The sequence below is a fragment of the Enhygromyxa salina genome (assembly GCF_002994635.1).
GTDB classification, from domain to species: domain Bacteria; phylum Myxococcota_A; class Polyangia; order Nannocystales; family Nannocystaceae; genus Plesiocystis; species Plesiocystis salina_B.
The window spans coordinates 1-48549 of record NZ_PVNL01000088.1; the positions used below are offsets into that span (position 1 = coordinate 1).

A 48549-nucleotide genomic window follows, 5' to 3' on the forward strand; every position below is an offset into this window, starting at 1 on the left:
ACCCCAGCCCCGATGCCAACCCTCCCACCAAAGTAGACGCCCGGCGCGAGGCGCTCGCGGCCGCGCTGGTCGAGCACCGACGGCGTGACGAGGCGGCCCGCCGCACGACCGTGGGTCCGCACCTCGACGACCTCGAGGTCACGCTCGACGGGACCCCCGCCGGGGAATTCGCGTCGCAGGGGCAGGCGCGGGCGCTGGTGTTGGCGTTCAAGATCGCGGAGCTCCGATCCGCCCGGGTGCGCACTGGCCGGGCGCCGCTGCTGCTGCTCGACGACGTGTCCAGCGAGCTCGATCCGGTCCGCAGCGTCAAGCTGTTCGAGGCGCTCGCGGCCGAGGTCGGGCAGTGCGTGCTGACCACCACGGCCGCCCACCACATCGAGCTCGGCGCAGGCTCGGGAGCCGGGGTGGATCGTCGGGATCTCGAGCTGCGTGACGGCGTCATCGTGGCGACCCGCGACTCCGGCTGAGGGGCCATGTTCAACGGGTAATTTGGGCCGGGATCAGGGCCGGTTCGGAGCCCCCCAAAACAGCCGATTTCTCCGGCCCAGGCGCCGATAAAAGCGTGATCCCGGCCTGGTAAGCGATCCGCTTCGGTGCTATGTTCGGCACCGTCCCAAAGCCCCTCCTCAGGCCGCTTGGCAAGGGCATCCCGAGAGGTGACGGCAAGCCCAAAGCAGCGGGCCACGAGCGGGATTCAGAGGGTGTGGTTGCAGGCGCGAGCACGCTCGACATTCAGCAAAGACATACATGGACGCCACGGATAAAGACGGTGCCAGCGTGACCACGCACTCGAGCCCCGCGGGTGTGAACCCCAGCTACGACGAGACCTCGATCGCCCACCTCGAGGGGCTCGAGGCCGTCCGCAAGCGCCCGGGCATGTACATCGGTGACACCGACGTCACCGGTCTGCACAAGATGGTGTTCGAGGTGCTCGACAACTCGATCGACGAGGCCCTGGCCGGCTACTGCAAGGGCATCCAGATCACCTTGCACCCGGACGACTCGATCAGCGTCGAGGACGACGGCCGCGGGATCCCGACCGGCATGATGGAGGTCGAGGGCAAGCAGGTCTCCGCCCCGGTCGCGATCTTCACCAAGCTCCACGTCGGCGGCAAGTTTGACAACCAGGCCTACAAGGTCTCTGGCGGGCTCCACGGGGTCGGCGTCACGGTCGTCAACGCGCTCTCGGACTGGCTCGAGCTCGAGATCTGGCGCGACGGCAAGACCTTCACCGCCCGGTTCGAGCGGGGCGAGGTCACCCAAGATCTGACGGTGACCGGGCCCAGCAGCAAGCGCGGCACCAAGGTCACCTTCCACGCCGACCCGCTGATCTACGGCACCGTCAAGGTCGACTTCGAGACCCTCAGCTCCCGGTTCCGCGAGCTCAGCTACCTGACCGAGGGCGTGGCGATCACCCTCACGGATCTGCGCCCGATGATCGGCGGCGCACCCAAGCGCGAGCAGGTGTTCACGGGCGAGGGCGGCGTCGCCAGCTTCGTCGAGTTGCTCACCCAAAAGCGCACCAAGATCGGCCAGCTGATCGAGCTGCGCGCCGATGTGGCGTTCGAGTTCGAGGGCCACGATCACGAGCTCGGGGTCCAGGTCGCGCTGCAGTGGACCGACGCCTATCACGAGCACATCCACTGCTACACCAACAACATCGCCAACCGCGACGGCGGCACCCACCTGACCGGGCTGCGCACCGCCTTGACCCGGGTGGTCAACACCTACGCGACCGACAACAACCTGCTCAAGGGCCACAAGTCTGCGGTCAAGGGGACCCTCGCCGGCGAAGACGTGCGCGAGGGCCTCGTTGCGATCATCGCGGTCAAGCACCCGGATCCCAAGTTCAACAGTCAGACCAAGGAAAAGCTGGTCTCCAGCGAGGTCTCGGCCCTGGTCCAGACCGCGGTCACGGAGGGGCTCAACCGCCACTTCGAAGAGAAGCCCAAGGACGCCAAGCTGATCGTCGACAAGGCGCTGCTGGCCGCGCGCGCGCGCGCGGCGGCTCGCAAGGCCCGCGAGACGATCACCCGCAAGGGAATCCTCGACGGCCTGAGCCTGCCCGGCAAGCTCGCGGACTGTCAGGCCAAGAACCCCGAGGAAGCCGAGCTGTTCATCGTAGAGGGTGACAGCGCAGGTGGTTCGGCCAAGCAGGGTCGGGATCGGCGGACCCAGGCGATCCTGCCGCTGCGCGGCAAGATCCTCAACGTCGAGAAGGCCCGGATCGACAAGATGTTGTCGAGCCAGGAGATCATCACCCTGATCACCGCGCTCGGCACTGGGATCGGCGAAGACAACTACGACATCGACAAGCTGCGCTACCACAAGATCATCATCATGACGGACGCCGACGTCGACGGCTCGCACATCCGTACGTTGCTGTTGACCTTGTTCTTCCGCCACTTCGCCGACGTGATCGAGCGCGGCTACCTGTATGTCGCGCAGCCGCCCCTGTACAAGGTCAAGGCCGGCAAGCGCGAGCACTACCTCAAGAACGACGCGGGGCTCGACGACTTCATCATCGACAACGCGATCGAGGATCTCGAGCTGTCGATCAACGGTGTCCCGGTCGCGGCCAAGATCCTCGCCGAGATTGCCCACGCCGGGGTTCGCCATCGCAACCTGCTCGAGGCGCTCGAGCGTGAGCATCGCCAGCCGGTGCTCAACGCCTTGCTCGATCTGATCCAAGAGCGCGGGCGTGACGTGGTCGAGGCTGCGTTCATCAACGCCGACGACCAGGCGCTCGCCGAGATTGGCGCCCAGGTGGTGGAGCGTGCGCGCCCGCACCTGCCGCTGACCAAGATCGAGAGCCACGTCGCCCGGGTCAAGGCACCTGGTGACGCCGACGAGCTCGAGCGCGCGATGATCCGGCTCGAGGTGTTCGCCGACGGTGTGACTGTCCATGAGGACCTGGGGCTGGCGCTGCTGCGCTGCTCCGAGATGCGTGAGCTAGGCCGCATTCGCGAGGAGCTCGCGTCGCGGGCCAACGAGCAGGCCAAGATCCAGCTGCGTCGCAAGAGCGAGCTCATCGCCGAGCCCCAGCGGCTGCTCGACGTCGTCGACTCGGTCGGTGAAGTTGGGCGCAGCGGCCTGCAGATCCAGCGCTACAAGGGCCTCGGTGAGATGAACCCCGATCAGCTGTGGGAGACCACCATGGATCCCGAGCGTCGCGCGCTCCTGCAGATCAAGGTCTCGGACGCCGACCTCGCCGACGAGGTGTTCACGGTCTTGATGGGGGACGACGTGGCCCCACGCCGTGAGTTCATCACCGAGAACGCTCTCAACACGCGTAATCTGGACGTCTGAGGCTGTGCGGCGCGGGAGTTTACTCCGCGGTTGACGCTCGGCTTTGGTCCAGGTTGGCCCTGGACGGCGGGGTTTGGAGTGCTCCATCATCGGGAGCATGAACAAGCCTGGACTTGCGCCGCTCTCTTTCATCGCCGCCGCGATCGTCCTGATCGGCTGTCCGGCAGATGATGTCACGACCGACACCATGCCGAGCACCGTCAGCACGACGATGATGACGGCAGCCACGCTCGACACGGGCGACGGAGATGGTGATGACCCGGACACCACCGGTGACGGTGACAACTGCGGTGATGGTGTCGTGCAGACAGGCGAGCAGTGTGACCTGGGTCCGAGCAACTCCCCGAGCGGCCAGTGCACGCCCGACTGCACGATCGCCGCGTGTGGCGATGGCTACGTGTGGGTCGGCCTCGAGGAGTGCGACGACGCCAACAACAGCAACAGCGACGAGTGCGTGCAAAATTGCAAGCTGGCTGACTGTGGCGACGGCTTCGTGCAGACTGGCGTAGAGGAGTGCGACGACGGCAATGACGACGAAGCCGACGGCTGCACGACCATGTGCGTGCCTGCCATGTGCGGCGACGGCATCGTGCAAGAGGGCGAGCAGTGCGACGACGCCAACCTCCTGACCGGCGACGACTGCCCAGCGTGTCAGCTCGCGTACTGCGGTGACGGTCACATCCACGGTGGCGTCGAGCAGTGCGACGACGGCAACATGAGCAGCAATGACGCCTGCGTCTACCCGCAGTGCATCCCCAACGTGTGCGGCGACGGGCACATCAACGTTGGTGTCGAGCAGTGCGACGACGGCAACGAGAACGAAAACGACCTCTGCGCCAACGACTGCACGTTGACTTAAAACCCCCGCGGGCGCACTGCACTTTGCCGAAGGCGGACGCTTCGCGTCCGGTCGGTCGCTCGTGCTCCCTCGTCGGGTCGGTCTGCTGTACGCATCCGCATGTGTGGCCCCCTAGAAGGGGGCTCTTCTGATCTCCAGCGGACGTAGCTGCGGAAGGCGGCACCGAGCCCCTCGCGCGTCAGCCCCGTCCGCACACGCCGAAAGCTTCGAGCCCCGTTCACGGGCCGAACTTTGGCTGCGGAGTCGTCCCCGAAGCGCCCGACGGCGTTCGCGTTTGATCAGGTAAGCCCCCTTCTAGGGGGCCACACATGCCCATGCGCACAGCAGACCAGCCCGACGAGGGAGCGCGAGCGACCGACCGGACGCGAAGCGGCCGCCTTCGGCAAAGTGCAGTGCGCCCGCGGGGGTCTAAAACAGCCCGGGGTCTAAAACACTCAGTCGAGGTACTTGATCTCGGTGACGGTGCCGTTTTCGACGGCGAGCTCGACCTCGCTGGAGGTGCCGTCGCAGTCCGTGTTGGTGCGGACGTAGTCGCCGATCTTGGGGCCGCTCGTGCAGCGAATGAAGGTCTGATAGTGGACCACGCGGCCGCGGGCCTCGATGTCGCGGATGGCGGCGGGGAGGCCCCAGGCCATGTGCGCGGCGAACTCCTTGAAGCCGACCTTGATCTCGCTGGTCTCGGCGGCGTCGCGCTCTTCGCTGGACAGCTCGAGCCAGCGCTGCCAGAGGCCGACTCCCTCGAGGAAGCCCTGTCGCTCGGACTCCTTGAGCTTGACGTACTCGAGCTGCTGCGCGTCGTCTTCGATCACGTAGTAAAAGTTGCGCGCGGGGGTGGGCAGCCGATCGGGGTTCGGCGTGCAGGCGGCGAGCGGGAGGATGAGCGCGATGGCGCCGAGGGTCCGTTGGGCCATGGCGGCGAATCATAGAAAACACGCCCGCGGGAGCAAGCTGTGTTTTTGGTCGGGTCGCGAGGGGGTGCGCTGTCACCGGGTTCCCCAAACGCGCTCGGACTGCGTGCTTGGCGGCCTGCATTTTGACTTTTTACGTGTCGCGTGGTACGAGATACGGCCCGCCGCAGTGCGTTCGCGGCCAGAGGGCACCTACCATGGCCGAGTTCCAAGTTGGCGATAAGGCCGTATATCCCGGTTACGGGGTCGCTGAAATCACCGGGATCGAGAACCGAGAAATTTCGGGGACCGTGCAGCGCTTCTACGTCTTGCGGGTGCTCGGCAAGGACATGACCTTGATGGTCCCCATGAGCAACGCGGACTCCGTGGGGTTGCGCAACCTCATTGGTACACCCGAGGTCACCGAGGTGTTCGAGGTCCTCCGTCGGCGCGGCGAGAAGATCTCCACCGCGACCTGGAACCGGCGGTACCGCGAGTACATGGAGAAGATCCGGACCGGCTCGCTCACGGAGATTGGCACCGTGATGCGTGATCTGTGTCTGCTGCGCAGCGACAAGGATCTCTCCTACGGCGAGCGAAACATGCTCGAGACCGCCCGCGCCCTGCTCGTGCAGGAGCTCGCGCTCGCCAAGGGCGAGACCGAAGAAGCGGTCGAGGCCGAGATCGAGGCGCTGTTTTAGACCTGTTTTAGACCCCCACAGGCGTTTTCGACTCTGCTTGGGTAAATTGTTCGCAGGCGTATGATTGGCCCCCTCCTAGGGGGCTCTTTCTCGTCTTCGCTGGATGGTGTCCGCGGGCATCGGGCGGGCGTCTGTGCGAACTAGACCGGTCGGCGTCTTGTGGGGGCTGCTTCTCGTCTTTGCTGGATGGTGTTGGGTTCGCAGGGGATGGGGTGGGGGTCTGCGTGAACTAGACCGGTCGGCGCTTGCGGGGCTCCTGCTCGTCTTCAGTGGACGGTGTTGAGTTCGCAGGGTGTGATTGCCGATCGCTGACTGGGCGGGGGGCGGTGCTGGCGGCGCCTGATCGGGGCTGTGTTTGTGCACTATCATCTCGGCATGAAGACGCGCGCTGCTGTTGCTCATGCCGCCAACAAACCGCTGACGATCGAAGAGGTCGAGCTCGCGGGTCCTCGCGCTGGCGAGGTGCTGATCGAGATCAAGGCCACCGGGGTCTGCCATACCGACGCCTACACGCTCTCGGGTGCTGATCCAGAGGGGTTGTTTCCGGCGGTGCTCGGTCACGAGGGGGCTGGGGTCGTCGTCGAGGTTGGTGAGGGGGTTCGCTCGCTGGCGGTCGGGGACCATGTGATCCCGCTGTACGTCCCGGAGTGCCGTGAGTGCTCGTACTGCACGTCGGGCAAGACCAACTTGTGCCAGGCGATCCGCACCACGCAGGGGGCGGGGCTGATGCCGGATGGAGGGCGGCGGTTCTCGAGCGGGGGCGAGCCGCTGTTCCACTACATGGGGACGTCGACGTTCGCCAACCACACCGTGGTGCCGGAGATCTCGGTGGCGAAGGTGCGGGAGGACGCTCCGTTCGACAAGATCTGCTACATCGGCTGTGGGGTCACGACGGGGATCGGGGCGGTGATCAACACGGCGAAGGTCCGCCCGGGTGACAACGTGGTGGTGTTCGGGCTGGGGGGGATCGGGCTCAACGTGCTGCAGGGCGCACGGCTGGCCGGCGCCAACCTGATCGTGGGCGTCGACATCAACCCGGCGCGCAAGCCGATGGCCGAGCAGTTTGGCATGACCCACTTCGTCAACCCCAAAGAGGTCGAGGGCGACCTGGTCCCGTACCTCGTCGACCTCACGGGCGGCGGCGCGGACTACTCGTTCGAGTGCGTCGGCGACGTGACGCTGATGCGGCAGGCGCTCGAGTGCTGCCACAAGGGGTGGGGCACGTCGATCATCATTGGCGTCGCCGGGGCCGGCCAAGAGATCTCGACGCGACCGTTTCAGCTGGTCACCGGTCGCAGCTGGAAGGGCACGGCGTTCGGCGGGGCCAAGGGTCGGACCGACGTGCCGAAGATCGTCGACTGGTACATGGACAAGAAGATCGAGATCGACCCGATGATCACCCACACGATGCCGCTCGAGCGGATCAATGACGCGTTCGATCTCATGCACCGGGGCGAGTCGATCCGCTCCGTCGTCACGTTCTGAGGCCGCCATGCCCACCAACGACAACGACGGCACTTTCGTTCACCAGCTGCTGCTCGGGCCCTGGGACAACTTCATCTACTTCATCGGGGATCGACCGAGTCGCAAGGTTGCGATCGTGGATCCGGCCTGGCACGCGCCCACGATCCTCGCCGAGGCCGAGCGCCTCGACGTCGAGATCGCGGCGATCTTGTGCACGCACAGCCACTTCGACCACGTCAACGCCGTCGAGGAATTGCTGCGCAGCGTCGACGTTCCGGTCCACATGCTCGCGCCCGAGGTCGAGTTCTCGGGGTTTCGCTGCGAGAACCTGCAGGTGTCCAGGCCCGGCGACACCGTGCGCGTGGGCGAGCACCTCGAGATCACGATGATGCACACGCCCGGACACACGCCCGGCTCGTGCAGCTATCGACTGCGCGATGGGATCGTCACTGGCGACACCTTGTTCGTGAATGGCTGCGGGCGCTGTGACTTTGTCGGCGGTGATCCACACACGATGTACGCGACCTTGAAGTCGCTGGTCGACAAGCTCCCGGCCGAGACGACGATGTACCCGGGCCACGACTACGGCCCGACCCCGACGACCACCCTGGACGCGCAGCTGCGGGACAACCCCTACCTGCGCCACCCGACCGTGGGTGACTTCGTCGCCCATCGCATGGACGGCAAGGTCCCGAACACGTCGCTGCCGCCCGCGCCCGACTGGACGCCCTGATCCAACTCGGGCCAACTCGGGCCAACTCGGGCCAACTCGGGCCAACCGGGTGCTGAGCAGGCTGGGCGGGGTTACTCGCCGTCGGCCGGCATGGGCGGCTCAGCTGGCTTGGCCGGTTTGGGCGGCTTGGGCTTGGGCTCGGCCACGTCGCCATCTGACTCCGCCGGCTCCGGCGTGGCCTCGGGCGCGGCGTCCATGGGCAGCTCCGGCTTGGCGATGTAGTCAGTCGGGATCTCGCCGGTCATCGAGCCGAGGAACGCCAGCATCTGGGTCATCTCCTCGGGGCTGAACGGGCCCGCGCGCTTGGTCTGATGCTCGACCATCTTCGCCACGATGTCGGGCAGCGAGGCGATCGATCCGTCGTGCAGGTAGGGCGCGGTCTCGGCGATGTTGCGCAGGGTCGGGACCTTGAACACGAAGCGATCGCGCTCGTCCTGGGTGACCACGAACCGGCCGTTGTCGCGCAGCCCCGGCCACGGCTTCTCGGTCCCGACCTTCTGGTACGACGCGCCGCCAAAGTTGAAGCCGTTGTGGCAGCTCTGGCAGTCGGTATCGAGGAACAGCTGCAAGCCCGCGAGCGCGTCGGTCGACAGCGCCGAGTCGTCGCCAGCGAGCCACGCGTCGATCGGCGCGGGCGTGGTCAGCTTGCGCTCGAACACCCCGATCGCGCTGGCCATGTTGTCGAAGCTGACGGGCTCTTCGGCGTCTGGAAACGCGGCGGCGAACTGCTCGACGTAGCCGGGGATCGCCGCGAGCCGGGCGACGACCGTGGCCTCGTCGGGCATCGCCATCTCGACCGGGTTGAGCACGGGCCCCTTGGCTTGGTCCTCGACGTCGACGGACCGTCCATCCCAAAATTGAGCGAGGTGCCCGGCCGCGTTGTAGACCGTCGGCGAGTTGCGCTCACCGAGCTGCGCGAGGTGGCCCGGCGAGGTCGGCAGGTTGTCGACGCCGAATCGATCCAGCGCGTGGCAGGTGTTGCACGAGATGTCGCCGCTGAGCGACAGCCGGCCATCGTAGTAGAGCATCCGGCCGAGCGTGATCTTGGCTTCGGTCGCGGGGTTGTTGGCGTTGGGGAATTCTTCTGGGAGCACCCCGAACACCTTGGCGGCCCGCTCGCGCAGCGCCGCCGGGTCGAGCTCGGGTTGCTCGGGGGGTGTGAGCGGGACCCGTCCGGCGTGGACCTCGATGGCGGCGCCGTGCGCCTCGCCGTGCCCGCCGCCGCCATCGCATGCGGGCAGCGCCAGCGAAGCGAGCAAGGCCAAGCAGCCGGCCGGAGCGACGGTACGTGACGAGAACTGGCCGGAGAGCTTCATGCGGGCATGGTATCCGGCGCCCTGGGGGTTGCAACCGATTCGCCCCCAAACTCGAGCTGCTGCCAGCGAGTCAGTCCGAGCTTGCCCCGCGCGGGCTTGGTTGTCACGATCGCACCCGTGGATCGTCAGCGCGGTTTCAATCGTCCGTTCGTGTCCCTCGCACTGGTCGGCCTGACCGCGCTATCGCTCGGCGCGTGCGGAAAAGCGCCGCCAGCCGACATCGCCGACCGCCTGTGGGTCGCGCAGATGCCCACCGGACCGCGCGACCAGATCGACGCCTTCGTCGTGACCGACGTCGGCAAGTACAGCGGCGGCAGCTTCTATCACGGCTCCCTGTATCGCGGCGCCCACGACAGCTTCACGTGGACGACCAAGGCCAAAGATCGCGGCGTCATTCATCTGTTGCAAGAGCAGCGCGACGTCGAGGTCCGCACCAAGCCTTGCAAGCCGGATCGCGGGTTTGATCAGTGCATTCTGCTCGAGGGTGATCCGAAGAAGATCGTCCGCTATCAGTCGCGCAAGCGCTGGGCGATCCCCCGCAAGGGCAAGTCGGTGGACGTCCCAGCGCTGATCCACGAGCTCTCCGAGAACAACGAAGAGCTGCTGTTTTAGACCCCGGGGCTGGTTTTGACCCCCACGGAGGCACTGCACTTTGCCGAAGGCGGCCGCTTCGCGTCCGGTCGGTCGCTCGTGCTCCCTCGTCGGGTCGGCCTGCTGTTCGCGGGGGCATGTGTGGCCCCCTAAAAGGGGGCTCATCCCGCGCGGTGCGGATCAGCTTCGCTCGCTGTCCGCGGATCGCTTCGAGTTAGTTGGGGGCTGGTTTGGGCGGAGCTTCGGCCGGGGGCTCGACCTTGGGCTGCTCGGTCGGGTCCGCGGGGACCAGCTCGCGCTGACTGGGGAACAGGAATGACGACGGGTCGATCTCGACGTTGACCTCGAACGTGGTGATCGCTTCTTTGAGCTCGATCAGGGCCTTGATCGAGCTGCGCTTGTTCATGGAGAACAAGTAGCCCTCGACGGCCTCGTAGTCCTCGGCGTAGGCCACGATCGGCAGCGGGCCCATCGGGGTGACCTGGGTGGTCTTCATGTAGTGGATCAGCTTGGTCTTGGCGTCGAGGCCGATGACGACGTTGGGGCCGCCCTTGGACACGAGCTCGACCTCCCAGACCTCGACGCCGTCGTCCGACACCTTGCCCAGCGTGTTGGCGGCGGAGAAGTGCTGCTGCCAGTCGTGGCCGGGGAACATCAGCGAGCTCTGCAGATACGACTGGGCTTCTTCGCCCTCGAGGATCCGCAGACCGGTGATCGGATCGTCGATCCAGATGTTGGTGCCGTCGTAGCCCGCGCGGCTCTTGCCGACGCCCTCGACCTCTTGCTCGAGGTAGAACTTGCCGCCCTTTTGCCACCACATTTGCATGGTCCCACGCAGCTTTTGTTCGCCGGTGTCGACGGTGCCTGCGGCGTGGATCGTGTCGAACTTGGCGATCTTGTCGGCTCCGCCCGCGGCCTCGACGTGGGCCGCGAGCAGCTCGGCGCCGTCCGGGAGCTGGACCGCGGGCTCGGTTGCGACCGGGTCGGGCGTGGTGCCGGTCGCGGGTGAGTCGGCCTTGGGCGCGCTCGCGTCTTGCGACGTGCATGCCAGCAACACCGCGAGCGAGGTGATCAGGAGCTTGGTTGGGCGCTGCATGGTCATGACTCAGTCGGTCGTGGTGGGGGAATCTGGCGGGCGCGTGCGCAGCTGCTCGACCGCGGCGTCGAGCACGGGGTCGCGACCGGCGACATAGTCGGCGCGGGACTCGGGGACCACGAGCTCGGGGACCACACCCTCGCCTTCAGCGACGGTGCCCTTGCCGCTGTGATAGTCGCCCACGACGTACTGGATCATTCCACCGTCCGGCAGGGTCTCGATCATCGAGGGCAGCGCCATGCCAGCGCTGGGACCAGCGCCGGCGATCGTCACGCGACCGACGTCGCGCATGCCGAGCGCGAAGATCTCCGAGGTGCTCGCCGTGCCCTCGTCGACGAGGATCACGATCGGTCCGTCGAACGCCTCGGGGTTGGGCTCGACGTTGAACTCTTGATTGAACTCCCGCATCTGCAGCACGCCGAGGCTGGTGGCCTCGCGCAGGAACATGCGGGCGATCGGGATCGACATGGCCCCGACGCCGCCAGGGTTGCCACGCAGGTCGATGATCAGCGCGGCCATGCCCTGCGCGCGCAGCTCGTCGACGCCGCTGCGCAGCCGCTCGGTCATGGGCAACATCCAGAAGTTGAAGGCGAGGTAGCCGACCTTGACGGCGCCGGGCTCGGGCGCGTCGGGGATCATCCGCGACTCGACGGTGGTCGGCAGGTTGCGGAGGTTGCCCAGGCTGATGCGCTCGCCCTCGGGCAGGAAGCAGGCGACCTCGAGCTCGCGCTTGGCGTCGCCGTCGCTGGGATCGAGAAATCCGACCCGCTTGGTGCCGCCCTCGGGGCAGCTGAGCATCGCGCCGATCGCCTGGGCGATCAGGAACGCGGTCTCGGCCGGGCGGCCCGCGCGAGCTTCGACGCCGCTCGCGACCTCTTGGGCGAGGCTGTCGACCGACTCACCTGCGACCTCGGTCAGGATCGCGCCGCGGGGCAGGCCGCTCGCGTGATCGTCGACGGCCTCATCGACGACGACGGCGGCAAATTTCGACGGCGACGGGCCAGGCTCGAGCGCGAGCCAGCGGATCGTGATGGGAACGGTCGCGGGGCCGCTGTCGCGCGCGCGGGTGCGACTCGGTGTCGGGGCCGTGGCGTGCAGGTGGCTCTGGCCGAGCAGGCCGAGCAGCTCGTTGATCGCCGCGTAGGCGGCGGTCGTGTCGTCGCCGGCCGCGACGATCTGCTTGGCGTACTGCTCGCGCAGCGCGGGCCAGTCGAGGCAGGCGAGCGTGGGATCGTAGTGCTTGTGCCCGACCGTGCGCCAAACTTGCTCGAACGCGGCCATGTGCGGCGCGTCGGGCAGCGCGGGCAAGGTCTGCTCGTCGAGCGCGTCCCACGAGCGGCAGTCGGGGGTGTGCGGCGGGCCCTCGGCCTCGAGCGCGGCGAGCGAGTGAGGATCTGGCGGCTTCGGGGTGTCTTTGCAGGCCCAGCAGCAGACGCACAGTCCCAGCGCGGCCAGCTTGGCCGTGGTCGCGCCCAACTTGGCCGTGGTCGCGCCCAACTTGGCCGTGGCCGCGCCCAGTTTGGCCCTGGCCGCACGGAGCTGGCCAGCGAAGTGGGGACGTGGTGCGAAGCCGACCTGCGTCACTCGTAGGTGACCATCTCGAGCGCGCTCAGATCCATGACCACGATCTCTTGGCGGCTCAGCTTGAGGATGCCCTCGCGCTGCATGCGGTTGAGGGCGCGCGAGATCTCCTCGCGGACAGTGCCGAGTCGCGCCGCGACCGTGTTCATGTCGAGCGCCCGCGGGATCACGTGAGCCTTGCCCTGCTCGGCGCCGCTGCGGATCGCCAGCGTGTACAAGAAGCTGGCCAGTCGGCGCTGCACGGAGCGCAGCGAGAGATCCAAGATCAGATCGATCAGTCGGTTGGCGCGAAACGCTTGGTGGCGCATCAGCGCGAACGCCATCGCTTCGGACTGCGACAGCAGCTTGATCACCAAGTCTGTGTCGAAGCGCCACACGTCGCCGTCGGTCATGGCGAACGCCGAGGCCGCACACTGGACCTCGCGCGGCAAGAAGCCCTCACCGATCAGCTTGCCAGCGCCGGCTAGATACAAGATCTGCTCGCGGCCCTCGGACGAGATCAGGCTGAGCTTGAACTCGCCGGACCTGACCAGGAACAAGCCTGGCCCTGGGTCACCTCGGCGGAACACAGGGCGCTTGCGCTTGAGCTCCACTCGCGTGGCGCTCTCACTAAAGGTCTTGATGACCTCCTCAGGGACCTTGTCCCAACCGGCATACCGCAACAGATGGCTGCGGATCTCCTCGGCTTCGGCGGGCTCGATGGCCATGCGGCGAGTGTAACGGCAAGCGGAGGATCCGCCAAAGCCAGACCCGCCCGCTCGGTCGGTCCCGTCGCGGGCTTGTCGCGGGCGGTCGCGCCTAGCCGGAAGCGCAGTGGTAGGGCTAGCCGAGGATCCGGCGGGCCGCGGTCACGCTCCGCATCACACCCAGCGCGCGGGTCGAAGGCTGGCCGCCCAGCGCCGCGACGTGGAGGGTCTCGCCGAGCACCTTGATCGACTTGACACTCAGGTCCCGATGCTCGCCGTTGCGCTTGATCGTGGCCTTGGCACGCCCGCGAGACACGATTGGTGTGATCGCCGCGAGCATCTCGAGGTCGAGATCCGTGCTGCTGCTGGCGACCAGCATCCCGTAGTCGTCGGCGATCAGCACGACGTCGAGGTCGCTGCCCTGGGCCGCCGCCGACAGGGCCAGCTCGATGGCGTCGCCGGTGCCTTTCGAGCGCTGCTTTCGGCGTTCAGCGACGCGGCGGCCGGGACGGGGGAGGGGGGTGACACGGATGGGTGAGCGCGCGGTCGAGTTCATGAGAGGCGTCCTCGGTTGGTACGTCCTTATCCTACATGTAGGATAATGTGCTCGGCCAGGAATTTACATTTTCGAGGACCCCCGGCCTGGAGGTGGACCCAAGTGCCAGGCTTGGTCACCATGAGAAGGTGCGTTGGTCCCGGTCGTCGCTGCTGCTCGGCTTGTCGCTGGGCGTGATCAGCACACTCACGCTCCAGTGGGCGATCTCCGAGGCCGATGCCAGTAGGGGCAAGGGCAAGGGCGCCAGCGCGCCGCTCGAGCGCCAGCAGTTTCACGACAGCCTCGACGTCGTGCTCGATCGCTACGTCGAGCCGGTCGATGCGCCCGAGGTGATGTCGCGGGGACTCAAGCACATGGTCGCGGGGCTCGATCCCTACAGTCACTACCTGACCGCGAGCGAGCGCGACCTGGCGACCAAGCGCCAGCGGCAGGGCGCCGACGCGGGGCTGGTGACCGCGCTGCATGGGGCCGGCAACCAGGGCGGCGCCGAGCTCGAGGTGATCGCCGTGCACCCGCGCAGCCCGGCGGACAAGCTGGGCCTCACGCCCGGGACTCGAATCCTCGCGATTCGCGGTCGACCCTGTTCTACGCTGCTGAGCAACGTCGAGGCCCAGGTCCAGCTCAGCGGCGCCGCGGGTGAGATCGTCGGCTTGACGATCGAGCGAGGCAGCGGCCCGGAGCTGCTCGACGTCGAGCTGGCCAAGCCCAGCGCCGAGGCGGGCGTGTCGGCGGCGCTGATCGACGCGGGCGGCGGCCGGTCGGTCGGGCACCTTGCGATCCACAGCTTCCGCGCTGGCACGGGCGAGCAGGTCAAGCGGGCGCTGGCCAAGTTGAAGAGCGGCGCGGGTGGCCAGGGGCTCGCGGGCGTGGTGCTGGATCTGCGCGGCAACCCGGGCGGCGAGGTCGACGAGGCCGTGTTGGTCGCGGATCTGTTCATCGCGGCGGGGGTGCTGACGCGGACCCGCGGTCGCGGCGGCGTGATCATGCGCGAAGAACTTGCGACGCAAGCGGGGACCGACAGCGAGACGCCGCTGATCGTGCTGCAGGATCGGCGCTCGGCCTCGGCGGCGGAGCTGCTCGCGGTCGCGCTGCAAGACAACCGTCGAGCCAAGGTCATGGGTGAGCGCAGCTTTGGGAAGGGCACGGTGCAAGAAGTGATCGGGATCCCCGATGGCTCGCTGCTCACGCTGACCGTCGCGCGCTATTTTTCCCCGGACGATCGCGCGATCGATGGACAGGGCGTGACGCCCGATCTGGTGGTCGAGCAAGCCGACGGGCGCGCGGCTGTCGAAGCTGCGGCGCGCGAGCTGGCTCGCTGACTATGTCTCGCTAGTGGCACGCAGACGCGGCGTCGGACTGAAGACCAGTGGCGAGCGTCGAATCCAGCTGAGCGCCACCTGGCGTGTGTCGTGGAGGTGAGCGCGAGAACAGTTGCTGCACGGATCATTGGTCGCTCGATCGGTCTGGTGTAACAACTACACGCCGTGTCAGAAGTTCGTCCGCCACTAGAAGATCCGCGTCTCGACTACCCAGCGACCCAGCGCAACCGCGAGGCGATCTTGGCGGTGCTGCGCGAGGTCCTGCCCGCGCAGGGGACCGTGCTCGAGCTCGCGAGCGGCAGCGGCCAGCACGTCGCGTTCTTCGCGAGCGCGCTGCCCCAGCTGCGCTGGCAACCGAGCGATCACGACCCGAGCGTGTTCGCGAGCATCGCGGCGTGGACGGCTGATCTCGACAACGTGGCCGCACCGCTCCAGATCGACGCGACCAGCCCTACGTGGCCGCTGGGCCCCGACTTGGCCTGCGACGCGGTGATCTGCGCGAACATGATCCACATCTCGCCGTGGGCGGCGTGCCTGGGTCTGCTCGATGGCGTGTCAGGGTGTCTCCGCGAAGCCGGTCCGCTGTGTCTGTATGGGCCCTTCATGCGCGGTGGCGTGCACACGGCACCGAGCAACGAGGCGTTCGACCACAGCCTGCGGTCACGGGATCCAAGCTGGGGTGTTCGCGATCTCGACGTCGTCGAGCAGGCGGCTGCGCAGCGCGGGCTGGTTTTGGACCGTGTGTTCGAGATGCCCGCGAACAACCTGACAGTGGTGCTTCGCCGCACGAAGCGCTGATTCTCGCGGGTTGGACAGCGTGGCAACACCGGTTGCGTCGCGGCTAGGGCATGCGTAGCGACAGCGAGTGAGATCATTGGACTTTTAACAAAGTCGTGTGATTGACGGTGTCTTGTTCGCGTTGGTATGCAGAATGCACAACCGAGCTAGGTGCGGCATTTCGCCCCGCCAGCGCCGAAGGACCAGCAGGAACCGCCATGAACCGCTACGACCGTCAAGATCTCGAATTTGTCCGCATGTTCGTCGACTGCGTCACAATTCGCCCGTTTCTCAATGACCTATTGCGACTCAAGCGAACCATGGCGATGTTCAATCGCTCGATCGCCGTGCAGCAACCCAAAGACAAGTCGACCGTGGCAGCTTGACCGAAGTATGCAGATAATTGTGCACGTTCATCAGAACACGGCGCGCAATCCTAGCGTGGGAAGTACATAGCGAATGGCCTGTGGGTTCACGCAGCCGTCGTTCACCGCAGCACCAATGCTGCCCTCGGACAGCGAGTCACAGCGCAGCACCTCGCGCGCAAAGTTTGCGTTGGCCAGGTCCAGATACAGATGCAAGCGAGCCTGACGAAGTGAGAAGATTCGCTCGACGCGAACGTCGAGCTGCATGAACGCGGGCAGCCGGGCGTCGTTGCGGTGCTCGGTCCACGCGTCGACGAGATCCTCGAGCTCACCGTCTTCATCGAGCTGCCGCGTGGTGTAGGGCCTGCCGCTGTTGACGTGGAGGCGCCCGCCGATCCGCCACTTGCGGCTGATGTTCCAGCCGAGCACGGCGTTGAGGATGTGGCGCTGGTCCCAGGTCGCGGGCGCGAAGCCGCCGAGCGGGTAGTCCCGCACAGACCACGACAAGGTGTAGGCCAGCCAGCCGTAGAGCTTGCCGTCCGGGACCAGGCGCAACATGGTCTCGAGTCCCCAGCTCCACCCGGACACCCGGATCAGATAATCGTCGAGCTCGTCGGCGGTCGAAGGATCGCCGCTCGCGTCCAGACCCTGGCTGAGCTCGTAGTCCTGCATGTTGGTCAGGCGCCCGAGGTAGGCGTCCTGGCTGAGCACCGCACGATCCGCGATCTCGAAGGTCCAGCCGAAGCTGCCCTGAAGGTTGCGCTGCAGCCCGTCCTCCAGCCCGACGCTCTCGATCCCGGGGATCGGCAGCGGCGGGTCGGGGGCTTGGTGATACAGACCCACGCTCTGGCGCAGGCTCACGCGCTCGCTGACTTGCTCGCGGACCAGCACGCGTGGATCGAAGCCCAGCGCGCTCGAGACCGCCCGGGCGGTGGGCAGGTACGGGCTCGGCCCCTGCGCGACCCACAGATCCCCGCGGATCCCCGGACGGATCTCGAGCGGACCCTTGCGGTAAGCGAGGTCGAGGTACAGCCCGGTGACCGAGACGACCCGCTCGCTCAGCAACAGCGCGAGGTCTTCGACCGAGTTGGTGAGGTCACCCGCGCCGAGTCCCCGTGGCAGGCGAAAGATCTGGAGCTCCTGATCGAGGCCAGTGTGGAGCGTGACGCGCTCGCTCACGCGAAGCTGCGCGTCGAGCCGCGGGGCCACCCGCCACTGATCGACATGGATCGACTGCACGCCCGAGCGATCGAGGCCCAGCGTCACGCGGTAGTCGATCCGGCCGCCGTTGCGGATCCGCTGGCGGATCCGCTGATCAATGCGATGAAATTCCAGGCGCACGTAGGGATCGGGATCCTCGTCGAGCTCCTCCGTGACCGTGCCGTTGTCGTCGAGCGAGTGGACCAGCGCGCGACGCTGGCCGAGCTCGTCGTAGCTGCCAAACACGAACGCGGTGTAGCGAGCGCGCGGTCCCAGGTCGTGATCGAGGCGAGCCTGGTAGTCCCAGAACTGGATGTTGACGTTGAGCGAGGGGATCGCCGAGAGGATCAGGCCGGTGTAGCTGTAGTGCCCGGCGAGCGTCAGCGCGCCGCGACCGGGCAGCCGACAGCGCGGGGCGGGGGCGCCGGGCTCCGGCGTGGGAGCTGCGGCGGCGCAGGCAGGGTCGCGCGGTCGATCAAATGGGATCTCGAGCAGCGCGCCAGCGTCGGTCAGGCGAACGTCCAGCTCGCCCCTGACCCGATCGCGCGCGGCCAGGCGGGTCCGACCCTCGACGATGCCGCTCGCGAAGCGACCGAGTCGAACCGGCGCGCCGCTCGGATAGAAGTCGACCTCGTCGATGAAGTAGGGGTGCACGACGGACGGACCGATCGCGACATGAAACAGCGCGGGGACCCTGATGCCGTCGAGGTAGTAGCCAGTGTTGCCGGGCGCGGCTCCCCGCACGACCACGTAGGGCAAGAAGCCCGAGACCTGGGCCGCGCCCGGCAGCGACTTAATCACACCAAAGGGATCGCCGCCCGAGCCGGGCACCTCGTGCAGCTCTTGCTCGCGCAGGGTCGTGCGGCTGACCGCGACCGGGCGCTCGGTCCGGACGACGGTGCGATAGCGGTTGCCCCCGAGCGCCGGTTGCACGCGCAGCTCGATCACCTGCTGCTCGCCGCGGGTGACCTCGACCTCGAACTCGAGCGGGTCGTATCCGTCGGCGCGAATTGAGAATGTGTGGGTGCCCGGCTCGAGCCACAGCTGCGCGACCCCGCGAGCGTCGGTCTGCAGTGGTGCGGGTGCGTCGAGCTCTGGGTCGACGACCGGGTCGACCTCGAGCAAGCGCGCGCCCGCGAGCGGATCCCGAGTGCCGTGGACCCACACGACGAGTCGCAGCTGACCGTGCGTCGCCGGACTGGGATCTAGCGGCGCGTCGGCGTTCGCGTCGGCGTTCGAGTCATCGCCGAGGACGGGCGCGGGCGCGGGCGCGGGCTCGGCGGCGGTCGCGTCGCCGTGGTTCGGCGGTGGCGGACCGAGCAACACGCCGCCGAGCAGGATCGCCGCCACGAGCACCGCGTGATCATACCCGTATGGCCCCGAGCAACGGAGCTCGAGGCCACACAGATGGGATCAGTTGGATGCGGAAGCGCGAGCTGAGCGGGGCGGCCGAAGCCGACGGCTCAGGGGGCTTCGACGATGAACTGGACCCGGCGGTCCTTGCTGCGCGAGCTCTCGTCGTTGCCTTGGGCCTGGAGGGCGCCCTTGCCCACGACGCGGAGCTGATCGTTCTCCACGCCGAGGTTGGAGAGGAACGAGCGCACGCTGGTGCCGCGGCGATCCGTCAGCAGGATGTTGTACTCCTCGGTGCCGATGTTGTCGGCGTGGGCCTCGAGCACGACGGTGCTGCCGTCCTTGACGATGTCCATGAAGCAGGGCGCGGCGTCGGTGAGCTGCTGCTGGTTGCCGGGCGTGAGCTTGGCGCTGTCGAACGCGAAGTACAGCGCTGAGATGCCACACACGGCGCCCGCGTCGGACTTGAGCGGCTTGTAGATGCACTGGCCGCCGTCGCAGATCTCGTCGACGGGGCAGTCGTCGTCGGTGTTGCAGGGCAGGGGCTCGCAGCGGCCGGTCTCGTTGCACACGCCGCTCTCGCACTGGCTGTCGTCCGTGCAGAACTCGCACTTGTTGGCGTTGCAGACCATGCCCGCGTCACAGTCGGCGGCGGTCTTGCACTCGACGTTCTCGTCGCAGCGAAAGTTGACACAGGGGAGGTCTTCACCGTTGGGCCCCTTGCCCTTGCAGTCGCTGTCGGCCTGGCAGTTCTGGCAGAGGTTGTCGACGCAGGTCTCACCAGGTTCGCAGTGCTTGTCCTTCTTGCACGCGGGGTACTCTGGTTTCGAGCAGCCGCTCATGCCGGCGAGGAGGCCGAGGGTCAAGATTACGGACGCGGAGATCGATCGCATGGCCGCTGTGTATCGCAGGTAGCAAGCGACCGCAAAGAGGGTGTGTCCTTATTTTTGGAACCTTCAATAACCGTAGCGGGAATGTGATGCTCTTGATCAGCGGCGACCCGGCAAGCGTGGTTCGACACCGTCGTCGACCGTGGGGCCGACGTCGACTGTGGGAATGGTTGGGATCGTTGGGATGGACGGGATGGACGGGATCTTCGGGCGGCGCTCGCCAGGCAGCGGCGGCTCGAAGTCCGGTTCGGGCGGGGGCGCCGAGGCGGGCGCGGATCCAGGGTTTGTCCGGGTCAGCGTCGGCTCGGTCGGAATCCACGTCGGCGCCTCGACATATTCGCCGAGGACTCGGTCGCGCACCTCTTGCAGGGCCGGGTTGACCGTCGACCGAGTGCCTTCGATCAGCTGCTTGGCCTCGGGTGTATCGCTAATTGTATCGACGTGCTCGGCGAAGGTGTGACCGCCGAGGTCAATGGCGAACGCTGCCCACAGCGCCACGCCGAGCACCGCAAAGCTGAGGGCCGTTCGCACGGGTCGAAACACCGGGCCCAGTCTCGCCCGGCCACCCGCGCCCCCCCAAATTTTTGCCGGCTGGGGTCGCGGCTCCCATCGAGCGCGGCTTCGTGCTAAGGCGCCGGCCATGCTCGACGGACCTCGAAGCTTGTGCGTGCTCGGCTGCGGAACCATGGGCGAAGCCATTATCGCGGGTGTGCTGCGGGCGGGCTGGCTCGAAGCCGACAAGATCGTGGTCACGGCCCGCCGCCAGGTCGTCACCGAGCGTCTGCAGGCCAGGCTTGGAGTCGCGGCGATCACGGATAACCTCACCGCGTGCCGCAGCGCGGACGTCGTGCTGGTCTGCCTCAAGCCCCAGCACTTCGCCGAGGTGCTCGACAACCCGGCGATGCGCGCGGCTCTCGATGGCAAATTGCTGATCAGCATCGCCGCCGGGGTGACGCTGGACAAGCTCGCGGCCTGGCTGCCGGGGACCGCGCTGATTCGGGCGATGCCCAACACGCCGAGCTTGATCGGCGAGGGCATGACGGTGATCTGTCGGCAGAGCCCCGGCGCGCTCAACGAGGCCAACGCCGTCGACGACGCGCAGCTCGAGCTCGCGCAGCGGATCTTCGAGTCTGTGGGGGAGTGTGTCGAGCTCGAGCCCAAGCTGATGGACGTGGTGACCGGACTCAACGGGAGCGGGCCGGCCTTCGTCTATGTGATGCTCGAGGCGATGGCCGACGGCGGCGTCATGATGGGATTGCCGCGTGACGTGGCGGTGCGGATCGCCGCGAACGTGTTTCGCGGGGCGGCGGCGATGGTGCTCGACACCGACATGCACCCGGCGGCGCTCAAGGACCAGGTCACCACGCCAGCGGGGTGCACGATCGCCGGGATCCTGACAATGGAGGATGGACGGATTCGTTCAGTCCTCGCCCGGACCGTGCAAGAAGCCGCAAAAGTGGCGAGCGGTCTCGGCAAGGATTGAGGGCAATTCAGCGTCGGTGCGGTTGGACATCATCACGTAATTAAAACCACGTAATGTTGAGCCGCTATTCGTTTCGGTCGAGTTTGGCTTCGCGCTCGCGAGCGTTGCGGGCGTGCTCGAACATTTGCTGCAGGTTTGGCCGGTGGCGCTCCCAGATCAGCCCGGCCAGCGCGGCAGCGAGGATCACATATGGAAGCGGGACGCTCGGGTCGACCCACGCGACCACGACGATCACCAGCGCGGCGGTCAGCGAGCCGACCGCGGAGATGCGGGTGAGCCACAGCGTCTGGGCGTAGACGAGCACGCTGACCAGGGCGGCCTTGGGCGCGAGCACCAAGAACACCCCGAACGCGCACGCGACCCCCTTGCCGCCGCGAAACCGCAAATAGATCGGGAACACGTGACCGAGGATCGCCGCGAGCGCGACGAGGGCGACCTTGCTGGGGCCGCCCGGGGTCGGGCCGAAGTGGTGCAGCGCGGCGGCGACGGGGAGGCCGGCCTTGGCGACGTCGAGCGCGAACACCAGCAGGCCCCAGGCCTTGCCCATGGCTCGGACCGCGTTGGTCGCCCCGATGTTGCCGGACCCGACCTCGCGCAGGTCGATGCCGCGGGCGCGGCCGACCACCAAGCCGACCGGGATGCCCGCGATCAGGTAGGCCGCCAGCATCCAGATCAGCAGCTCGAAGGTCATCGTTGGGCTTTCTCGTCGACACCGCTGAGGCCGTGCCGCTCGCGGATCACGGCGGCGACCTGGGCTGGCTCGAGCTCGCGGGCGGCGAGGCCGACCAGCGCGTGGAACAGCAGATCCGCGGCTTCATTGAGCACGCGCGCGTCGGTCTCGCTGGCCAGCGCGTCACACAGCTCGCCTGCCTCTTCGACCAGCTTGGCGTTGATCCGCTCGACGCCGCCGTCGAGCAGGGTGCGGACGTAGCTCTTGCCCTCGCGGTTGGTGAGCCCGCGGCCGGCCTTGCGATCCAAGATGGTCTGCCACAGCGAGTCGATCGCGCTGGGCGTTGGGGCTGGCCCGTCGTCTTCGCCAGCGATCTCGACGGGCTCGACGGGCTCGGCGGCGCCGGCCGGCGGCAGCTCGACGGTCTTGAAGAAGCACGACGTGGTCCCGGTGTGACAGGTTGGACCGCGCGGCACGGCCTGGACCAGCAGCGCGTCGCCGTCACAGTCGACCCGGATCGAGACGAGCTCGAGGGTGTGGCCGCTGCTCTCGCCTTTTTGCCAGAGCTGCTGCCGCGAGCGACTGAAGAAGGTGACCTTGCGGGTCGACGCGGTCGCGGCCAGGGCCTCGCGGTTCATGTAGCCGAGCATCAGGACCCGGCCGTCACGGGCGTCGACGATGACGGCCGCGACCAAACCGGACGCGTCAGGCGCGAGCATCGACCAGAGCTTGGAGATCACGCCCGACTCTCTACCCCGCCCGGCGGTGCTCGGGCGGGCGGACCGGGATCCCGTGATCGTGCAGGTATTGCTTGGCCTGGGCGATCGTGAACAGCCCGAAGTGGAAGATTGACGCGGCCAGGGCGGCGTCGGCTTCGCCCTCGCCGAGCGCGAGACCCTGGCGCAGGTGCTCGAGCGAGCCCACCCCGCCGCTGGCGATGATCGGGACCGGCACGCGGCGGGCGATCTCGCGGGTGATCCACAGATCGTAGCCGTCGTGGGTGCCGTCCTTGTCCATGGAGGTCAGCAGGATCTCGCCCGCGCCGAGCTCGGCGACCTGCTCGCACCAACGCATCGCGTCGAGGCCGGTCGAGCGGGTGCCGCCGTGGATCACGACCTCGTAGATCGGCTCTTCGTCGCGGGGCAGCGCGGGCATGCGCTTGACGTCGACCGCGACGACGATCGCCTGGCTGCCGTAGCGAGCGGCGAGGCGCTTGATCAACAGCGGTGAGGTGACCGCCGCCGAGTTGATCGCAACCTTGTCGGCGCCCGCGTTGAGCAGCCGGCGGACGTCGTCTTCGCGCCGGATGCCGCCGCCGACCGTGAGCGGGCAGAAGATCTGGGGAGCGACGCTGCGGACCACGTCGACAAAATTTTCGCGGCCCTCGGTGGTCGCGGTGATGTCGAGCAGGCAGATCTCGTCGGCGCCTTGTTGGTCGTAGGCGCGGGCGGCCTCGACGGGGTCACCCGCGTCGCGCAGACCCTTGAAGTGGACACCCTTGACCACGCGGCCGTTCTTGACATCGAGACAGGGAATGATGCGACGTTTCAACATCGGGCGATGGCCTCTTTCAGGGTAAAGCTGCGCTCATAGAGCGCCCGGCCGCAGATCACGGCGCGGACGCCCGCGGCTGCGAGCGCGTCGAGGTGTTCGAGCGAGCCGACCCCGCCGCTGGCGATCACGTCGATCGTCTGATCTGGGTGGGCACGGTCGACCTGAGCCTGCAGCGCGGCGGTCGACTCCACGGCGGAGCCGACCTGCAGTCCGTCACGGCTGACGTCGGTGAACAGCAAGCCAGCCGCGCCCCAGTTGGCGGCCTGCAGCGCGAGCTCGGCGGCGGGGACCGACGAGGTCTCGCGCCAGCCTTCGATCGAGACCATGCCGTCGCGGGCGTCGATCGCGACGATGATCTGGTTGGGGTGGGCGCGGCACAGCTCGGCGACGAGCTCGGGCTGGCGGACCGCGAGGGTGCCGACCACGATCTTGTCGACGCCAGCCTCGATGAGGGCATGGACCGCCGCGGCGTCACGGATCCCGCCGCCGACCTGCAGCTCGACCTCGCCAGCCGAGCGTGCGGCGGCCAGCAGCCGGCGCATGAGATCGAGCTGCACCGGCTTGCCCGCGAACGCGCCGTCGAGATCCACCACGTGGACGCGGGTCGCCCCGGCGCGGACAAACTCGGTCGCGAGGCTCCACGGCTGACTCGAGTACACGGTGGCCTGGGCTCGATCGCCCTCGACCAGACGGACCGCTTGCCCTTCGAGGAGATCGATGGCCGGGATCACCAGCACGGCCGACCTTATTGCCGGCTGCCAAGCAAGAACGCCCGGAGGAAGCGCAGCCCGGATTGCTGACTCTTCTCGGGGTGGAACTGGCAGCCAAAGATATTCTCGCGGCGGACTGCCGCGGCGAAGGTGACGTCGCCGTAGGTCGTGGACCACATCACGTCGTCGGACTTGTCCGCGTCGACGTAGTAGCTGTGGACGAAGTAGTAGTGCTCGCCCGAGGGCTGCACCTCGTTCCAGCCCATGTGAGGGATCTTGAGCTTCCGCACGCGCTCGCCCTCTGCTGCGGTCATGTCGTCGGGGAAGCGCCGGCACTTGCCCGACAGCACGCCCAGACCGCGATGGCCGCCGCCCTCTTCGGACCCGTCAAACAGCAATTGCATCCCGAGACAGATCCCCAAGAAGGGGTCGCCGCGCTGGATGACCATGCGCAGGGCCTCGCCCATCGCGCCACTCACGAGCTGGTCAGTATGCTTCCCAAAGGCCCCCTGGCCCGGGAAAACGACGATTCTCGAAGTTGCGACCTTGTCCGGATCGTCGGTGATCTGGGTCGCCGAGCCGACCTGGATGAGAGCGCGTTCAACGCTTGCCAGGTTGCCGAGGCCTGCGTCGACGAGGGTCAGTTCCCGAGCCATGTGCCGGGCGGTTCTATCACATCGTCGGCGCCATCTCGACCATATGTGCGCTCGAATTTGAGAACATGGTTGGCTGGGCGGCCGTCGGCGAGCGCGCTTGGCGCTGGCCGAACCTGATCGAGCCCGGTCGATAGGAGTCGAGCCCGGTCGATGGGAGTCGAGCCTGAGCGACCCGGCCTACAGAACTTCGAGCAAGCCTTCGAAGCCGACCAGCACCGAGGTGCGCATCCGCAGGGCCTCGGCTCGCGGAGCGGTGATCGATCGCTGCCGTGCACGCGCGAGGGCTCGCTCGAGCTCACGAAATTGTTCACGCGTGGCGACGCGCCAGTCATCGGCCAGCGGTCGCAAACCGGACCGCAGCGCGTCACGAAGTGGCTTCTCTCCGCGCTTGGCCGCGCGACCGTGGGTGCTGATCAGCTCGCGGGCGAAGCCTCGGGCGGCGAGTCCTGCAAGGTAGCCGCGGGCCCATGGGACCAGGCGCTCGACCAGCAAGTTGGCGAGCACCTCGTGCTCACTGGTCAGGCGCCCGAGCTCGTCCTGCAGCAGGCGCATCGCGGCGTCTTCGAGGGTCGCCTCGAGGTACTCGCCGTCCTGCTCGTCCGACTTGCGACGCATGCCCTCGCCGGCCTCGACGATGCCGATCGTCAGGGCTTCACGGGTCAGCAGATCGTCGAGACCGAGCAGGCCCTCGTGGAGATCTTCGGAGAACTTGCCGAGCGCCGCGGTCGCTCGGGCCAGCGCGACCGCCAGCTCCTCGCCCGCGGCCCGAGCCTCGAGGGCCTCGACGGTCGCTTGCACGCTGGCCTGGGCGAGCTCGAGGGCCTCGCGTAGACGCCGGCGGGTGAGGTCCTGCTTGAGCTCGCGGGCGTGCTGCAGAAACCAGCGCTCGAGCGCGTCGTCGATGATCGCAAACGGGTCGTCGCCAGCTGGGCGGGCCCCTTTTAGCTCACCGGTCCGGTGCGTGAGCGCGGCCGAGGCCGACAGCGGCAGGACCTCGACCAGGACCTCGCCGAGCTGCTCTCGCAGGTAGCTGGCCAGCTCGTCGCGGTCGCCCTCCGAGTCCAGGATGTCGACCTTGTTGAGCACGCCGAGCACCTTGCGGCCGCCCTCGCGCAGCTCGCTGAGGATCCCGGCCTCGGTCGCGGTGCCGCCCTGGGTGGCCGAGAAGATCCAGACCACGGCGTCGGCCTCTTCGATGAACGCTCGCGCGACCTTCTCGTGATACTCGTCGAGCGCGTTGAGCCCCGGCGTGTCGACCACCGCGGCGTCGCCCATCCGCTCGCCGACCCGGTCGATCTCGAGGTGGCGGACCCGGTTGGCCTCGGCGTCGTCGAGGTTGCGAAGGTAGGGATCGAGCTCGTCGGCGGCGACCGTGGAGATGCTGCCGTCGCGGTAGTGAACCCGGGCGCCGCGGCCGGTGCCGCGCCGAAACACGTTGATCGTGTTGGTGGTCGGGAGCACGCCCATCGGCGCGACGGCCTCGCCGAGCAGCGCGTTGACGAAGGTGCTCTTGCCGGCCGAGAACTCGCCCATGATCGCAATCGTGAGCGGTCGAGCGAGCCGCTCGCGGGCGGCGATGACCATCTCGAGCGCGCGCGGGGCCTCGCGGATCGGCAGGCCCAGGACCTCGTCGGGGAGCTTGGCGAGCAGCTCGGTCGCGGCCGCGAGCAGATCTTCGAGGCGCTCACTGACCACCGGGCGGCGGAGCTCCGCGAGCCGCTGGCGCGCGACCGTGAGCTCGGGATCTTGGATCAGCGCGGCGACCAGCGCTCGCTCGACGGCGTCGACGTGGGCTGGCCCGTCGAGCATGGTCCGCTCGGCGATCGCAAGCTCGCGCTGGGCGGCGACGAGGCACTCGCGGCGAAGTGGGTCGCGCAGCGGGCTGAGCTCGTCGGGCCCGAGCACCTGCGCGAGCTCGGGCTGGGTGCGCAGGCGGTAGGGCGGGCCGGCTTCATCGAACAGCTTGGCGACCTCGGGGTCGAGGCCCGCGAGTCCCCGTTGCTCACGCAGCGCTCGCTGCAGCGCCGTGCGAACCCGGTGCAGGCGCAGCTCTTCGCCGACGAGATCTCGCTGCTCACGCCGCACGGCCGCGAGCGCCGAGTGAACCGGCTCGCTGAACACCTCGCAGCGCAGGGCCACATGGGCCAGCTCCTGGGCCAGCGCGGCGCGGGCGTGGGCGGGCGCGAGCTCGAGCGCGCGCAGCAGGCTGTCGATCACCGGGCCGGTCGCGAGCTTGTCGCCGCTCGCCGCGGCGGGCTGGCTGTAGCGAAGCTCGGCGAGGGCCCACAGGCGCAGTCGCTCGGGATCTTGGGCGTTCAGCTGCAAGTAACGCAGGGCCTCTTGGCGGGCCCGCGGACCGTTGGTCGCCGCGATCGCCACGCGCACCCGAGCGTCGAGCAGCATGGTGTCGAGGCCGGCGTCGTCGGACGGGAGCTCTTCGAGCAGGGCCGCGGCGCGGGTCCGTTCACCCCGAGCCGCGAGCACCCGCGCCAGCAGAGCCTTCTCGAGCACGGTGAGCTGCTCGTCGATCTCGCTGGCGGCGTCGTGAACGGTGCCGACGTCGTCGATCGTCGCGGTGTCGTCCTCGGGGGCGGCTTCACGCTCGTGCTCGCCCCCGCTCTCGACCCGCTGCATGTGCTCGTGGGCGGCGGTGATCCGGGCCTGGGCGAGCCGGCGTTGGTGGGCGGTGGTGACCCAGCGCTCGGCCTCGACCATGCGCCCGTCGGCGAGCAGCTGATCCACGCCGATCACCAAGGTCAGGTGCCGCAGGCCCTCGCCCGCGCTGGGCGGCAGCGCGGCGGCGGCCTTGCGGACCTGACGGATCGCTCGATCGGGCGAGCCGAGCCGCCGGTGCGCGGCGGCGGCCAGCAGGTGCTCGAGCAGCCGCGCCTCGCTGAGATCTTGCGAGCTGAGCCGCTCGAACGCGCGGTCGGACCGGCGCAGGATCTCGATCGTCTCTTCGGGCTGGTCGGCCACACACAGGGCCTCGGTGGCTTCGACGAGGTGGATCGCCGCGACCTTCTTGGTGTCGAGCCGCTCGGCGAGCTCACGCAAGACCGCGAGCCCGGTCGGCGCCCGCTTGTCGATCAGTCGCTCGTGCACGGCGGTCAGCGCGAGCGCGTTGATCAGCGCGGGCTCGTCTTTGTGGGTGTCGATCAGCTCACGCAGGAGCGCCCGCGCTTGCCCGGCCCCACCCGCGAGCCGCATCGCCCGGGCCTGCTCGGTCGCGTCGCGGACGGCCTCGGGCACGCCGACGCTCTCCGACACCTCGACGGCGTAGTCGCGGACCTTGCGGGCCCACTCACCGAGCGTGTCACCGACGGCCTTGAGCTTGAAGTTGCGAGCCCAGTCCCGAGCCTGCTTGCCGGTCTCACCGAAGGGTTTGCTGTCGTCGTCCGCCATGGGTCCGGCTCAGATCCAGCTCATCGAGCTGCTCGAGGAGTTGGGAAATTATCAGTGCAACACGGGGCTGCTCTCGGGCTCGGGCGCGTCGTCGAGCACCAGCGACGCGAGCTCGTCGACGATCGCCGCGAGCTGCTGCTCGAGCAGACCAAACTCGGCTTGGGCCGCGGTCGCAACCCGCTCGCGCAGTCGCTTGGCCGACAGCTCGGCCGCGGCCGTGTCGCCCGCGCTGTCTTCACCCACGTCGCCGACCAGCTTGGCGACCCGCTGCTCGTGCTCCGCGAGCCGCCGCTCGGCGCCGCGCAGGCCCTCGAGCAGCTGCTCGGACAGGGAACGATCGGCGAGCATCAAGTGCTCATCCAGGGCCAGCCCGTGGCGGAGCACGACCTCGGTGACGGTCTCGCGCAGGTGCTCGATCGCGAGATCCAGCGCCCCTGGCAGCGCGGCGCGGGCTTGCTCGCGGGCGTCGCGGACGGTCTTCTCGCGCAGGATCAGGGTGGTCAGCGGCGAGGCGATCGTCATGACCATGCCCGTCACGGTGTTGCCGAAGTACCAGATGACCGTGCCGACCAACCCGAGCGCGACCATGCTGACCTCGATGAGGATCTTGGGCGGCTCGACGTAGACCCCGGGCCCCCGAAAATCCAGCGGCAAGGTCGCTTCGTCGAGCCGTCGGCGGGCGAGCTCGCCACAGGTGGCGAACAGATCGCGGGTCAGCTGCTCGAGCTCGGCCCGCAGGCGCTCGCTCTCGTGCCCGACGAACTGCAAGAACGCGTCTTGGACCGCGCCCGGGACCACCTGCGTGAGCGTGTGGATGTCGGCGGTGTGGATCTGCGCGCGCGCGGCCTCTTCGAGCTCGGCCCTGAAGCTCACGAGCCGCTCCTCGCTGGCCTCCACGATGCGGACGCCCGCGTCTTCGATCGTCTGGCGCAGCGTGGCGAGGTCGACAGCCTGGGCGGTCATCGCCTGCTCGACCGCGTCGATGTCCTGCGAGATCTGCTCGTGCTCGACCCGCAGCGCGCGGGCCTGGATCGCGGCGTTGTAGCCGAGCAGCTTGGCGTGGCGCAGCAGCGAGGTGCGGGCCCGGGCCGGCAAGATCTCGCGGCCGCGACCTGCCAGGCCAAACAGCGCCTCGCGCAGACGGGTGACCGCCTGGGCGGCCTCGCTGTCGGAGCTGGGCTCGCGCAGCGCGGTCTTGGAGTCGGTCAGGTAGGGCTCGAGCACGCCTGGGATCACGCTCGCGAGCTCGGTCCGAATGTGCTCGACGATCCGCCCGCGCTCGTCCTCGGGGACCAGGTCGATCCGGTTGATGACCAACATGCAGCGCGCGCCGCTGTCGTCGAGCCCACCGACCGCCGTGGTCGCGTCGCGGATCAGCCCGAGCTCGCTGCGGCTGAGCACCTGCGTGGCGTCGAGCACCAGCACCAGCACGTCGGCGCGGGGCAGCTCGCTGCGGCTGACGGCGGCGCGGAACCGATCGATGTCGTTGAAGCCGGGGGTGTCGATGAGCTCGAGCGTGGCGGGCAGTCGATCGGGATCGACGAGCAGCTCTGGCGTGCGCCCGGCCTGGTCGTGATCTTTGCCGCGCGCGAGCAGCTCGAAGCGCTCGCGCTCGAGCTCGCTGCGCTCACCGTTGGCGGCGACCAAGAACGTGCCTGTGCGGGTCAGCTCTGGATCCACGCGGATCGCGACCACGGCACCGGTGGTCGGGACCACGCCGACCGGCAGCAGGTTGTCACCCAGCAGCGCGTTGATCAGCGTGCTCTTGCCGTGCTTGATCTCACCGAGCACGACGACCCGCACGCGGCCGTCATCGAGGCGGCGCTTGGTGTCGTCGCGGATCGCTTCGGAGACATCGCGGTGGCCAAGGTCAGCGGCCAGCTGCGCCAGCCGAGCCGCAGCGTCGGCGAGCGAGCTGGTGCTCGAGGGGCGTGCAGGAAGATCGAGCATGATGGTGGGCGATCGGAAGCGGGGTTCAGAGCAGGTTGAGGCGGGTGGTCAGGCGCGCGTCGACGCGGGCCAGCGACCACGCGTCGGCGGGCACGTGGATCTGCTCGGTCCCACTCGACTGGGCTTCGGACTGGGCTTCGGACTGGGCTTCGGACTGGGCTTCGGCCGGGGCGCTGGAGTTGGCGCCGGGCTGGCGGGAGCTGGCGTCGGACTTGGAGAACAGGCCGACCCCGCCCGTGATCGCGCGGGCGAGCTCGCGCTGACGAGCGCGCATGGCCTGCACGCGGGCGAACACCGACGAGCGGGCGAACTCCTCGAGCGCCTGGATCCGCACGGCCGGCTTGGGGGTCGGCGGCAGCCAGCTGGGATCGGGGTCGTCGCCGATCGCGACGGGTGGGTTCTCGATCACGCTGATCGCGGTCTCGAGCCGACCACACGCGAGCAGCCCGGCGCGGTCGGCCGAGAACATCATGACCCGGGTCCACGGCGTCAGGATCGACTGCAGCGCGCGAATGCTGGAGTTGCCCTCGCGGCGCTCGGCCAGGAGGTGGGCCGAGAAGAACACCGCGTGCTCACAGTGCAGATGGCCGAGCCCGGCGCCCAGCAGGAACGCCCGCTTGTCGGCGTCGAGGGTCATCAGCGCGTCGACGTCGAGCACCAGCCACAGCGAGCCGCCGTGGGTCGCCCCGATCGCGGTGACCAGCGGCCAGCGCCCGCGCTGCTCGGGCCGCAGCAGTCGCACCGTTGGCAGCGGGGCGCGCAGCAGGTTCGTGTGTTGCCTCAGCTCACGCAGCAGCGCGGTCGGGACCGCCTGGGCGCCGTGTGCCACGGGAACCATGGCCTCGTCGAGCAGGTGCCTGGCGAGCTGCGGCCAGGCGCGGTCGACCGCCCGGACGAGCACGTTGCCGACGGTCGAGCTGGCCAGCCAGCGCGACCGGCGAAGGTCCACCCCGTAGGCGTAGCCCTGCCGGGCCATGCCCTGCTCGTAGATGTCGAGCTGGCGATGCTGGACGAAGTGGGTGAGGTCGGGGCCGTTGCTCACGATGTTGCGTGCCCGGTCAAGGTGCCGGGGATGGTAGCAGAGCCGCGGCCGGGCTTGACGGATCTCCCCCGCATCTGACTCGGGAATCCCCTCGACGCGGGTCGATCCGCGCCCCCGGGGATGCTCGCTTGCCCCGCGCGGGCGTCAAAGCGATGATTCGCGGGTGTCCGAGACCAAAGCCCGGAAACACCCAAAGGGTCTGTATCAGCTGTTTTTCATCGAGATGTGGGAGCGCCTGGCGTTCTACACGATGCTCAACGTGCTGCTGCTGTACGTCACGGACTTCGAGCGCGGCGGGCTCGGGCTGCCCTCGGCCGAGGGCAACGAGATTTACGGGCTGTACCTCGCGTTCGTGTACTTCACGCCGTTCCCCGGCGGGATGATCGCCGATCGCTACCTCGGCTACCGCAAGGCCGTGCTGATCGGCGGCTTGATCATGTCGGCCGGCCTGTTCTTGATGAGCCAGGGCGAGACCTACTTCTATTATGGTCTGGTCGGTCTGGTCCTCGGCAACGGCCTGTTCAAGCCGAACATCTCGGTGATGGTCGGCAACCTGTACCCGCCGAACGACCCCAAGCGCGACGCCGGCTTCAACATCTTCTATATGGGCATCAACATCGGGGCGTTCGTCGCCTCGTTCTTGAGCTCCGCGGTCCGCAACAAGTTCAACTGGGAGGCCACCTTCTTGGTCGCCTCGATCGGCTTGCTCGTCGGCGTGGGCATCTTGATCCTCAGCTGGAAGACCCTCGAGCGCGCGGATCGTCAGCCCGAGACCAGCGCCGACGACACCGGGTTCGGCGAGGTCTTCCTCAAGATCTTGCTGCCGGCCCTGGTCTGCGGCGTGCTCGGGTTTTGGCTGTCGAGCCAGTTCATGCCCAATGGCCCGGTGCGTCCGGCGATCGTCGGGTTCCTCGCCGGGATGATCCCGATCGTGGTGTTCTTCGTGCGCCTCGGTGTCACAGCCAGCCCCAAGGAGCGCCCCGGGTTGCTCGCGCTGCTGCCGATCTACGTGGCGGGCGGGACCTTCTTCATGGTCCTGCACCTCAACGGCTCGGCGATGACCCAGTGGGCCAACGACACGACCGCCCGCGACATCCCGGCCCCGAGCCTGTTTCAGCAAGACGCCCTGCCCAGCTACTACGCGAACGCCAACGAAGACGTCCCGCGCCCGAACCGGGCCAGCTTGGTCGTCGTCGAGCAGGAGAAGGTCGCGCGCATGTACGGGCAAAAGCGCATGGACCACGAGACCCTCGCGGCGCTGCTGGCCGAGAACCCCGATCTCACGCTCGAGGAATTCGATCCGATCGTGGAGGTCACCCAGCTCGAGCCGGACAAGGCCGCGATCTGGCAATTCTCGACGGCGATCTACCCGGATGGCCGGCTCGAGGTGGTCGAAGAGACCGACGCCCACGGTGCGCCCACCGTCAGCGTCAACGTGCCCGACAAGCTGTCCGCGGATCGCCGGGTCGCGCTGATGCGCAAGGGCGAGCAGGGGCTGTACCCGACCTATGTCGTCAGCGCGGCCACGGTCGAGGAGCTCTACGAGGGCTACGAGGAGCGCTTCGGCCACCCACCGGAGCAGCTGCCGCCGGGGGAGTGGGTGCAGGTCATCAACCCCGAGCTGTTCCAGTCGTTCAACGCGCTGTTCGTGGTCGTGTTCACGCCGCTGGTGGTCGGGTTCTTCGCGTGGCTGGTCGGGCGCGGCAGCGAGGTCTCGACGGCGCGCAAGATCTTCTATGGCTTGTGTCTGACCACGGCCTCGCTGCTGTTGATGGCGCTCGGCGGCATGTTCTCCGACGGCGGGCACGCCAAGGTGTCGGGCCTGTGGCTCGTCGGGTTCTACGGGATCATCACGATCGGTGAGCTCTTGCTGTCGCCGATGGGCCTGTCGCTGGTGACCAAGCTCGCGCCCAAGCGCCTGGTGGGGCTGGCGATGGGCGGCTGGTTCCTGGCCACCGCGTTCGGGAACAACTTCTCGGGCTTCTTTGGTGGGATCCAGAGCTCGATGACGCCGGTCAACTTCTTCTTGGTGTTGGCGGCGATTACGGCGGTCGTGGCTGGGTTCATCTACGCCCTGCTCGATCGGCTCGACGCCGCGATCAAGCAGAGCACCTCGTGAGTCCGGCTCGCGGCCCGTGGGCGGCGCGTGAGCTGTGTCAATGAGCAGCGTGCCCGGAGCGGAGCAGATACCGCGTCATCTCGAGCGGTAGCCCGCCAGCGTGGGCGCTGGGCAGCCGGCGCCCACCGCTCGTCGGTGGGGGTGATCGGCCGATAGGCGCCGACTCGGGTGGGGGCGCCGCGTGGGGTCGGCGGTGGCCCTTGCTCGGTTTGGCGGCGTAAGGCATTTTGCGCGCCCGTGTCTGGTCCGATAGCGACGATAGATCCGGCTACGCCGAACATTCCCGACGCGCTGTGGCAGCAGTCGGGCAGGCCGATGTCCTCGTGGCTGGTCCGTGGATGGATCGCGATCTTGCTGGTCGGTGGCGCCGCCGTGCTCGCGCAGTACGTCGGGGTGACCGGTTGGGCGCTCGCGGCCGTTGGCGTCGCGGCGTTTTTTGCCGCTCCGATGCTGGTCGACTCGCTGGTGCTCGCGCGGCTCGCCGCGAAGGTCGACGCGGCCGAGCGTGGCAACGCCCACGCGCTGCTCGATGAGATCCGCGCCAACACGACGGTCAAGCTGTTCGCGCCCCACGCCTGGTTGCGCGTGCAAGAGGGCAAGCTGCTGCTCGCGGTCAACGACGGTCGCGCGGCGGCCAGGGCGTTCGCCGAGGCCGAGCGGGTCTCGACTCACCCGGGTGACAAGCCCGAGCTACTGTCGGCGCAAGCCCACGCGCTGGTGCTCGCCAATGATCGCAAGGAAGCCCGCGACCTGCTGGCCAAGCTGGCCAAGCTCGAGCGGCTGACGGACCTCGATCACCTCAACTTCGGGATCGTGCTGCTGTCCGAGTCCGGCCACAACAAAGAGGCGCTGGGCCACCTCGAGCAAGCCCGCGAGAGCTTCGCTGAGCACCCGCGCGTGCTCGCCGGGCTGGTGTTGGCGCTGCAGCGCTGCGACCAACCCGAGCGCGCGGCCGCGTTGCTCGACACCGCCGAGCCCGTCGTCGAGCAGGCCGGCGACCAGCTCGCCCAGGATCTGCTCAAGCGCGGCAAGAAGGGGCTGCGGCCGTTTCTCAAGGCCAAGCAAAAGCGCGAGCGCAAGGCGGATGACGCCCCGACCGCGGCCGCGGGCAAGGGCAAGGGCAAGGGCAAGGGCAAGGGCGGCGACAAGCCCAAGGGCAAGAAGGGTCGCAAGCAAGCTCGTCGCGACGCACGGAAGCAGGCCAAGAGCGACGGCCGCGGTGGCGCCGACGCTGCGCCGACCGAGGCGATCGCAGCCGCGGAGACTCAGGGCGAGCAGCCGGGCGATACGGACGCGCGGGATCTGCTTGGCGCCGACGCGAGCGAAGCAGCTGATCCGGGCAGGGATGACGACGCGGCGAAGGCCGAGGACGCCGTGAGTGCCGCCGCGGACGGCGATGACGACGCGGACTCGGACTCGGACGACGCGGGCGCAGACGCGGACGGCGATGACGATGCGGACGCCGACGAGGACGAGGACGACGACGCCGACGCGGACGACGACGCCGACGCGGCCGAAGCCGACGCGGGCGACGATGACGAAGCCGACGCGGGCGACGACGAAGCCGACGCGGGCGACGATGACGAAGCCGACGCGGACGACGACGAAGCCGACGCGAGCGCCGAGGCCGACGTCACCGAGGCGGATCCGAACGCGCGCGCGGAGGCAGTCGCCGAGCCAGCGCAGCCTGAAGTCGCCGCGGCGCCGACCAGCCCCAGTGATGTCGAGGTTGCGACCCCGGGACCCGTCGAGCCAGCGCCCAAGATCGCCGCGACGTCGACCGGCGCCGATCCCAGCGCAGACATCGATCTCGCGAGCCTCGCCCGCGCCGCGCTGAGTCGGCCGGCCGCGGGGACCAGCGACGCCGCGAGCTCCAGCGGGCCGCGTCCGTTCGAGCCGAGCGCGTCATCGGGCAGCATGTTCCGCTCGGCGCTGTTCGACGCCGCCGACCCACCCGACGAGAAGCCTGCGAGCGCGAGCCCCAAGTCGTCTTCGCTGTTCTCACTCCCAGACTTCGGCTCGGTGCCCACGTTCGCGCCCCCGCCCAAGCCGACCCGGGGTCCGGTGCTGCCCAGCAGCTCCGCGCGACCAGCCAGCGCGCCGCCGAGCAAGCCGCTCGCCCCGATCTCCAACCCGATCTCCCAGCCAACCGCCAAGCCGGCGGCTGCGATCTCGGTCCCGTCGCTCGCGCCGCCCAAGCCCGTCAAGCCGCCCAGCATCTCCGGTTCGTCTGCTCCGAGCTTGTCTGTTCCGAGCTTGTCCGCGCCGAGCTTGTCGGCACCAACGCTGCCTGGACCCGGCGCGCCGAAGCTCTCGACACCCAAGCCCGAGCCCGCAGCGCTCGACGACGGCTGGGGCGATCTAGCCGAGCTCGCTTCGGACCTGCCCGTGCCGCTCGCACCAAGCCCCGCGAAACAAGATGACAACGATGCCTGAGGAGTCCCCCGTGATGCGCCTGGGCGTGGTGCTTGATGATGAGACGTTGCTCGGCGCGGGGCGCCGCGATGATCCCGTCGAGTTCGTCGTCATGCGCACGACCTTCTTGAACCCGCCGCGCACGAGCGCGGCCCGGCGCATGGCCGAGCGGGCCCGCGAGCGTCACCGCGACGCCGAGGTGATCCCGTACGCGTGGCACTACCTGACCCACGAAGCCTCGGACGGCGTCGTGGTCGGCAGCAACCGCAGCCTCTCGCTCGCGCCGGGCAGCTACGGGCACCTGCGCGGCGACGGCATCGCCCACGCGTGGGAGATCTCCAGGATCTGCGCCGAGGCGTTCGGGTCCACGCGCGTCGTGATCCGTACGCCGCCCAGCTTCAGCCCCGGCAGCCTCTCGCGCCGCCGCTTCACCGATTTCGTGAGCGCGATGGCCCCGGATCATCCCAAGCTGGTGTGGGAGCCCGAGGGCCTGTGGAGCGCGGCGTCGGCGGCCGCGTTCGCGGGGCCGATGGGGGTCGACGTGCTGGCCCCGGCGTTCGCCATGACCGGCCAGCTGCTCGAGTTCGAGGGTGCTCGCTGGCTGCGGATCTCGGGGGGCAAGGACGCCCGCTTGCGTGCCAGCCACGCCGAGGTGCTCGCTCACGCGCTGGCCGAGCACGAAGGCTTGACGGTGTTGTTCGAGGGCCCCCGCGCCTACGCGAACTTGCGATCGTTCGCCGGCGCGCTCGCGCTGGTCTAGACCGCTCTAGCTGGCGATCGATACGTACTGGGCGCGGGCGCAGCGTTCGAGGGTCCACCTCCACGAACGTGCGCCCGCGCCCAGACGTGCGCCCGACGTGCGCCAACGGGCCAGACGTGCGAAAGCCGCCGGAGAGACCCCGGCGGCTTCCCGAAGCGAGCACGCGGCCTACTTCTTGGACGTCGGCTTCTTCTTGGAGGCCTTTTTCCGAGCAGCCTTCTTCTTGGAGGCGGGCTTCTTGGCGGCCTTCTTGGAAGCGGGCTTCTTGGCGGCCTTCTTGGAGGCCTTCTTTTTTGCCGGCTTCTTGGCGGCCTTCTTGGAGGCCTTCTTTTTTGCCGGCTTCTTGGCGGCCTTTTTCTTGGCGGCCTTTTTCTTGGCCGGCTTCTTCTTGGCGGCCTTCTTCTTGGCGGCCTTCTTCTTGGCCGGCTTCTTCTTGGCGGCGGCCTTCTTCTTGGCGGCGGCGGGCTTCTTGGAAGCCTTCTTCTTGGCAACCTTTTTCTTGGCAGCCTTCTTTTTCGCCGGTTTCTTGGCAGCCTTTTTCTTGGCGGCCTTTTTCTTGGCAGCCTTCTTCTTGGCGGCCTTCTTCTTGGTAGCGGGCTTCGCTTCCTCGGTAGCTTCGGTATTCATCGGTGGACCCTCCTTCAGGGTGGCAGTATCGCGCACCGTACAAAGCAGGATCATGCATGTCAACTCTAATTAACAACTTTGATACTCAATTATAGGAAGTTGAGTGATCCTTGTAGCAAGGTGAGCGATCTTTACGCTCACTTGATGACATGTATGCATCACTGATGCTCCGTTCAGGTCTCCGGCGGCTGACCCCACAGGCACGCAGTAGGCGCCGACTGTGACCGCTTCTCGTCTGGCCGGTTCGCGTGTAGGTTTATGTCGCCTATGCTGCAGATCGACTGGGGTTCCGAGTTACCGCCAACCAAACCGGAGAGCCTGTTGGTGGTCGCCGTCACCAAGGACGACATCGAGGTCCTGGATCAACGTTTTGGGGCCGGTGTGATGGCGGCGGCCACGAGCGCGAGCTTCGAGGGGAACCCCGGCGATAGCTTCCGCTTCTCGGTCAGCGCGCCCGAGTTTCAACAGGTGCTGTTGCTCGGGGGTGCCGAGCTCGACGAGGTGGCGGCGGTGCGCAGGCTCGCGTTCGAGGCCGGACGAGCCGCTCGGAGCACGGGCGTCGTGAACCTGGTGCTGGATGTTCGCGGTCGGCTCGGTGCTGACGACGAGCGCACGGCCAGGCAGATCGCCGAGGGGCTCGAGCTGGCCGGCTACAGCTACGAGCGCTACCTCGGCGAGGATCGTCGCAAGCCCGCCAGGCTCGAGACGGTGACCGTCGTGGCACCCGGCGACACGGCGCGACGCCGGGCGGGGACCGAGCGCGGGCAGATCATCGCGCAGGCGATCAGTCGGGCCCGGGATCTTGGCAACGGCCCCGCCGAGCTGGTCACACCCACCTACTTGGCCGAGACCGCGGGCGAGCTCGCGGCTGAGCTGCGCGCGGCCGGCCACGACGTCACCTGCGAGGTGTTTGACGTCGAGGAGTGCGAGCGTCGCTCGATGGGCCTGTACCTGGCGGTCGCGCGGGGCAGCAGCGAGCCAGCGAAGTTCATCCACCTGACCTACAAGCCCAAGGCCCCGAGCAAGGGCCGGATCTGCCTGGTCGGCAAGGGCGTGACCTTCGACTCGGGCGGCTACTCGATCAAGCCGTCCGACGGCATGCTGCAGATGAAGCTCGACATGGGCGGCGCCGCGGCGGTGATCGGGGCCATGCATGGGATCGCGCGTCTCGAGCTGCCCTACGAGGTCCACGTGATCTCGGCGGCCGCCGAGAACATGGTCAGCGGCAACGCGTATCGGCTCGGCGACGTGTTTCGGGCCTCGAACGGAAAGACCGTCGAGATCAACAACACCGACGCCGAGGGTCGGCTGACCCTCGCCGACGCGCTGGTGTTCGCGGCCTCGCTCGAGCCTGATCTGGTCATCGACTTTGCGACCCTGACCGGCGCCTGCGTCGTCGCCCTCGGGCCTCACATCTGCGGCGTCATGACCCGCGACGACGCGCTCGCGAGCGAGTGGGTCGCCGCGGGCGAGCAGTCCGGCGAGGACATGTGGCGGCTGCCGCTGCCCAAGCCCTTGATGTCCATGCTCGACAGCAAGATCGCGGATCTGCGCAACACGGGCGAGCGATGGGGCGGCGCGCTCACGGCCGGGCTGTTCCTCGAGCAGTTCAACGAGGGCAAGCGGTGGATGCACGTCGACATCGCCGGACCCGCGATCGTCGAGAAGGGCTTCGGCGTGAACATCGAGGGCAGCTCCGGCGTGCCGGTCGCAACGATCCTCGAGTTCCTGTCGCGGGGCGCCGCGCTGTAGCTCGAGATCTACAGCGAGTCGGCGTCGAACGCTTCGGACTTCTTGCTCTTCTTCTTCTCACCCGGCAGCGGTTGCTCGTCGCGCTGGGTGTTGATCCACGCGTCGATGCCAGGCTTCTCGGAGCGGGCGTCGTCAAACCACTTGGTGGCTTCGGAGCTGCGCCGATCCTGCTCGTAGCACAGGCCGATGCCAGCCTTGGCGCGCGCGACCGCGAGTGAGTCCGAGCCGGCGGCGATGATCTCTTGGTAGAGCGAGTGGGCGTGGTCGCAGTCGCCCGTTCGTCGGGCCGCGTTCCCGCGCTCGAGGCTGGTCCAAGTCTCGTCCTTCGACATCGGCTCGGGCGCAGGTGTGGGCGCGACCGCGGGCTCGGCAGCCGGCTTGGACTTGTGGGTCGGCGAGCCGGACTTGCGCGGCGGGTCTGGCTGCGGGACGGCGAGTGAACCTGGATCCGGCCGAGGATCGTCGAGGCTGCCGCTGTCGGGGTCTTGTCCCTCGATCGGCACGCCAGCGGAATCGTCGACATCCTCGGGCGAGTCGGGCGAGTCGGGCGAGTCGTCGTCGGCATCCTTGGCCGAGTCGTCGGCGCCCTTGGACTCGAAGGTTGGTTCACTCGCTGGTTGCGAGCGCTCGGTGTCGTTGGTCCGACCGGCTCGCTCGGTCGCGCTGTCGTCGGTCAGGCGATCTTGGCTGTCGTCGCGCATCACGTTGGGCTCGAGCAACAACAACACCGCGGCGGCGGTCCCCGCGAGGGCGAGGCCAGGCAGGACGGTTCCCCGCCAACGCTCCCAGAAGCTGCGCCAGCCGCCGGTCACCTCGAGGCCGTCGCGCAGCTTGGGCCGGCGGCTGACTTCGTGGGCTTCGGCGATGACCTCGGCGAGCACGTGGTCCGCTGGCGTCTCGGTTGGAAACGCTTCGCGGCACAGCGCGAGCACGTCTTGATACTCGGCGAGCCGCTCGCTCAACGCCGGCGATAAACCCAGCGACGCGAGATCGTCGATCTGATCGATGTCCTCGAGGGCATCCTCGAGAATGTCGAGCTCGCGTGGATCGAATTCAGCCACTTGCGGATGCTTTCTGGCCAGCGACAGCTGGCTTGGATGACCCGATCGATTCGGCGGACTCACGCGGGTCCATGTCGTGGAGGTCGCCGCGCAGCTTCTCGAGTGCGTAGCGCATGCGTGACTTGACGGTGTTCTCGGGGGCGCCGACGGCCTCGCCAATTTGCTTGAACGAGAGCCCGCCGAACTGCCGCATCACGAACACCTCGCGTTGATCGTCGGGGAGATTTTGGATCGCGGCCGCGACACGGTCGCGGATCTTGGGTGCCTCGGAGGCAGCGTCGGTGCCGACTTGCTTGGCGTCGGTCATCTCGAGGATCGTGAGGCCGTTCTCGCTGCCGCGACGCTTGGCCTCGAGCGGGAGCGTGCGCCGAAACTTTTGTCGGCGGCTCTCATCCACGCACAGGTTTCGGGCGATGGTGTAGATCCAGGTCGTGAACCGAGCGGTTCGCTGGTAGCGATCCTTGGCTCGGATCACTCGCAAGAAGACATCTTGGAGCATCTCTTCGGCGCGGCTGGGGTTGTGCACGCTTCGCAATAAAAAATTGTAGAGGCCCCGCTTGTGGCGAGACACGAGCTGCTCGAACGCCGCGCCGTCGCCGTCTCGAAAGCTCAGCATCAGATCCTCGTCGCTCGTGACCCCATCGAGAGGCGCATCGTCGGCCGGGGCCTGGTCGTCGACAGTCATCGTCTTCGTCGCATCGGCGACCCCTGGAATTTGCGGCCCCGACCGCGCGGGAGGCAAGTCCAAGGCTCGGGCGTCGAAGTCGGAGGTCCAGACGAGCGCTACGGTTCCCATCATAGCGTCCCAACGGACGGGGCCACGACACGGCCCCGGTTCGTTGCAATCGAGCTGCGCATTTTTTCGATGCGCGTGGATCGGCGCGGACACGAGCACCGCAAACGGCGGCGCGGGGACCCGGATCTGGGGTTTGCCGAGTTTCGGAGTGAGCCTGACCTCACATACCTGGTTTCTGAAATCAGTCAGATCGCGGGTTGGACGCCGAAATGCCCCGACGCGCTGGTGGCGCTGTTGCGGCGAGGGTGGCGCAGAGTCACGGCACCCGCCGGGTCCGAGGTTTCGCTTGGCATCGCCTGCACAGCACGCCGCTGCGACCCTGATGCACGAAGCTGGCGAGCGGCGCGCCGCAGACCGGGCAAGGTTGGTCCGCGCGGCCATACACGCGCAGGTCGTCCTGGTTGCGCCCGACCTTGCCCGTCACGTTGCGAAAGTCTTTGAGGGTCGTGCCGCCGTTGTCGATCCCCCGGCGCAGGGCCGCCTGCACGGCGTCGGCGAGCCGCTGCCAGGCCGATGGAGCCAGCCGTCGGGCGGGCAGCAGTGGGTGGAGGCGGGCCTCGAAGCACGCCTCGATCGCGTAGATGTTGCCGATCCCGGCGACGGCTTGTTGGTCCAACAAGGCGTCACGCAGGGCTCGCTCGCTCCGGCCGAGCGCGCGCTCGAGCGTGGGGCCACCGAACCCGCGCTCGAGCGGCTCGGGCCCCAGGCTCGCGATCGGGTCGCTGCCATAGATGCCGTCGAGGGTGCCCGCCCGGAGCCCGCCGAACCGACGTGGATCCACGAAGCGAAGCTCGCGGCCGTCCGCGAAGCTCAGGACCAGGTGGGTGTGCACGACCCGAGCCTGACTGGGATCCGCGACGCCACAGCGGCCCGACATGCCCAGGTGGATCAACAGCACCAGCGGCGCGTCGCCGCGGGCCGGGTGCATGTGCCACAGCAGATACTTCCCGCGCCGACGGACTTGGTCTGGCGTCGCACCCAGGAGGATGTCGAGGTTCTCGAGCTCGCGCCGCCAGTGCTTGCCGATCCGAAGCGCCTGGGTGGAGCGCCAGACCGAGCTCACGGGCGCGTTGATCTTGGCGCGGACGATGCCGCGTCGGACAGACTCGACTTCGGGTAGCTCAGGCATCGGGTGACGCGGTTGCCTCGGCTTCGCGGGCTCGCTGCAGCGCGGCGAACTGGGCCGGGCCGAGTCGCTCGGGCCGGATCTTGGGGTCGATTTCGGCGGCGGCGATCCAGCGCAGCGCCTGCTCGCGGTCGACGGCGACTCCGGCGAGCGCGTTGGCGAGGGTCTTTCGGCGCCGCTGAAAACAGGTTCGGACCAGGCGCAGATATTCGTTGGGATCCGCGACCTCGCCGAGCGGCGTGGGCCGAGGGTCGAGCCGGATCACGGCCGAGTCGACCCGCGGCGGCGGCAAGAAGCAGCCGCGACTGACCGCGCAGACCCGAGCGATCCTGCGAACCCGTGACAGCGCCGCGGTCACGCCCCCGTAGCGCTTGCTGCCTGGCTCGGCGCACAGTCGGTCGGCGACCTCGCGCTGGACCATGACGATCCACGGACCCGTGATCGCGCTGTGCTCGAGCAGCGCGAACAACAGCACGCCCGTGAGCTGGTAGGGCAAGTTGCCGACCACCGCGGGCGGGCTCTGGCCCGCGTCGATCAGCGGCTGGGCGACCGCGGCGTAGTCGAACCGGACCGCGTCGGCTTCGTGGAGCACGAACTGTGGCTGGCCGCCCAGCTCGGCGCGCAGGACCAGGCACAGGTCCCGGTCGCGCTCGATCGCCTCGACGCGGGCGCCGGTCGCGAGCAGGTGAGCGGTGAGCGTGCCCAGGCCCGCGCCGATCTCGATGACCGTGCGCCCGGGCCCAGCCCGCGAGGCGCCCACGATCTCGTAGTGGATCTCGCGCTCGTGCAGGAAGTTCTGCCCCCAGCTCTTGCGCGGCGACAGACCGTGTCGGCGCAGCAGCTCGGCGGGAGAGGGGATCGGTGTGTCGGTCATGTCGCGGCCGGCCCTGGACTGCAGCGAAGCTCGTCGATCGCGAGGCTGGATCGCACGTCGACCCGCGGTGTCCAGCCCGCGTCGACCTGGGCGGCCCCGGCGGCGGCGATCATCGCGGCGTTGTCTCCACAGTAGCGGCGCGGCGCGGCGACCAGGACAAAGCCCTCGCTCGCCGCGACCTGCTCGAAGCGCGCGCGCAGGCCAGCGTTGGCGGCGACACCACCCACGACGTGGACACGGTCACACCCGCGCGCGCGCCGGGCCGCGCAGGTCTTGGCGACCAGCACATCGACGACCGCCGCTTGAAACGACGCGCACAGATCCTCGAGCTGCGCGCGCGAGCTGGGTTGGCCCTCACGCTCGAGGTGCACGGCCACGGCGGTCTTGAGCCCCGCGAACGAGAAGTCGAGATCCTTGCTGTTGATCATGGCGCGTGGAAACGCGATGGCGCTCGGATCACCGGACGCAGCCAGCTGGTCGATGATCGGTCCGCCTGGGTAGGGCAGGCCGAGCAGCTTGCCGACCTTGTCGAACGCCTCGCCCGCGGCGTCGTCACGCGTGGCGCCGAGGATCTCGTAGTCACCGAGGCCGCGGACATGGACGAGCTCGGTGTGTCCACCCGAGACGAGCAGCGCGAGGTGAGCCGTGAACGGCTCGGGCTCACGCTGATCATCGCCGATGAAGGCCGAGAACAAGTGACCCTGCATGTGGTGGACGCCGTGCAGCGGCAGCCCGGTCGCGAGCGCGAGGCCCCGCGCGGCTTGAACACCCACGAGCAGCGCGCCGACGAGGCCGGGCGAGTCGGTGACCGCGAGCGCGTCGAGCTGCTCGCCGAGTTTGTCGGGCACGAGTCCCGCCTGCTCGATCGCCATGCGGATCACCGAAGTGATCGAGTCGAGGTGGTGGCGGCTCGCGAGCTCGGGCACGACGCCGCCGAACTGCGCGTGGACCTCGATCTGCGAGGCGACCACGTTGCTGCGGACCCGCAGTCCGTCGACGACGGCTGCAGCGGTCTCGTCACAAGACGACTCGATAGCGAGGACACGTGCCATGGTTTGGAAGTCGGCTCAGCGTCGAGCAGGTTGGTGGGTCATCCGAGCGAACGCTGGGATCAACCGCCCAGGCCGAACGCTCGGAGCGAACGCGCAGGCCAATCGCGTCGGGGCCGATCGCCGAGGTCAGTTGCCGAGCTCGCGCTCCAACCGGGTGACCGAGGTCTTGACCGCGGCGGCCTGCCTGCCGTCGGGGGACAGCTCCAGGTAGCGCTGATAGGCCTCGAGCGCGCCCGGTTTGTCGTCTGCGACCTCGAGCAGGGCGCCGAGCGTGGAGAAGATCTCGGGGAGCTCGGGGTCGGCCATCTTGGCCCGTCGGGTCGCCGCCAGCGCCTCGTCGATCTTGCCCTCGTTGACCAGGATCTCGGCCCGGAGCAGCAGCGTCGGCGCGTGGCTTGGCGCGATCTCGAGGATCTCACCAATGATCTCGATTGCTTTGTCCTTGCGGTTGAATCCCTTGAGGAAGTTGCGGGCGGTCTTTAATTTGTCCTCGATCTCGTCGAGCTGGGCTTGCGTCAACGCGCCATTGTCGGGCGGGTCGGGCGGGTCCGGGTCGGTCTCGCCAGCCTTGCCAGTCTCCGCGGCGTCCCCGTTTTGTAATGGAACCGCGGCTGTGTCGACCGCGGAGCCCGAGCTCGCGTCGGCGTTGCCCGCGTCAGCGTTGCCCGCGTCGGCGCTGTCGGGCTTGGGCGCTGGCTTGGGATCGGGTTGGGAGGTGTCGTCGCCGCCGAAGATTTGGTCTTTGAACGCGACGCCGCCAATGACGACCAGCGCGATCGCGGCTGCGGCGATCCACAGCCCGGCCTTGGATGAACCGGCCGGCTCCGAGTTGTCGACGTCGGGCTGGACCGTGTCGGGAGACTCGATGCCGACGTCGACGGGCGTCTCGTAGTCGCTGATGAGCGCGGGCACCTTCTCGGTGGAGAGCGCCGACTCGCGCCGGGCAGCGCTGGCGCTGGCGCTGTCGGACTGGCTCCGGACTCGCTCGGCGATGAGCGACTCGTGGGCTGGCTCGGCGATCTTGACCTCGAACGACGCGAAGTCATCGTCCTCGCTCGAGCTGCCCAACGCGGTGGCCGCGGGGGTGGCCGCACGGGCGGGGGTGACCGCGGGCGCGGGCGCGGTGGCGGGAGGCTCGGGCGTGGGATCGTGCTCGAGGCGCCCGATCTGACCAGAGGTCGCGCTGCGCTCGGTGGAGTCGATCGCCCAGGCCGGTGTCGCGGTGTCAGCGGCTTCCGGTGAGCTGACGGGCGCTTGGTTGGCCGCAGGTTCTGGAGTTGGTGCGGGCGGCTCGGCGTCGGGCGGCGCTGGTGAGGCCGGCGACTTGGGACGACCAAAATCGAGGCCGAGCTCGGCGAGGCTGGGCGGCTTGCGCCACGACTCGGTTCGCGGCGCGGGACTCGCGAGTCGGCGCGGCTCTGGCTGGCGCGAAGCGGGATTGATCGGCCGGCCTGGCGCGGCGTCGGTGCGAGCGCTGGGCGCGACGGGTGCCGAGCCACCGACGGCCGTGCGCTGGTCGGTGGCGAGCTGCTCGGCCGTCGCGTCGGCGTCGGCGGCGGGCGTCTCGGCTTCGATGTTGGCGCGCTCGTCATCTCGAGCGTCGGCGTCGTCGTCGTCGTCGCCCTCTTGGACGACCACAGGGGCCGGTCGAGGCGCGAGAAACATCGACTCGGTCTGGCTGCGGCTACGCTGGCGATGATCGACCATCCGCACGGCCTCTTCGACCGACGCAGCCTCGAGCGGGCCCGCGTTGCCGCCGTCGACAGCGTCATCGTCGTCATCGTCGTCGTCGGTGACGACCGGGCTTGGCAGCGGACTGAGCCCCGAGTGCTCGGAGCGGCGCCTGGCGGCGGCTTGGTCCTCCGCCTCTCGCCGATCGACCTCGGCGATCACACGCTTGCGCGCGGCCTCCTCTTGCTCGATGCGATTCTGCGCCGCCGCGAGCTGCCGATTTTGCGAGTCGTCGCCGCGTGCAGGCAGGTCGGGAGCCCGCTCGGGAGCCCGCTCGGGAGGATCACCAGGATCAATCGGCTCGGTCAGGGCGAAGGCGCCGCTGTCACTCGCGGAGTCGACGATGTCGGAGAGCTTGCGATCGAGCGCCTCGAGGGCGTCGGGTCGACGCGGGCGCGGCAGGTCGGTCGCCGGACTGCCGGGGATCGGCGGCAGCGGCTCGTCGTCGACGGGCAGCCCGGTGTCGGCGGCCGACGGGGGCGGTCCCCATGCGCCGCTGATGCTGCTGAGCCGCAAGTTGAGCGACGAGTTCGAGGCGTCGGGGTTGGGTTGCGGCTCGCCGACATCACCGCCGCTCTCGAGCGCTTGAAAGCGACTGGCGATGTCCCGAAACATGGGGTCATCGTCATCGTCGTCGTCGACCTGCGGATCGTGCAGCGGTGTCAGGCCCTCGCCGAGTGAGGGGGTCTCGTCGGGCAGCCCCGCGACGAGGCCGTCGCCTTCGAGCGGCGGCGCGGCCTGGTGCGGGTAGCTCGGCATTGGCGGCACCTCGACCGGGACCGCGTGGGGCCCAGACTCGTGGGTGACCTTGGCCGGCTTGAAGAACGACGAGGTGCTGGTCGGGACGTCGCCCCAGGCCTCGAGCTGCAGCGCCGTGTGGCTGTCGCCAAGTCGTACCTCGCTCGGGTCGTGTTCGAGCGCGGGCGTGAGCAAGCCCTGGAAGAACAGGGTGGAGATCGCCTCGAGCGCCTCGAGATCATCTTTGCCGGTCTCGTCGACGACCTCGATGATCGTCCGGCGTCCGTCGAACCGGCGCAGCACCTCCTGCAGCTCGGGCGGCAGCAAATCGTCGGGCAGATCCGCGAGCGCGGCCCGGTCGACGCCGAGGACCTCGTCGAGCGCGGGCAGCTGCTCGAGCAGTCGTCCCCACTCGTCGACCCGGCGCATGCCCTCCATCAGCAAGCCCTGGGTCGACTCCTTGATGACGGGGTTGCGATTGATGTTCTTGAACTCGACCGCGAAGCTGCCGTCGGCCAGACCGAGCAACCGGTACACCGCTTGTTCGGCCTGCAGTCGGCCCATCTCTGCGTCGATGATCGTGCCGTCGCGAAACCAGATCGTGGCCTCGCCGAGGTCGGTCTCGAAGTCGATGGTGCCGCTCTTGCGCGAGATCTCGATGGTCTGAAACAGATCCACCACGGCCATGTCGGCCAGGTGGCCCGTGAACTTGGTCCGTGCCGCGTTCTTGCTCTCGAGCTTCTCTCGCTGCTTGCGCTGCATCAGCATGCGCAGGCGCGTGGTCACTTCCTTAATATAGATAGGCTTGACGAGGTAATCCTCGACCCCGAGCTCGAGCCCGCGGACCTTGTCCTCGATCGCCTTGGCCGAGGTCAGGAACACGAACGGGATGCCCGCCCACTTCGCGTTCTTCTTGACCTCGGTGCAGAACGCGAAGCCGTCTTGTCCCGGTAGCCGGGTGTCCGAGATGATCAGGTCAGGCTCGCCGTGCTCGAGGACGAGCAGCGCCTGATCGATGTCCTCGGCGGTGGTCACAGAGAAGCCAGCCTTGCGCAGGCTCACCTCGAGCACCCGTCGACTGCGGGTGTCACCGTCGACCAGCAGTAGGTTTTGCCTCGCCACTTAGGTGGGGCTCCTCCAGAAAAGAGCGGCGGATCGTGGTCGCACGACCAACGAATGGACCATAGCAACGCCGCTGGACGGGCCGCAAGCCGGAGGGCCAGCCTGGCGGGCGAACTGAGGGGGAAATCGCCCGAATCGCCCGAGTTGCGCGTGTGACGCGGCTGTCAGCGCTGAGCTCGTCTCGGGCGGCGTAGGCCGGTCGAGCGACATCGGGTAGGGTCCCACATGTCCTGGAAATCGCGGTTACGGGCGCGACCGGCGACCGTGGGCCTGATCGCGCTGTGCAGCTGCGCGTTTGTGGCCTGCGTCGTGGGCGTGATCGCCCGCGCTGCGGATCCGATCGCGGCGTCGTGGACGAGCCTGTGGGTGTTGCCGGATGCCGAGCTGTTGGAGGCCGCGGGGGCCCTGACGGCGAGCCGAGTCTGGTTGGATGACCAGTGGTGGCGGGTGTTGACTGCCGGGCTACTGCACGGATCTTGGCTTCACTTTGGCCTGAACATGCTGGGGCTGTGGACCGTGGGCGAGTGGGCCGAGAAGGCCTGGGGTCGCGCGCGGATGCTGGCGTTGTTCGTGGTGTCGAGCGTGGGCGGGTGCGCGAGCTCGCTGGCTTGGGCCGAGGCGCCCCTGGTGGTCGGGGCGTCTGCTGGGATCTTTGGGCTGGCTGGCGCCCTGGTGGTCGCGCGGGCCTGGGGCTGCGCGGATGTCCAGTCTGCGTTGGAGCCGATCTCGGCGAGGGTGCTGGGGTTTTGGCTGGGGTTTTGGTTGGTCGTTGGTGCGGCGCTGCCGTTGGTGTTCGAGAGCTCGCCGCTGGCCCAGGCGGGGCATGTTGGCGGGCTGCTGTTTGGCTGCGCGATGGGGTGGGGGCTGTCGCGGTCTGCGGAGCAGCGGGTCAGGTCGGTGCTGAGTTTTGTTGTGGTGGGGTGCGGGCTTGTGGGGGTGGGGCTCGCGGCTCATGCACCGACTTGGCGGACGAACTACCAGTTGTTCACGCATATGGCGTTGGGGGAGGAGCTGCTCGAGGCGGAGCGCTACGACGAGGCGGTCGAGCACTACTCTGCGGCGCTGGCGATCGCGGGGGACGACGTGCAGGACAATGCGATTGCGTACACGTTTGCGGAGGAAGGGGTCGAGCTCGAGTGGGCGGAGCAGCTGGTTCGGCGGGCGCTTCGGGTGGAGCCTGCGGAGCCGAATTATCTCGATACGTTGGGGTGGATTCAGTGCAAGCG

At 68.3% G+C, this 48549-nt stretch carries 39 protein-coding genes and 1 pseudogene; 16 read left to right on the plus strand and 24 right to left on the minus strand.

All coding sequences use genetic code 11. The features are described from left to right. From ENSA7_RS44015 to ENSA7_RS21925, 3 genes and pseudogenes are all read left to right on the plus strand, one after another. Window positions 1-467: pseudogene (locus ENSA7_RS44015) on the plus strand (hypothetical protein); the annotation flags it as partial. Between the two features lie 280 nt (window positions 468-747). Next, window positions 748-3309, plus strand: a complete 2562-nt coding sequence (gyrB, locus tag ENSA7_RS21920; protein ID WP_106091274.1) for a DNA topoisomerase (ATP-hydrolyzing) subunit B — start codon at window positions 748-750, stop codon at window positions 3307-3309. Window positions 3310-3406: 97 nt separating this feature from the next. Continuing rightward, window positions 3407-4168, plus strand: coding sequence for a DUF4215 domain-containing protein (locus ENSA7_RS21925; protein WP_244923870.1), 762 nt, complete (start codon window positions 3407-3409; stop codon window positions 4166-4168). Window positions 4169-4602: 434 nt separating this feature from the next. Here the strand turns inward: ENSA7_RS21925 and ENSA7_RS21930 are convergent, their stop codons facing one another. Continuing rightward, window positions 4603-5079 carry a hypothetical protein gene (locus tag ENSA7_RS21930; protein WP_106091275.1) on the minus strand — a complete coding sequence of 159 codons (477 nt, stop codon included), beginning with the start codon at window positions 5077-5079 and terminating at the stop codon, window positions 4603-4605. A 194-nt stretch (window positions 5080-5273) separates the two neighbouring features. Here ENSA7_RS21930 and ENSA7_RS21935 point away from each other — a divergent pair, with 194 nt between their 5' ends. The 3 genes from ENSA7_RS21935 to ENSA7_RS21945 all read left to right on the plus strand — a co-directional run bounded on the left by ENSA7_RS21935 (window position 5274) and on the right by ENSA7_RS21945 (window position 7953). Beyond that, window positions 5274-5756 (plus strand): CarD family transcriptional regulator, encoded by a 483-nt coding sequence (locus ENSA7_RS21935; protein WP_106091276.1) that lies wholly within the window; start codon window positions 5274-5276, stop codon window positions 5754-5756. Window positions 5757-6131: 375 nt separating this feature from the next. Then, a complete protein-coding gene (locus ENSA7_RS21940; RefSeq protein WP_106091309.1) occupies window positions 6132-7241 on the plus strand; it encodes an S-(hydroxymethyl)glutathione dehydrogenase/class III alcohol dehydrogenase in 1110 nt (369 codons plus the stop codon). 7 nt (window positions 7242-7248) lie between these two features. Next, window positions 7249-7953, plus strand: a complete 705-nt coding sequence (locus tag ENSA7_RS21945; RefSeq protein ID WP_106091277.1) for an MBL fold metallo-hydrolase — start codon at window positions 7249-7251, stop codon at window positions 7951-7953. Window positions 7954-8024: 71 nt separating this feature from the next. On the opposite strand, the gene ENSA7_RS21950 is transcribed toward ENSA7_RS21945, so the two are convergent. Further along, a complete protein-coding gene (locus ENSA7_RS21950) occupies window positions 8025-9269 on the minus strand; it encodes a cytochrome-c peroxidase (protein ID WP_106091278.1) in 1245 nt (414 codons plus the stop codon). Window positions 9270-9419: 150 nt separating this feature from the next. On the opposite strand from ENSA7_RS21950, the gene ENSA7_RS21955 reads away from it, so the two are divergent. After that, window positions 9420-9881 carry a hypothetical protein gene (locus ENSA7_RS21955; RefSeq protein ID WP_146157984.1) on the plus strand — a complete coding sequence of 154 codons (462 nt, stop codon included), beginning with the start codon at window positions 9420-9422 and terminating at the stop codon, window positions 9879-9881. Between the two features lie 193 nt (window positions 9882-10074). Here the strand turns inward: ENSA7_RS21955 and ENSA7_RS21960 are convergent, their stop codons facing one another. The 4 genes from ENSA7_RS21960 to ENSA7_RS21975 form a co-directional block, all read right to left on the minus strand. After that, window positions 10075-10956, minus strand: a complete 882-nt coding sequence (locus tag ENSA7_RS21960) for a LolA-like protein (protein ID WP_146157985.1) — start codon at window positions 10954-10956, stop codon at window positions 10075-10077. Between the two features lie 9 nt (window positions 10957-10965). After that, entirely contained in the window at window positions 10966-12540 is a 1575-nt protein-coding gene (locus ENSA7_RS21965) for a S41 family peptidase (protein WP_106091281.1), read from the minus strand. Beyond that, window positions 12537-13244 (minus strand): Crp/Fnr family transcriptional regulator, encoded by a 708-nt coding sequence (locus ENSA7_RS21970; protein ID WP_106091282.1) that lies wholly within the window; start codon window positions 13242-13244, stop codon window positions 12537-12539. Before ENSA7_RS21970 ends, ENSA7_RS21965 begins: the two co-directional genes overlap by 4 nt. 115 nt (window positions 13245-13359) lie before the next feature. Next, complete coding sequence (locus ENSA7_RS21975) at window positions 13360-13779, minus strand: hypothetical protein (protein WP_106091283.1); 420 nt, start codon at window positions 13777-13779, stop codon at window positions 13360-13362. A 128-nt stretch (window positions 13780-13907) separates the two neighbouring features. Between ENSA7_RS21975 and ENSA7_RS21980 the strand changes: the two genes are divergently transcribed. From ENSA7_RS21980 to ENSA7_RS44020, 3 genes are all read left to right on the plus strand, one after another. Next, window positions 13908-15098, plus strand: a complete 1191-nt coding sequence (locus ENSA7_RS21980) for a S41 family peptidase (protein WP_146157987.1) — start codon at window positions 13908-13910, stop codon at window positions 15096-15098. A gap of 165 nt (window positions 15099-15263) precedes the next feature. After that, on the plus strand, window positions 15264-15896 hold the full coding sequence (locus ENSA7_RS21985) for a DUF938 domain-containing protein (protein WP_106091285.1): 633 nt from the start codon (window positions 15264-15266) through the stop codon (window positions 15894-15896). Window positions 15897-16093: 197 nt separating this feature from the next. Further along, the gene (locus ENSA7_RS44020; protein WP_181233986.1) at window positions 16094-16261 is read left to right on the plus strand and encodes a hypothetical protein; all 168 of its coding nucleotides are present in this window, start codon (window positions 16094-16096) and stop codon (window positions 16259-16261) included. A gap of 30 nt (window positions 16262-16291) precedes the next feature. Here ENSA7_RS44020 and ENSA7_RS21990 read toward each other — a convergent pair whose 3' ends face one another. The 3 genes from ENSA7_RS21990 to ENSA7_RS22000 all read right to left on the minus strand — a co-directional run bounded on the left by ENSA7_RS21990 (window position 16292) and on the right by ENSA7_RS22000 (window position 20214). Further along, on the minus strand, window positions 16292-18796 hold the full coding sequence (locus ENSA7_RS21990; protein ID WP_181233987.1) for a TonB-dependent receptor plug domain-containing protein: 2505 nt from the start codon (window positions 18794-18796) through the stop codon (window positions 16292-16294). 107 nt (window positions 18797-18903) lie between these two features. Next, window positions 18904-19686 (minus strand): OmpA family protein, encoded by a 783-nt coding sequence (locus ENSA7_RS21995; RefSeq protein WP_106091287.1) that lies wholly within the window; start codon window positions 19684-19686, stop codon window positions 18904-18906. 96 nt (window positions 19687-19782) lie between these two features. Next, complete coding sequence (locus ENSA7_RS22000; protein WP_181233988.1) at window positions 19783-20214, minus strand: hypothetical protein; 432 nt, start codon at window positions 20212-20214, stop codon at window positions 19783-19785. Window positions 20215-20323: 109 nt separating this feature from the next. Here ENSA7_RS22000 and proC point away from each other — a divergent pair, with 109 nt between their 5' ends. Further along, window positions 20324-21166 carry a pyrroline-5-carboxylate reductase gene (gene proC, locus ENSA7_RS22005; protein ID WP_181233989.1) on the plus strand — a complete coding sequence of 281 codons (843 nt, stop codon included), beginning with the start codon at window positions 20324-20326 and terminating at the stop codon, window positions 21164-21166. Between the two features lie 64 nt (window positions 21167-21230). On the opposite strand, the gene plsY is transcribed toward proC, so the two are convergent. The 8 genes from plsY to ENSA7_RS42430 all read right to left on the minus strand — a co-directional run bounded on the left by plsY (window position 21231) and on the right by ENSA7_RS42430 (window position 31150). Beyond that, window positions 21231-21857: a glycerol-3-phosphate 1-O-acyltransferase PlsY gene (gene plsY, locus ENSA7_RS22010; protein ID WP_106091290.1), complete on the minus strand. Its 627-nt coding sequence runs from the start codon at window positions 21855-21857 to the stop codon at window positions 21231-21233. Then, entirely contained in the window at window positions 21854-22576 is a 723-nt protein-coding gene (gene hisIE, locus ENSA7_RS22015) for a bifunctional phosphoribosyl-AMP cyclohydrolase/phosphoribosyl-ATP diphosphatase HisIE (protein WP_244923871.1), read from the minus strand. The genes plsY and hisIE overlap by 4 nt, the downstream gene beginning before the upstream one ends. 10 nt (window positions 22577-22586) lie before the next feature. After that, window positions 22587-23390 (minus strand): imidazole glycerol phosphate synthase subunit HisF, encoded by an 804-nt coding sequence (hisF, locus tag ENSA7_RS22020; protein WP_106091291.1) that lies wholly within the window; start codon window positions 23388-23390, stop codon window positions 22587-22589. Beyond that, a complete protein-coding gene (hisA, locus tag ENSA7_RS22025) occupies window positions 23384-24127 on the minus strand; it encodes a 1-(5-phosphoribosyl)-5-[(5-phosphoribosylamino)methylideneamino]imidazole-4-carboxamide isomerase (protein WP_106091292.1) in 744 nt (247 codons plus the stop codon). The genes hisF and hisA overlap by 7 nt, the downstream gene beginning before the upstream one ends. An 8-nt stretch (window positions 24128-24135) precedes the next feature. Continuing rightward, complete coding sequence (gene hisH / locus ENSA7_RS22030; protein ID WP_106091293.1) at window positions 24136-24756, minus strand: imidazole glycerol phosphate synthase subunit HisH; 621 nt, start codon at window positions 24754-24756, stop codon at window positions 24136-24138. 177 nt (window positions 24757-24933) lie between these two features. Next, entirely contained in the window at window positions 24934-28158 is a 3225-nt protein-coding gene (locus ENSA7_RS22035; RefSeq protein ID WP_106091294.1) for a dynamin family protein, read from the minus strand. A 51-nt stretch (window positions 28159-28209) separates the two neighbouring features. After that, window positions 28210-30108 (minus strand): dynamin family protein, encoded by a 1899-nt coding sequence (locus ENSA7_RS22040; protein ID WP_106091295.1) that lies wholly within the window; start codon window positions 30106-30108, stop codon window positions 28210-28212. A gap of 25 nt (window positions 30109-30133) precedes the next feature. Then, entirely contained in the window at window positions 30134-31150 is a 1017-nt protein-coding gene (locus ENSA7_RS42430) for a M48 family metalloprotease (RefSeq protein ID WP_146157989.1), read from the minus strand. 163 nt (window positions 31151-31313) lie between these two features. Between ENSA7_RS42430 and ENSA7_RS22050 the strand changes: the two genes are divergently transcribed. From ENSA7_RS22050 to ENSA7_RS22060, 3 genes are all read left to right on the plus strand, one after another. Continuing rightward, window positions 31314-33269: a peptide MFS transporter gene (locus ENSA7_RS22050; protein ID WP_106091297.1), complete on the plus strand. Its 1956-nt coding sequence runs from the start codon at window positions 31314-31316 to the stop codon at window positions 33267-33269. A 237-nt stretch (window positions 33270-33506) separates the two neighbouring features. Then, window positions 33507-35705, plus strand: a complete 2199-nt coding sequence (locus ENSA7_RS44025; RefSeq protein ID WP_181233990.1) for a tetratricopeptide repeat protein — start codon at window positions 33507-33509, stop codon at window positions 35703-35705. Next, on the plus strand, window positions 35698-36444 hold the full coding sequence (locus ENSA7_RS22060) for a hypothetical protein (RefSeq protein WP_106091299.1): 747 nt from the start codon (window positions 35698-35700) through the stop codon (window positions 36442-36444). The genes ENSA7_RS44025 and ENSA7_RS22060 overlap by 8 nt, the downstream gene beginning before the upstream one ends. Window positions 36445-36612: 168 nt before the next feature. Here ENSA7_RS22060 and ENSA7_RS45835 read toward each other — a convergent pair whose 3' ends face one another. Continuing rightward, entirely contained in the window at window positions 36613-37071 is a 459-nt protein-coding gene (locus ENSA7_RS45835) for a hypothetical protein (protein ID WP_106091311.1), read from the minus strand. 267 nt (window positions 37072-37338) lie between these two features. Here ENSA7_RS45835 and ENSA7_RS22070 point away from each other — a divergent pair, with 267 nt between their 5' ends. Further along, the gene (locus ENSA7_RS22070) at window positions 37339-38823 is read left to right on the plus strand and encodes a leucyl aminopeptidase family protein (protein WP_181233991.1); all 1485 of its coding nucleotides are present in this window, start codon (window positions 37339-37341) and stop codon (window positions 38821-38823) included. A gap of 8 nt (window positions 38824-38831) precedes the next feature. On the opposite strand, the gene ENSA7_RS22075 is transcribed toward ENSA7_RS22070, so the two are convergent. The 6 genes from ENSA7_RS22075 to ENSA7_RS22100 form a co-directional block, all read right to left on the minus strand. Beyond that, the gene (locus tag ENSA7_RS22075; RefSeq protein WP_106091301.1) at window positions 38832-39884 is read right to left on the minus strand and encodes a tetratricopeptide repeat protein; all 1053 of its coding nucleotides are present in this window, start codon (window positions 39882-39884) and stop codon (window positions 38832-38834) included. Then, on the minus strand, window positions 39877-40569 hold the full coding sequence (locus ENSA7_RS22080) for an RNA polymerase sigma factor (RefSeq protein ID WP_106091302.1): 693 nt from the start codon (window positions 40567-40569) through the stop codon (window positions 39877-39879). The genes ENSA7_RS22075 and ENSA7_RS22080 overlap by 8 nt, the downstream gene beginning before the upstream one ends. Before the next feature lie 367 nt (window positions 40570-40936). Beyond that, window positions 40937-41809 carry a bifunctional DNA-formamidopyrimidine glycosylase/DNA-(apurinic or apyrimidinic site) lyase gene (gene mutM / locus ENSA7_RS22085; RefSeq protein WP_106091303.1) on the minus strand — a complete coding sequence of 291 codons (873 nt, stop codon included), beginning with the start codon at window positions 41807-41809 and terminating at the stop codon, window positions 40937-40939. Further along, window positions 41802-42680, minus strand: a complete 879-nt coding sequence (rsmA, locus tag ENSA7_RS22090) for a 16S rRNA (adenine(1518)-N(6)/adenine(1519)-N(6))-dimethyltransferase RsmA (RefSeq protein WP_106091304.1) — start codon at window positions 42678-42680, stop codon at window positions 41802-41804. The genes mutM and rsmA overlap by 8 nt, the downstream gene beginning before the upstream one ends. Then, entirely contained in the window at window positions 42677-43732 is a 1056-nt protein-coding gene (tsaD, locus tag ENSA7_RS22095) for a tRNA (adenosine(37)-N6)-threonylcarbamoyltransferase complex transferase subunit TsaD (protein ID WP_106091305.1), read from the minus strand. Before tsaD ends, rsmA begins: the two co-directional genes overlap by 4 nt. A 126-nt stretch (window positions 43733-43858) precedes the next feature. Continuing rightward, a complete protein-coding gene (locus ENSA7_RS22100) occupies window positions 43859-47323 on the minus strand; it encodes a DUF4388 domain-containing protein (protein WP_106091306.1) in 3465 nt (1154 codons plus the stop codon). 225 nt (window positions 47324-47548) lie between these two features. On the opposite strand from ENSA7_RS22100, the gene ENSA7_RS22105 reads away from it, so the two are divergent. Next, window positions 47549-48549: rhomboid family protein (locus ENSA7_RS22105; protein ID WP_146157990.1), on the plus strand; the 1001-nt coding region annotated here is incomplete at its 3' end.

Excerpts from the sequence above, each read along its gene's own strand:
- ENSA7_RS22040 (WP_106091295.1), bottom strand. The coding sequence starts at position 30,108 with ATGCTCGATCTTCCTGCACGCCCCTCGAGCACCAGCTCGCTCGCCGAC.
- ENSA7_RS22080 (WP_106091302.1), bottom strand. The coding sequence starts at position 40,569 with ATGACTGTCGACGACCAGGCCCCGGCCGACGATGCGCCTCTCGATGGG.
- ENSA7_RS21970 (WP_106091282.1), bottom strand. The coding sequence starts at position 13,244 with ATGGCCATCGAGCCCGCCGAAGCCGAGGAGATCCGCAGCCATCTGTTG.
- ENSA7_RS21940 (WP_106091309.1), top strand. The coding sequence starts at position 6,132 with ATGAAGACGCGCGCTGCTGTTGCTCATGCCGCCAACAAACCGCTGACG.
- tsaD (WP_106091305.1), bottom strand. The coding sequence starts at position 43,732 with ATGGCACGTGTCCTCGCTATCGAGTCGTCTTGTGACGAGACCGCTGCA.
- ENSA7_RS21960 (WP_146157985.1), bottom strand. The coding sequence starts at position 10,956 with ATGCAGCGCCCAACCAAGCTCCTGATCACCTCGCTCGCGGTGTTGCTG.
- ENSA7_RS21950 (WP_106091278.1), bottom strand. The coding sequence starts at position 9,269 with ATGAAGCTCTCCGGCCAGTTCTCGTCACGTACCGTCGCTCCGGCCGGC.
- hisF (WP_106091291.1), bottom strand. The coding sequence starts at position 23,390 with ATGTTGAAACGTCGCATCATTCCCTGTCTCGATGTCAAGAACGGCCGC.
- ENSA7_RS45835 (WP_106091311.1), bottom strand. The coding sequence starts at position 37,071 with ATGAATACCGAAGCTACCGAGGAAGCGAAGCCCGCTACCAAGAAGAAG.
- ENSA7_RS21945 (WP_106091277.1), top strand. The coding sequence starts at position 7,249 with ATGCCCACCAACGACAACGACGGCACTTTCGTTCACCAGCTGCTGCTC.
- ENSA7_RS22060 (WP_106091299.1), top strand. The coding sequence starts at position 35,698 with ATGCCTGAGGAGTCCCCCGTGATGCGCCTGGGCGTGGTGCTTGATGAT.
- ENSA7_RS21975 (WP_106091283.1), bottom strand. The coding sequence starts at position 13,779 with ATGAACTCGACCGCGCGCTCACCCATCCGTGTCACCCCCCTCCCCCGT.
- mutM (WP_106091303.1), bottom strand. The coding sequence starts at position 41,809 with ATGCCTGAGCTACCCGAAGTCGAGTCTGTCCGACGCGGCATCGTCCGC.
- ENSA7_RS21995 (WP_106091287.1), bottom strand. The coding sequence starts at position 19,686 with ATGCGATCGATCTCCGCGTCCGTAATCTTGACCCTCGGCCTCCTCGCC.
- proC (WP_181233989.1), top strand. The coding sequence starts at position 20,324 with ATGCTCGACGGACCTCGAAGCTTGTGCGTGCTCGGCTGCGGAACCATG.
- ENSA7_RS21925 (WP_244923870.1), top strand. The coding sequence starts at position 3,407 with ATGAACAAGCCTGGACTTGCGCCGCTCTCTTTCATCGCCGCCGCGATC.
- ENSA7_RS21930 (WP_106091275.1), bottom strand. The coding sequence starts at position 5,079 with ATGGCCCAACGGACCCTCGGCGCCATCGCGCTCATCCTCCCGCTCGCC.
- gyrB (WP_106091274.1), top strand. The coding sequence starts at position 748 with ATGGACGCCACGGATAAAGACGGTGCCAGCGTGACCACGCACTCGAGC.
- rsmA (WP_106091304.1), bottom strand. The coding sequence starts at position 42,680 with ATGACCGACACACCGATCCCCTCTCCCGCCGAGCTGCTGCGCCGACAC.
- plsY (WP_106091290.1), bottom strand. The coding sequence starts at position 21,857 with ATGACCTTCGAGCTGCTGATCTGGATGCTGGCGGCCTACCTGATCGCG.
- ENSA7_RS22070 (WP_181233991.1), top strand. The coding sequence starts at position 37,339 with ATGCTGCAGATCGACTGGGGTTCCGAGTTACCGCCAACCAAACCGGAG.
- hisH (WP_106091293.1), bottom strand. The coding sequence starts at position 24,756 with ATGGCTCGGGAACTGACCCTCGTCGACGCAGGCCTCGGCAACCTGGCA.
- ENSA7_RS44020 (WP_181233986.1), top strand. The coding sequence starts at position 16,094 with ATGAACCGCTACGACCGTCAAGATCTCGAATTTGTCCGCATGTTCGTC.
- ENSA7_RS22035 (WP_106091294.1), bottom strand. The coding sequence starts at position 28,158 with ATGGCGGACGACGACAGCAAACCCTTCGGTGAGACCGGCAAGCAGGCT.
- ENSA7_RS21935 (WP_106091276.1), top strand. The coding sequence starts at position 5,274 with ATGGCCGAGTTCCAAGTTGGCGATAAGGCCGTATATCCCGGTTACGGG.